49 protein-coding genes, 3 tRNA genes, 2 rRNA genes and 2 pseudogenes (1 of these 56 only partly in view) are annotated in these 57,249 nt (G+C 59.9%); 34 read left to right on the top strand and 22 right to left on the bottom strand.

Features of this window, described 5'->3' with window-relative positions:
• Positions 1 to 164: 164 nt before the first annotated feature.
• The 5 genes from OU419_RS23940 (at position 165) to OU419_RS23920 (ending at position 7,189) form a co-directional block, all read left to right on the top strand.
• Positions 165 to 3,056, top strand: a 23S ribosomal RNA gene (locus tag OU419_RS23940).
• Positions 3,057 to 3,186: 130 nt separating this feature from the next.
• Positions 3,187 to 3,302: ribosomal RNA gene (gene rrf, locus OU419_RS23935) — 5S ribosomal RNA — on the top strand.
• A 330-nt stretch (positions 3,303 to 3,632) separates the two neighbouring features.
• Positions 3,633 to 4,289, top strand: coding sequence for a paraquat-inducible protein A (locus OU419_RS23930; protein WP_254476796.1), 657 nt, complete (start codon positions 3,633 to 3,635; stop codon positions 4,287 to 4,289).
• Positions 4,276 to 4,896, top strand: coding sequence for a paraquat-inducible protein A (locus OU419_RS23925; RefSeq protein WP_254476797.1), 621 nt, complete (start codon positions 4,276 to 4,278; stop codon positions 4,894 to 4,896). The genes OU419_RS23930 and OU419_RS23925 overlap by 14 nt, the downstream gene beginning before the upstream one ends.
• Positions 4,889 to 7,189, top strand: a complete 2,301-nt coding sequence (locus OU419_RS23920; protein WP_254476798.1) for a PqiB family protein — start codon at positions 4,889 to 4,891, stop codon at positions 7,187 to 7,189. Before OU419_RS23925 ends, OU419_RS23920 begins: the two co-directional genes overlap by 8 nt.
• 106 nt (positions 7,190 to 7,295) lie before the next feature.
• Here OU419_RS23920 and mksF read toward each other — a convergent pair whose 3' ends face one another.
• Genes mksF through mksB form a run of 3 tightly spaced genes read right to left on the bottom strand, consistent with a single transcriptional unit; the run spans position 7,296 to position 12,155 of the window.
• Positions 7,296 to 10,130, bottom strand: coding sequence for an Mks condensin complex protein MksF (mksF, locus tag OU419_RS23915; RefSeq protein WP_254476799.1), 2,835 nt, complete (start codon positions 10,128 to 10,130; stop codon positions 7,296 to 7,298).
• Positions 10,127 to 10,891 (bottom strand): Mks condensin complex protein MksE, encoded by a 765-nt coding sequence (gene mksE / locus OU419_RS23910; RefSeq protein ID WP_254476800.1) that lies wholly within the window; start codon positions 10,889 to 10,891, stop codon positions 10,127 to 10,129. The genes mksF and mksE overlap by 4 nt, the downstream gene beginning before the upstream one ends.
• Positions 10,881 to 12,155, bottom strand: coding sequence for an Mks condensin complex protein MksB (mksB, locus tag OU419_RS23905; protein WP_254476801.1), 1,275 nt, complete (start codon positions 12,153 to 12,155; stop codon positions 10,881 to 10,883). The genes mksE and mksB overlap by 11 nt, the downstream gene beginning before the upstream one ends.
• A 208-nt stretch (positions 12,156 to 12,363) precedes the next feature.
• Here mksB and OU419_RS23900 point away from each other — a divergent pair, with 208 nt between their 5' ends.
• The 10 genes from OU419_RS23900 to OU419_RS23855 all read left to right on the top strand — a co-directional run bounded on the left by OU419_RS23900 (position 12,364) and on the right by OU419_RS23855 (position 22,275).
• A complete protein-coding gene (locus OU419_RS23900) occupies positions 12,364 to 12,969 on the top strand; it encodes a hypothetical protein (protein WP_254476802.1) in 606 nt (201 codons plus the stop codon).
• A 223-nt stretch (positions 12,970 to 13,192) separates the two neighbouring features.
• A complete protein-coding gene (locus OU419_RS23895) occupies positions 13,193 to 14,257 on the top strand; it encodes a hypothetical protein (protein WP_254476803.1) in 1,065 nt (354 codons plus the stop codon).
• Position 14,258: 1 nt separating this feature from the next.
• A complete protein-coding gene (locus OU419_RS23890) occupies positions 14,259 to 15,875 on the top strand; it encodes a hypothetical protein (RefSeq protein ID WP_254476804.1) in 1,617 nt (538 codons plus the stop codon).
• Between the two features lie 14 nt (positions 15,876 to 15,889).
• Positions 15,890 to 16,399 carry a DUF6160 family protein gene (locus OU419_RS23885; protein ID WP_254476805.1) on the top strand — a complete coding sequence of 170 codons (510 nt, stop codon included), beginning with the start codon at positions 15,890 to 15,892 and terminating at the stop codon, positions 16,397 to 16,399.
• A 138-nt stretch (positions 16,400 to 16,537) separates the two neighbouring features.
• Entirely contained in the window at positions 16,538 to 17,329 is a 792-nt protein-coding gene (locus OU419_RS23880; protein ID WP_254476806.1) for an energy transducer TonB, read from the top strand.
• Complete coding sequence (rimI, locus tag OU419_RS23875; RefSeq protein WP_254476807.1) at positions 17,326 to 17,778, top strand: ribosomal protein S18-alanine N-acetyltransferase; 453 nt, start codon at positions 17,326 to 17,328, stop codon at positions 17,776 to 17,778. Before OU419_RS23880 ends, rimI begins: the two co-directional genes overlap by 4 nt.
• A 101-nt stretch (positions 17,779 to 17,879) precedes the next feature.
• Entirely contained in the window at positions 17,880 to 19,271 is a 1,392-nt protein-coding gene (locus tag OU419_RS23870; protein WP_254476808.1) for a flavin monoamine oxidase family protein, read from the top strand.
• Positions 19,246 to 20,490, top strand: a complete 1,245-nt coding sequence (locus OU419_RS23865) for a C69 family dipeptidase (RefSeq protein ID WP_254476809.1) — start codon at positions 19,246 to 19,248, stop codon at positions 20,488 to 20,490. The genes OU419_RS23870 and OU419_RS23865 overlap by 26 nt, the downstream gene beginning before the upstream one ends.
• A gap of 63 nt (positions 20,491 to 20,553) precedes the next feature.
• Entirely contained in the window at positions 20,554 to 21,198 is a 645-nt protein-coding gene (can, locus tag OU419_RS23860; protein WP_254476810.1) for a carbonate dehydratase, read from the top strand.
• A 78-nt stretch (positions 21,199 to 21,276) separates the two neighbouring features.
• Positions 21,277 to 22,275: an isocitrate/isopropylmalate dehydrogenase family protein gene (locus OU419_RS23855; protein WP_254476811.1), complete on the top strand. Its 999-nt coding sequence runs from the start codon at positions 21,277 to 21,279 to the stop codon at positions 22,273 to 22,275.
• A 130-nt stretch (positions 22,276 to 22,405) separates the two neighbouring features.
• On the opposite strand, the gene OU419_RS23850 is transcribed toward OU419_RS23855, so the two are convergent.
• Positions 22,406 to 22,687 carry a hypothetical protein gene (locus tag OU419_RS23850; protein ID WP_254476812.1) on the bottom strand — a complete coding sequence of 94 codons (282 nt, stop codon included), beginning with the start codon at positions 22,685 to 22,687 and terminating at the stop codon, positions 22,406 to 22,408.
• 445 nt (positions 22,688 to 23,132) lie between these two features.
• Between OU419_RS23850 and OU419_RS23845 the strand changes: the two genes are divergently transcribed.
• From OU419_RS23845 to OU419_RS23835, 3 genes are read left to right on the top strand one after another with little or no spacing between them, the layout of a single operon-like run.
• Positions 23,133 to 23,990 (top strand): restriction endonuclease, encoded by an 858-nt coding sequence (locus OU419_RS23845; protein ID WP_254476813.1) that lies wholly within the window; start codon positions 23,133 to 23,135, stop codon positions 23,988 to 23,990.
• A 39-nt stretch (positions 23,991 to 24,029) separates the two neighbouring features.
• Entirely contained in the window at positions 24,030 to 24,671 is a 642-nt protein-coding gene (locus tag OU419_RS23840) for a Cap15 family cyclic dinucleotide receptor domain-containing protein (RefSeq protein WP_254476814.1), read from the top strand.
• Entirely contained in the window at positions 24,661 to 25,797 is a 1,137-nt protein-coding gene (locus OU419_RS23835) for a nucleotidyltransferase family protein (RefSeq protein ID WP_254476815.1), read from the top strand. Before OU419_RS23840 ends, OU419_RS23835 begins: the two co-directional genes overlap by 11 nt.
• A 70-nt stretch (positions 25,798 to 25,867) precedes the next feature.
• Here OU419_RS23835 and OU419_RS23830 read toward each other — a convergent pair whose 3' ends face one another.
• On the bottom strand, positions 25,868 to 26,200 hold the full coding sequence (locus OU419_RS23830; RefSeq protein WP_254476816.1) for a hypothetical protein: 333 nt from the start codon (positions 26,198 to 26,200) through the stop codon (positions 25,868 to 25,870).
• 641 nt (positions 26,201 to 26,841) lie between these two features.
• On the opposite strand from OU419_RS23830, the gene OU419_RS23825 reads away from it, so the two are divergent.
• From OU419_RS23825 to OU419_RS23760, 14 genes and pseudogenes are all read left to right on the top strand, one after another.
• A complete protein-coding gene (locus OU419_RS23825) occupies positions 26,842 to 27,114 on the top strand; it encodes a hypothetical protein (protein ID WP_045217776.1) in 273 nt (90 codons plus the stop codon).
• Between the two features lie 17 nt (positions 27,115 to 27,131).
• A pseudogene (gene pflM / locus OU419_RS23820) lies at positions 27,132 to 27,467 on the top strand (lysogeny maintenance protein PflM).
• A gap of 3 nt (positions 27,468 to 27,470) precedes the next feature.
• On the top strand, positions 27,471 to 27,677 hold the full coding sequence (locus OU419_RS23815) for a hypothetical protein (protein WP_254476817.1): 207 nt from the start codon (positions 27,471 to 27,473) through the stop codon (positions 27,675 to 27,677).
• A gap of 223 nt (positions 27,678 to 27,900) precedes the next feature.
• A complete protein-coding gene (locus OU419_RS23810; protein WP_254476818.1) occupies positions 27,901 to 28,314 on the top strand; it encodes a DNA-binding protein in 414 nt (137 codons plus the stop codon).
• 16 nt (positions 28,315 to 28,330) lie between these two features.
• Entirely contained in the window at positions 28,331 to 28,552 is a 222-nt protein-coding gene (locus OU419_RS23805) for a hypothetical protein (RefSeq protein ID WP_254476819.1), read from the top strand.
• A 1-nt stretch (position 28,553) separates the two neighbouring features.
• Positions 28,554 to 28,802, top strand: coding sequence for a hypothetical protein (locus tag OU419_RS23800; protein ID WP_254476820.1), 249 nt, complete (start codon positions 28,554 to 28,556; stop codon positions 28,800 to 28,802).
• 12 nt (positions 28,803 to 28,814) lie between these two features.
• Entirely contained in the window at positions 28,815 to 29,057 is a 243-nt protein-coding gene (locus OU419_RS23795; protein ID WP_254476843.1) for a major capsid protein, read from the top strand.
• A 147-nt stretch (positions 29,058 to 29,204) separates the two neighbouring features.
• The gene (locus OU419_RS23790; protein WP_254476844.1) at positions 29,205 to 30,491 is read left to right on the top strand and encodes an attachment protein; all 1,287 of its coding nucleotides are present in this window, start codon (positions 29,205 to 29,207) and stop codon (positions 30,489 to 30,491) included.
• 3 nt (positions 30,492 to 30,494) lie between these two features.
• Complete coding sequence (locus tag OU419_RS23785) at positions 30,495 to 30,851, top strand: DUF2523 family protein (RefSeq protein WP_254476845.1); 357 nt, start codon at positions 30,495 to 30,497, stop codon at positions 30,849 to 30,851.
• A 3-nt stretch (positions 30,852 to 30,854) separates the two neighbouring features.
• The gene (locus OU419_RS23780; RefSeq protein ID WP_268172348.1) at positions 30,855 to 32,144 is read left to right on the top strand and encodes a zonular occludens toxin domain-containing protein; all 1,290 of its coding nucleotides are present in this window, start codon (positions 30,855 to 30,857) and stop codon (positions 32,142 to 32,144) included.
• 239 nt (positions 32,145 to 32,383) lie between these two features.
• Positions 32,384 to 33,676 carry a hypothetical protein gene (locus tag OU419_RS23775; protein WP_254476608.1) on the top strand — a complete coding sequence of 431 codons (1,293 nt, stop codon included), beginning with the start codon at positions 32,384 to 32,386 and terminating at the stop codon, positions 33,674 to 33,676.
• Positions 33,673 to 34,665, top strand: a complete 993-nt coding sequence (locus OU419_RS23770; protein ID WP_254476609.1) for a phage integrase — start codon at positions 33,673 to 33,675, stop codon at positions 34,663 to 34,665. Before OU419_RS23775 ends, OU419_RS23770 begins: the two co-directional genes overlap by 4 nt.
• 52 nt (positions 34,666 to 34,717) lie before the next feature.
• On the top strand, positions 34,718 to 34,996 hold the full coding sequence (locus OU419_RS23765; RefSeq protein ID WP_192400966.1) for a type II toxin-antitoxin system RelE/ParE family toxin: 279 nt from the start codon (positions 34,718 to 34,720) through the stop codon (positions 34,994 to 34,996).
• Between the two features lie 10 nt (positions 34,997 to 35,006).
• Positions 35,007 to 35,312: a HigA family addiction module antitoxin gene (locus OU419_RS23760; protein WP_254476610.1), complete on the top strand. Its 306-nt coding sequence runs from the start codon at positions 35,007 to 35,009 to the stop codon at positions 35,310 to 35,312.
• Positions 35,313 to 35,944: 632 nt separating this feature from the next.
• Here the strand turns inward: OU419_RS23760 and OU419_RS23755 are convergent.
• Positions 35,945 to 36,021 (bottom strand) — tRNA-Met (locus OU419_RS23755).
• 454 nt (positions 36,022 to 36,475) lie between these two features.
• Here OU419_RS23755 and OU419_RS23750 point away from each other — a divergent pair.
• Entirely contained in the window at positions 36,476 to 37,633 is a 1,158-nt protein-coding gene (locus tag OU419_RS23750) for an STY4528 family pathogenicity island replication protein (protein ID WP_254476611.1), read from the top strand.
• Between the two features lie 602 nt (positions 37,634 to 38,235).
• Complete coding sequence (locus tag OU419_RS23745; protein ID WP_254476612.1) at positions 38,236 to 39,099, top strand: integrase domain-containing protein; 864 nt, start codon at positions 38,236 to 38,238, stop codon at positions 39,097 to 39,099.
• Positions 39,100 to 39,177: 78 nt separating this feature from the next.
• Here OU419_RS23745 and OU419_RS23740 read toward each other — a convergent pair whose 3' ends face one another.
• The 16 genes and pseudogenes from OU419_RS23740 to OU419_RS23665 form a co-directional block, all read right to left on the bottom strand.
• Positions 39,178 to 41,256, bottom strand: a complete 2,079-nt coding sequence (locus tag OU419_RS23740) for a UvrD-helicase domain-containing protein (RefSeq protein ID WP_125843280.1) — start codon at positions 41,254 to 41,256, stop codon at positions 39,178 to 39,180.
• A gap of 8 nt (positions 41,257 to 41,264) precedes the next feature.
• Positions 41,265 to 42,815, bottom strand: a complete 1,551-nt coding sequence (locus OU419_RS23735; protein ID WP_254476613.1) for an RNA-directed DNA polymerase — start codon at positions 42,813 to 42,815, stop codon at positions 41,265 to 41,267.
• A 15-nt stretch (positions 42,816 to 42,830) separates the two neighbouring features.
• On the bottom strand, positions 42,831 to 45,767 hold the full coding sequence (locus OU419_RS23730; RefSeq protein WP_125843284.1) for a site-specific DNA-methyltransferase: 2,937 nt from the start codon (positions 45,765 to 45,767) through the stop codon (positions 42,831 to 42,833).
• Between the two features lies 1 nt (position 45,768).
• Positions 45,769 to 48,867, bottom strand: coding sequence for a BPTD_3080 family restriction endonuclease (locus tag OU419_RS23725; RefSeq protein ID WP_254476614.1), 3,099 nt, complete (start codon positions 48,865 to 48,867; stop codon positions 45,769 to 45,771).
• Positions 48,864 to 49,007, bottom strand: coding sequence for a DEAD/DEAH box helicase (locus OU419_RS23720; RefSeq protein ID WP_125843288.1), 144 nt, complete (start codon positions 49,005 to 49,007; stop codon positions 48,864 to 48,866). The genes OU419_RS23725 and OU419_RS23720 overlap by 4 nt, the downstream gene beginning before the upstream one ends.
• A 7-nt stretch (positions 49,008 to 49,014) precedes the next feature.
• A complete protein-coding gene (locus tag OU419_RS23715) occupies positions 49,015 to 50,061 on the bottom strand; it encodes a Fic family protein (RefSeq protein WP_254476615.1) in 1,047 nt (348 codons plus the stop codon).
• 355 nt (positions 50,062 to 50,416) lie between these two features.
• Complete coding sequence (locus OU419_RS23710) at positions 50,417 to 51,628, bottom strand: tyrosine-type recombinase/integrase (protein WP_254476616.1); 1,212 nt, start codon at positions 51,626 to 51,628, stop codon at positions 50,417 to 50,419.
• Between the two features lie 195 nt (positions 51,629 to 51,823).
• Positions 51,824 to 52,924: a redox-regulated ATPase YchF gene (gene ychF / locus OU419_RS23705; RefSeq protein ID WP_254476617.1), complete on the bottom strand. Its 1,101-nt coding sequence runs from the start codon at positions 52,922 to 52,924 to the stop codon at positions 51,824 to 51,826.
• A 39-nt stretch (positions 52,925 to 52,963) separates the two neighbouring features.
• Complete coding sequence (pth, locus tag OU419_RS23700; RefSeq protein ID WP_254476618.1) at positions 52,964 to 53,548, bottom strand: aminoacyl-tRNA hydrolase; 585 nt, start codon at positions 53,546 to 53,548, stop codon at positions 52,964 to 52,966.
• A 38-nt stretch (positions 53,549 to 53,586) separates the two neighbouring features.
• Positions 53,587 to 54,201, bottom strand: a complete 615-nt coding sequence (locus tag OU419_RS23695) for a 50S ribosomal protein L25/general stress protein Ctc (protein WP_254476619.1) — start codon at positions 54,199 to 54,201, stop codon at positions 53,587 to 53,589.
• A 112-nt stretch (positions 54,202 to 54,313) separates the two neighbouring features.
• Complete coding sequence (locus tag OU419_RS23690; RefSeq protein ID WP_015478849.1) at positions 54,314 to 55,255, bottom strand: ribose-phosphate pyrophosphokinase; 942 nt, start codon at positions 55,253 to 55,255, stop codon at positions 54,314 to 54,316.
• Between the two features lie 53 nt (positions 55,256 to 55,308).
• Positions 55,309 to 55,383, bottom strand: a tRNA-Gln gene (locus OU419_RS23685).
• Between the two features lie 62 nt (positions 55,384 to 55,445).
• A tRNA-Gln gene (locus OU419_RS23680) sits at positions 55,446 to 55,520 on the bottom strand.
• A 31-nt stretch (positions 55,521 to 55,551) separates the two neighbouring features.
• Positions 55,552 to 56,400 carry a 4-(cytidine 5'-diphospho)-2-C-methyl-D-erythritol kinase gene (gene ispE / locus OU419_RS23675; protein ID WP_254476620.1) on the bottom strand — a complete coding sequence of 283 codons (849 nt, stop codon included), beginning with the start codon at positions 56,398 to 56,400 and terminating at the stop codon, positions 55,552 to 55,554.
• A 1-nt stretch (position 56,401) separates the two neighbouring features.
• On the bottom strand, positions 56,402 to 57,019 hold the full coding sequence (gene lolB, locus OU419_RS23670) for a lipoprotein insertase outer membrane protein LolB (protein ID WP_254476621.1): 618 nt from the start codon (positions 57,017 to 57,019) through the stop codon (positions 56,402 to 56,404).
• A 3-nt stretch (positions 57,020 to 57,022) separates the two neighbouring features.
• Positions 57,023 to 57,249: pseudogene (locus OU419_RS23665) on the bottom strand (tetratricopeptide repeat protein) (it continues 1,541 nt past the right edge of the window).

Raw genomic sequence — 57,249 nt, 5'->3', positions numbered from 1 at the left:
GGAACTGTTCTTTAAAAATTTGGGTATGTGATAGAAGTAGACTGAATGATCTCTTTCACTGGTGATCATTCAAGTCAAGGTAAAATTTGCGAGTTCAAGCGCGAATTTTCGGCGAATGTCGTCTTCACGTTCGAGACATATGACCAGATTGCTTGGGGTTATATGGTCAAGTGAAGAAGCGCATACGGTGGATGCCTTGGCAGTCAGAGGCGATGAAAGACGTGGTAGCCTGCGATAAGCTTCGGGGAGTCGGCAAACAGACTTTGATCCGGAGATCTCTGAATGGGGAAACCCACCTAGGATAACCTAGGTATCTTGTACTGAATCCATAGGTGCAAGAGGCGAACCAGGGGAACTGAAACATCTAAGTACCCTGAGGAAAAGAAATCAACCGAGATTCCCTTAGTAGTGGCGAGCGAACGGGGATTAGCCCTTAAGCTTCTTTGAATCTAACAGAACGCTCTGGAAAGTGCGGCCATAGTGGGTGATAGCCCCGTATGTGAAAGGTTCTTTGAAGTGAAATCGAGTAGGACGGAGCACGAGAAACTTTGTCTGAATATGGGGGGACCATCCTCCAAGGCTAAATACTACTGACTGACCGATAGTGAACCAGTACCGTGAGGGAAAGGCGAAAAGAACCCCGGAGAGGGGAGTGAAATAGAACCTGAAACCGTATGCGTACAAGCAGTGGGAGCCTACTTAGTTAGGTGACTGCGTACCTTTTGTATAATGGGTCAGCGACTTATATTCAGTGGCGAGCTTAACCGTATAGGGAAGGCGTAGCGAAAGCGAGTCTTAATAGGGCGATTTAGTCGCTGGGTATAGACCCGAAACCGGGCGATCTATCCATGAGCAGGTTGAAGGTTAGGTAACACTGACTGGAGGACCGAACCCACTCCCGTTGAAAAGGTAGGGGATGACTTGTGGATCGGAGTGAAAGGCTAATCAAGCTCGGAGATAGCTGGTTCTCCTCGAAAGCTATTTAGGTAGCGCCTCACGTATCACTCCAGGGGGTAGAGCACTGTTTCGGCTAGGGGGTCATCCCGACTTACCAAACCGATGCAAACTCCGAATACCTGGAAGTGTCAGCGTGGGAGACACACGGCGGGTGCTAACGTCCGTCGTGAAAAGGGAAACAACCCAGACCGTCAGCTAAGGTCCCAAAGTTGTGGTTAAGTGGTAAACGATGTGGGAAGGCTTAGACAGCTAGGAGGTTGGCTTAGAAGCAGCCACCCTTTAAAGAAAGCGTAATAGCTCACTAGTCGAGTCGGCCTGCGCGGAAGATGTAACGGGGCTCAAACCACACACCGAAGCTACGGGTGCATCGCAAGATGCGCGGTAGAGGAGCGTTCTGTAAGCCTGTGAAGGTGAGTTGAGAAGCTTGCTGGAGGTATCAGAAGTGCGAATGCTGACATGAGTAACGACAATGGGAGTGAAAAACTCCCACGCCGAAAGACCAAGGGTTCCTGCGCAACGTTAATCGACGCAGGGTTAGTCGGTCCCTAAGGCGAGGCTGAAGAGCGTAGTCGATGGGAAACAGGTTAATATTCCTGTACTTCTAGTTACTGCGATGGAGGGACGGAGAAGGCTAGGCCAGCTTGGCGTTGGTTGTCCAAGTTTAAGGTGGTAGGCCGAACACTTAGGCAAATCCGGGTGTTCAAGGCCGAGAGCTGATGACGAGCTTTCTTTTAGAGAGCGAAGTGGTTGATGCCATGCTTCCAGGAAAAGCTTCTAAGCTTCAGGTAACTAGGAACCGTACCCCAAACCGACACAGGTGGTCGGGTAGAGAATACCAAGGCGCTTGAGAGAACTCGGGTGAAGGAACTAGGCAAAATGGCACCGTAACTTCGGGAGAAGGTGCGCCGATGAGGGTGAAGCATTTACTGCGTAAGCCCATGTCGGTCGAAGATACCAGGCCGCTGCGACTGTTTATTAAAAACACAGCACTCTGCAAACACGAAAGTGGACGTATAGGGTGTGACGCCTGCCCGGTGCCGGAAGGTTAATTGATGGGGTTAGCGAAAGCGAAGCTCTTGATCGAAGCCCCGGTAAACGGCGGCCGTAACTATAACGGTCCTAAGGTAGCGAAATTCCTTGTCGGGTAAGTTCCGACCTGCACGAATGGCGTAACGATGGCGGCGCTGTCTCCACCCGAGACTCAGTGAAATTGAAATCGCTGTGAAGATGCAGTGTATCCGCGGCTAGACGGAAAGACCCCGTGAACCTTTACTGTAGCTTTGCACTGGACTTTGAGCCTGCTTGTGTAGGATAGGTGGGAGGCTTTGAAGCGTGGACGCCAGTTCGCGTGGAGCCATCCTTGAAATACCACCCTGGCATGCTTGAGGTTCTAACTCTGGTCCGTTATCCGGATCGAGGACAGTGTATGGTGGGCAGTTTGACTGGGGCGGTCTCCTCCTAAAGAGTAACGGAGGAGTACGAAGGTGCGCTCAGACCGGTCGGAAATCGGTCGCAGAGTATAAAGGCAAAAGCGCGCTTGACTGCGAGACAGACACGTCGAGCAGGTACGAAAGTAGGTCTTAGTGATCCGGTGGTTCTGTATGGAAGGGCCATCGCTCAACGGATAAAAGGTACTCCGGGGATAACAGGCTGATACCGCCCAAGAGTTCATATCGACGGCGGTGTTTGGCACCTCGATGTCGGCTCATCACATCCTGGGGCTGAAGCCGGTCCCAAGGGTATGGCTGTTCGCCATTTAAAGTGGTACGCGAGCTGGGTTTAGAACGTCGTGAGACAGTTCGGTCCCTATCTGCCGTGGACGTTTGAGATTTGAGAGGGGCTGCTCCTAGTACGAGAGGACCGGAGTGGACGAACCTCTGGTGTTCCGGTTGTCACGCCAGTGGCATTGCCGGGTAGCTATGTTCGGAATAGATAACCGCTGAAAGCATCTAAGCGGGAAACTAGCCTCAAGATGAGATCTCACTGGGAACTTGATTCCCCTAAAGGGCCGTCGAAGACTACGACGTTGATAGGTCGGGTGTGTAAGCGCTGTGAGGCGTTGAGCTAACCGATACTAATTGCCCGTGAGGCTTGACCATATAACACCCAAACAATTTGGTGTTAGACGGTGAAGTCGACGAACCGAAAGTTCGTGTGAACCGCAAATACCTGTCACATACCCGAATCTGGATGAGCGTGTGCCAAGGCCACGAGCATCCTAAAGAATTGCTTGACGACCATAGAGCGTTGGAACCACCTGATCCCATCCCGAACTCAGTAGTGAAACGACGCATCGCCGATGGTAGTGTGGGGTTTCCCCATGTGAGAGTAGGTCATCGTCAAGCTCCTATCCCAAAGCCCCTGATCAGCCTCGCTGGTCGGGGGCTTTGCTTTTGCGCGCGGAAAACAGGGGCTGAAGGCTGTGCAAGTCGGCGAGGCATCGGGTGATGTGGCGCGTTGAGTCGGTGGCTGCTGCCGCTCGGAGCAGCTGATTGCATCTGGATCAACATCCGCCTGCCAAAGCCTTTGCACATAGGCTTCCTCTCGCGCAACTGCCGACTTTGCCCAAGCTCTGAACATTCCGATGAATTTCGAACGGACTCGATACAGATGCTTCGGCGCTTCGATCAGGCTGGCTCGTCTACAATAGCGTCAAATTTCTCACGAGCTTATTCATGTCCGATAACCAGGGTCAGACACTGGAGCACTTGCCACTGGACGAGTTGACGGCGTGCCATGAGTGCGATTTGTTGATGCGCCGTGAAACCGTACCATTGGGCCAAAGGTCAGTATGTCCCCGTTGTGGCTATGAGTTGGAAATACACCGGCCGTATATGGTACGTCGTGCCTTAGCGCTGGTGCTGACAGCCTTGGTGCTCTATATCCCGGCCAACTTCATGCCGATTATGCACATCACCATCCTGGGTCAGGTCAGCACCGATACTGTCTGGAGCGGCGTACAAGGGTTGTACAACTCGAGTATGAAGGGCGTCGGAGTCCTGGTTTTCCTCTGCAGCATGGTCATCCCATTGGCAAAGCTGCTGTGTCAGCTCTTCGTGCTTATCACGCTGCGCTTCCGGGTATTTCGGCCGCAGGGGATGCTGTTGTTCCGTGGATATCAGCACTTGCGCGAATGGGGAATGCTCGAGGTGTATCTGATGGGGATTCTCGTATCAATCGTAAAGCTGATCGGGATGGCCGAATTGCATGTCGGGCTTGGACTAGCCTGTTTCGTAGCGCTTTTGCTCACCCAGATATGGTTGGAGGTGACTATGTCTCACCACCAGGTTTGGGGGGAGCTGTCGGGGGAGTTTGACCATGCGAGCCATTGATGCTGGCATTCTGGTCTGCGGAGAGTGTCATCAGCTCAATCGTCGAGTCGTCGACGACGAGACTGTCTGCACACGTTGCGGTGCCGTGGTTCACGACCGCCGGCCGAACAGTATCGTGCGGACGTGGGCGCTGCTGATCACCGCAGCCATTCTTTATATCCCCGCCAACCTGCTGCCGATCATGACGGTGAACTTCCTCGGCAGCGGCATGCCGGCAACGATCATGGAGGGGGTGGTAGAGCTGATCAATGCGGACATGGTGCCGGTCGCTGCGGTCGTGTTCGTTGCCAGCATCCTGGTGCCGACCTTCAAATTGGTCGGTATTGCATTGCTGCTGTATTCGGTCCAGCGGCACCAACCGCTGTCTGCCAGGCAGCGGATCATGATGTATCGCTTCATCGAATGGATCGGCCGTTGGTCGATGCTAGATATTTTCGTTATCGCGATTCTGGTGACGCTGGTGAACTTCGGCAATCTGGCCAGCATCGAGGCCAACCTTGGTGCGGCTGCCTTCGCTACGGTTGTGGTGCTTACGATGCTAGCTGCAGTGACTTTCGATCCCCGGCTGATCTGGGATAACACGGACGCGGAAAACGACAATGAGTGATCTTCCTACCCCGAAGATGCGCAAGACCTCCAACTGGTCGGCAATCTGGATCCTGCCGCTGATCGCTTTGGCGATCGGAGCGTGGCTGGCCTGGCGTGCATACGACCAGGCGGGAATCATGATCAATATCCAGTTCGAAAGTGGTGAGGGGATCCAGGCTAACAAGACCGAGGTGATCTTCAAGGGCATCGGCGTCGGCAAAGTGATCGACCTGCATGTCAACAAGCCGACGCTGGGCGTCACGGCTGTGGTCGAGATGCGCAAGGAGGCCGCCGAGTACCTCAGTAAGCGCACGCGTTTCTGGCTGGTGAAGCCCCGTGTATCGCTGGCCGGGGTGACCGGCCTGGAAACGCTGGTTTCGGGGAACTACATCGCCATCGATCCGGTGAAAGGGGATCAGGAGAAGAACTTCGTCGCGTTGAAGGAGCCGCCACCGCTGTCCGATGCATTGCCCGGCCTGCACCTGACGTTGAAGGCCGATCGGCTCGGCTCCCTGGAGCAGGGCAGCCCGATCTACTATCGGCAGATTCAGGTTGGCCAGGTGAAGAGCTATCAGTTGGCCGAGGACCAGAAGACTGTTGTGGTGAAGGTCCACATAGAGCCGGCCTACGCCAATCTCGTACGTAAACATACGCGTTTCTGGAACGCCAGCGGGATCACCCTGTCAGGGAGCCTCAGCGGTCTCAAGCTGCGTACCGAATCCCTGGCGACTATCGCGGCCGGCGGCATCGCGTTCTCGACCCCGGATAATTACCCGGATAGCCCTCCAACCGACCCGAGCAAGCCGTTCCGCCTCTACGAAGACTTCGATGCCGCCCAGGCCGGTTTGAGCGTCAAGCTCAAGGTCAGTGACGTCAGCGGCTTGACTCCCGGTAGCACGCCAGTGATGTACAACGGCGTGCAGGTCGGTACGGTGAAGAGCATCGACATGGACAAGGATTTCAATGGCGCCACCGCCACCTTGTCGATGGACCCACGTACCGAGGACTTCCTCAACGGTGATACCGAGTTCTGGATGGTCAAGCCGAGCATCTCGCTGGCCGGCATCACCGGGCTGGAAGCTCTGGTGAAGGGCAATTACATCAGCGTGCGCTTTGCCAAGACTGGTGAGCCGACCCGTGATTTCGTCATTCGTCCCAAGGCCCCGCCGCTAAACCTGGATTCCCCCGGCCTGCACCTGGTGTTGACTACTGACAAGCTCGGCTCGCTGGAGGTTGGCACGCCGATCCTCTACCGACAGATGAAGGTCGGCAGCGTGCAGAGTTACCAGCTTTCACGCCGTGATCCGTCGCGGCTGGTCATCGGCGTTCACATCGAGCCGGAGTACGCCAACCTGGTGAATACTTCGTCGCGCTTCTGGAATGTCAGCGGAGTGACGGTCAGCGGCGGTCTGGATGGCATCAAGCTCAAGAGCGAATCCCTGCAGACCCTGATAGCCGGCGGCATCGCCTTCGATACGCCGGATCCAAAGGCTCCGCCGGTGACCAAGGTGCGCCGTTTCGCCCTGTTCGAGAGTGATGAGGTTGCCCACGCCAAGGGCCAGATGATCGAGTTGCGCGCCGCCAGTGCCGACGGCCTCAAGGAGGGCACCACGCTGCGCTACAAGGGGCTTGAAGTGGGACGCATCGAGCAGGTCGACCTGAGCAGGGATCTGGCGACCGTGCAGCTCAAGGCCCGCCTGACCCGTGCGGCGGATAGTATTGCCCGCCAGGGTACGCGTTTCTGGGTGGTGAAGCCGGAAGTCGGGCTGTCCGGAGTCGCCAACCTGGGCACCATTGTCAGTGGGCAGTACATTGAGGTCCTGCCAACCGACAAGCCGGGGCAGGCGCAGACCAGCTTCAGCCTGCTGGACAGCGAGCCGAATCGCCTGCTGGACGCCGATGGCCTGCGTCTGACGCTTAGCGCTGCCCGCCGCGGTTCACTCAAGCCCGGCGTACCGGTGACCTATCGCGAAGTGCAAGTGGGCAAGGTCACGTCCTTCGAGCTTGGCGAAACCGGTGACCGGGTACTTATCCACATTATCGTCGAGCCGCGTTACGCGCCGCTGGTGCGCACTGGCAGCCGCTTCTGGAACACCAGTGGCGTTGGTGTAGATGCCGGGTTGTTCAAGGGCGTGAAGGTGCGGACCGAGTCCTTCGAGACCATTCTCGCTGGCGGTGTTGCGTTCGCCACGCCAAATAACGCCGAGATGGGCGCACCGGCCAAGCCAGGGCAGACGTTCGCGCTGTTCGACGAATACGAGGATGCCTGGCTCGACTGGGCTCCGAAGATTCCGCTGGGTAAGGCGAAATGACGTTCTGCTGAAAAAAGGGCCGCGATTGCGGCCCTTTTTCGTTCTGGCTTCGGTGCGACTGGAAAGGGCCCCCGCAGTGCGGAGCTCTTTCTTCGGCCGGAGAGAATCAGGCAGGCTCGGCGCTGGCCTCGACATCGTTGTGCGCGGCTTTCTCGGTATCCCGCCGGCGGATGAACTTCCAGTCCGCCTCGTCGATGTAGATGCCGCTGGGGCTGCTGCCCCCTTCCAGGTCGATCGCCACCTGCGCCGATACCTGCGGCTTCACGCTCGCCAGGATCGGCACGAAGCCTAGCTGCAGGCTGGTCTCCAGCAATGCTGACTGATTGCGTTCGTCGATGTCCGCCGCCTCGTCGAGGTAGTAAGGCAGGCGGACGCGACCGGCTTGCTCGCGATCCATCAGGTGCAGCAGCAGGTACATGTTGGTCAGTGCCTTAATGGTCATGGTGGTGCCGTTGGATGCCGCACCGTCGATGTCGGTGTGCATGATCGGCTGGCCGCCCATCTTGGTGATCTCGAACGCCAGCTCGAACAGATCCTTCAGGCCCAGTTGGTTGTTGTTGGCGGCTACCAGGCGCGACAGGTAGTCCTTGGCTTCCTCGTTCCTTGCATCCTGCTCGGCACTCTGGGTCAGGTCGAATACCGAAAGGTTTTCACCTTCCTCGTACTGGCCGGCGCTATGGATGATCTGGTCGATGTGCTTGAGCGCGTCCTTGTTGGGCGCGAGCACGATGCGGAAGCTCTGCAGGTTCGACACCTGGCGCTTGTTGATCTCGCGGTTGAACAGCGCCAACTGGTGTTCCAGGTTGTCGTAGTCGCTGCGGATGTTGCGCAGGGTACGGGCGATGTCGGTAACTGCCGCGCGGCGTGCCTTGGCCAAGGTGAGAGCTTCGTCGGTACGGTGTGCGTAGGCGTTGATCAGCAGTTGCAGACGGCGTTCGGGATCATCCTCGCTGTCGAACTTGGCCACGCCCTTCAGGCGCACCTGGGCGTACAGCGCCTCGATCTGGCCGTCCACACGCTGCAGCGACTGCCAGGTGTCCTGGTAGTCGTTGAGCAGCGGCAGCAGGTTGTCCATCGAGTCGTCCACCGGGTCCATGAACGGCGTGCCGAACGGCAGGTTGGCCGGTAGCAACTGACGGCGGCGCAGAGCGTCGTCGAGGGTGCGCTGCTTGGCTTCCAGGTCTGCCAACTGGCGGCCCACCAACTGCAGCTTGGCGGAGATTTGCTGGACGCGCTCGGTGAAGGCGTCGGCGGAGCGCTTGAGCTCGTCCTGGGCAGCTTCCAGTTGCGCCAGCTGCTCCAGCTTGCCCGGTTCTTCGGCGTTCAGCGTCTGGCTGCGGCGGAAGTCTTCCAGCGCCTTCTGGGCATCGAGCACGTCCTGGTAGAGCTTGTCCGCCTGTGCCTTGCTGGCGTTGCGGTCGGCGGCCACGGCTTGCTGGGTCTTGAGCTGCTTGAGCTCCTTCTCCAGGCGTTCCTTCTGGTCGCGCAGCGCAGCACGGTCGGCGAGCGCCTGCAGTGCCGGCGGTTCGATGTGCGACAGGTCGATGGTCAGGCCGGGCACTTCGAAGCGCTCGCCCTTGAACGCATCGAGGATTTTCTCGACGCTGCCGACCCACTGGCCTTCCTCGTCCATGCTCACGCCTTTCTCGCCCAGCGGCAGGCTGAACAGCGCGCCATTGAACAGACGCATCAGGCGCTCCACGTCCTGCTGCGAGAACTCCTCGCGCAGGCGGGCGTAGCTGTTGTTGTCGGCATGTTCGAGCTGTTGGCGAACACCTTTCAGGCGTTTTTCCAGATCACGCATGCGCTCTTCAAGGTCTTCGCTGGAGAACTGCCGGGAGTGTGCCAGGGCGCCGGCCAGTTCGTCGTGGGCGTCTTTGGCGGCGAGCAACTGCTGCTCCAGCACCTTGGCGTCGTCCACTAGCGCGAAACGGTTCTTCAATACGGCCAGCTCGCCCATCCAGCGCTGGATCTCGCTGATCTCACGCTCCAGGCGCATCAGCTCGGCGGTGCTGCCGCGTTGCTCGTTCTGCAGGCCGTCCTGCTCGCGACGGTAGTGCTCGGCCTGGATGACCAGCTCTTCCTTGCGTGCGCCGGAGTAGTCTTCCCAGGTGCCCAGCAGGTTATCCAGCAGCGGCGAGAGACGGTGCATCTTGCCGCGCAGCAGTTCGCGCTGCTGCACGCCATTGGCCAGCGCCTCGACCAGCGGGCCGGCGGCCACCAGCGCCTGGTAGTCGCCCTCCATGCGGCGTACGTCGCGGAAGGCTTCCTCGCAAGCAGCGATGTAGTCGACGCTACCCGAACGCAGGCTGTGCTCGAAGGCATCGAGGAACAGTTGCTTGAGCTTGGCCGCGGTGATCTCGCGCATGTGCAGCAGGTTGATGAACAGCGAGCGGAAGGTCTTCAGGCTCTGTTCGCTGGTGGAGCGCAGCGGGATCAGCGTCAGGTCCAGCGGGATCGACGTGTGGCCGCCTACCAGCAGGCGACGCAGCTCGTCCGGCTTCAACTCGTAGGACTTGATGCCCTCGCGTTCCAGGTTGGCATACAGCTCGCGCAGGCGCAGGCAGGTGCCATTTTTCTGATAGTGCTCCAGGTCCAGCTCGCCCTGGTAGGCGAAGAACTGGTGGCCGAAGCCGCCGCCCGGACCGCGCCCGCCGACGCCGATCACGTGGCGGCCGTGGGGCAGATCCAGTTCGATGAGGATGTAACTGGTATCGGTGGCGAAGTAGAACTTGCGCGAGGCTTCCAGGCTGTACTTGCCAAAGCTCATGTCCGACATGCGCGCGAGGATCGGGAATTGCAGCGCGTTGATAGACGCCGATTTACCGAGGTTGTTCGCGCCGTACACCGACAGCGGTTGCTCCAGCGGGAAGATGCCGAGGCTGTAGCCGGCGGTGTTGAGCAGGGCGAAGCGGCGGATGCCGTAGCGTTCCTGGGTCATACCTGGGCCTCCATGTCGGCTTGTTCTTCGGCGATGGCGCGGGCGATGGCGTCTTCTTCGCTCTCATCGTCGACGACGGCCTCAACGGCAGTGGCTTCGACGGACTCGCTGATGGCGACGATCTCTTCGTCGGCATCGGAGGTATGGTTGTCGAGGATCACCACCGGCTCGTCGTCTTCCTCCAGCAGCACGGGGGCCGTGAACTGTAGGTCGTTGCTGTGCAGGTTGCTGGCGAGGTCGCGGTCCTGCTGGACTGATAGGCAGACATCGAGGAAGCGGTGGATCGGCGGCAGGAAGCGATACACGCCGTTGTCCTCGGCGGCGAAGCCAAGCTGGGTCAGGCGGCGCATGACCTTTTCTTCCAGTTCTTCCTGGGTCGTCACCTCGGCCTGCAGGAACAGGTCGCGGTACTTGTCCAGCAGCGGCGGCAACTCGTCGCGGCCGAGGCTGCCGCCGTCGAGTACTGCCAGAGGGTCACGGCCCTGGTCGGCCAGATGCTCGACGAGTATGAAGGTGAACAGCGCCAGGCGCTGGGCGGTCTTGTTCACCTGGGCGCCGATCTGTTCGGGGACGAAATAGTAGAAACCACGGGTATCGCAGACCAGTTCGAAACCCAGGCCCTTGAACAGTGCGCGGTAGGCGTCCTGCTGGTTGGACAGTTGGCTGTACAGCTCGGGGTCGCGGCGGCTGATGTGGAAGCCTTTGAACAGCTCGCGGAAGATCGGCGCGAGCTGGCTCATTTCGGTGAGATTAATCTGCATGCGGTTCGCTCTTGGTGTCCTTGCCAGCATTGCCGGCGATCAGGGCGAAGGAGCACAGGCTGACGCTGTGCTCGAGAGTGTCGTATTGGCGGCGATCGAGACGGTCGCGCTGGAAACGGGCGTCGCGCGACAGGCGCGAGAACCAATACAGCAGCTCGTCGGTGGCGCCTTCCGGTTCCTGCTCCAGCAGCCATTGCATCAGGTCCGGCAGCGGTAGTGCGGCCTGGCAACGGTCGAGCATCTCCCGGGCAGTGCGCGGCGAGCGCTGCGGGCCATCGTTGCCACGCTTGCCGCTGGCCTTGGGGAAGTGCGCCGGCTTGGGCTGGAAGCGGGCGAGGGCGAAGACGTAGCTTTCGACCTGCGAGGCGCTGCCGAGGAAGGTACTCTGCGGGCGGGTGAACAACGGCAGCGCTGCCTGGGGAACGGCATCGATGCCCTTGCGGCGCACGATCGACAGCGCCAGTGCGGCGCCGCGGGTGATCGCGTTGTGCCGGCGTGCTTCCTCGCGCAGCGGCAGCAGCAGTTCGCGGGCGCGGCGCAGGGTGAGCTGGGCGGTGGTCTGCATTTCCAGGATGCGCGCGTGAGTGCGTAGCAACTGGTCGTCGTCGACCAATTGGCCGAGACGCGCCTGCTCGCCGAGCAGGCGCAGGAGCACTTGCTCCACGCGGTGCACGCCCTGTTCGAAGGCGCCGTCGGCGGAAACCAACTGGATCATCGGTTCGACGTACTCGTCCCAGGTGGCGAGAACTTCCGCGTAGCGCTGGCGCAGCGGGATCTGCCGGTCGCTGGTCTTGGCCCGTTCGGCGACAGCGATCAGAGCCTGTTCGTCGTTGGCCAGCTTCTTCAGCACGTCGCGCACACGCATGTCGAGCAGGCGCAACTGGCGGGCCAGGTCGTTGCCGTCACGCACTTCGAAGGCATCGCGAATGTAGCCGGCGAGGCGTTCCAGGTGGCGCAGGTAGGCTTCGATTTCGAGGCACAGGCCCAGGCGGTGCTCCTGGCGCAGGTAGGCGAGAAAGTCGTGGATCTGTGCGTTCAGCTCGAAGCGGTTGGGGCTCTTGGCCACCGGGACGAGGATGTCCAGGCGTACCCACTGGTCGAGCAGGGCGGTGATATCCACCGGGGTACTGTCGGGCAACTGCGCACCCAGTTGATTGCGCAACTCCACCAGGCTCAGGGTGCCGCTGTCGAAGCGCTCGCACAGCGGTTCGAGCAGGGCCCAGTGCTCGGCAAGGGCGCGTAATACGCGTCGGGGGTCGATCATCGGGTTCCGCTTGTCCGGCCTTGAATGGATAAAGGGGGCGATTGTACTGCAAAGGTTTCCTGCTAGCCGACAGGGTGACGAAACGCGTCAGATTGCGACTGAGCTAGCGGCCTCTGTGTGAAATGGCTCACGGAAAATCGAGGCTAAAGGACTGAATTTTCTGGCAAGTTTTTTGCCAGAGTCTGTCATCCGAGTCTGATTTGCCGCTATGACATACGACGCCGCCCTTGCCAAAGCCCGATGGGCCGAACTGGAACGCCAGAACGACCTCGATTGGGACCTGGATGCCATCACCGACCGCAATGAAGCCATTGCCTTCCTGCAGCGCTTCGAAAACCGTCTGTGCATCTACTCGTCGTATGTCGAGAAACTCTACAGCAACTACAGCTTCGTGATTCCCGAGAGCCAGGAAGGTGGTATCACCATCCTCCCGGACGAACAGGCCTGGTTCGATACCTTCCACGACATTCCCGCCGAAGCGGTGGAGCCCACTGGCATCCATATCCTGCCGGGTGAAACGATGGGCTACAGCGGCCTGTACCTGAAGATTCCCGGCGAGCACCGCCTGGTGGCTTCCCGCGAGATGCCGTTCCAGGATGGCTTGAAGCTGCTGATCAACCGCTATCGCATGCGTGACGACACCTTCCTCCCCGTGCTGGTCAAGGGCGACCTGCGCGAGTACGAGGCGCGCATGCCATCTCTGCACCTGCATCGCCTTAACGTCGCCAAGCTCCAGGCCCAGTCGCGTCTGAACCTCGATGCCATCAAGGGCGCCATCGCCGAGCACCTGATCGGGCTGTTCCGCCAGCGCTGACGTCCCGGGTGTAACGCGGGTGTGACGATGGGTAACAATTCGCCCTGCGATTTCCCCGGTTGCGGCGTCCCTCCGAAATGCCCTTCGCGATTTACTCGACTATGGGTCGGCCACTCCTGTCTCCCGAGCTCCTATAGTGGCATCACGGCGCCGAGTCTCGATCCGGCTGCCGGACGAATAACAACAGGCTTCCGGCATCAGGAAGCCGGGAAGGGAGAGAGCCATGCGTCAGTCCTTCGGCCCGCTCATGCGGGCTGCCGCCCTGTTCTGCGGCCTGCTGCTGGCCAGCAGCGCCCAGGCCCGCATGGAATCGCTGAATGACGAGGAACTGTCCAGCATCACCGGACAGGCAATGCTCACCGTGGATGCCCTGACCTACGGGGCCTACCAGTACACCCGCCTTAACTTCGGCGCCGATATCGACATTCTCACCAACATCGACGAACTGCGCCTAGGCGACTACACGCGCAGTGGTTCGGCCTCCAGTCAGCCGGCGGACATCCAGATCAACAATTTCGCCCTGGGGCGGGTGACCAACTCCAACTCCGCCAATGCGGCAGTGGAGCCGTTCCAGATGCGCGACCCCTTCATCGAGTTCGCCTTCAAGACCAACGCCAGCGGTGTGCGCGAGCTGGCCGGGGTGCGTGTCGGTTTCGGCAAAGCTCTTGGCTACCTCTCCGGCGACATCCAGTCACTGTCGGGCAACCTGCAGGGCAAGATCTATGGGCCGGCCTCAATCGCTTACGACTACTACACCCGCAACGGCTGTCCCAACATAGTGAACTGCCTGTTGCTGGCGGTGGCGGGCGATACCGAGATCGAGGCCGAGGTCGGGCTGGTCAAGGCCAACACGGGCGAGGCCACCACCATCCGCGCGGAGCAGATCGGCATTCCCAAGGGTACCTCGATGAATACTACCGACCCGAACAACATTCTGGCCGGTTTGATTCCGGTGCTCACTACTGCCAGCGGGTGCAAGACCCTTGGCCTGGATGCCTGCTTCAATCTCACCAACTACAAGAGCATCTTCATCGGCCAGCCTGGCGCAACCGATATCAATGCCGGCGCACAGGGCATCTTCTTCTCCCTGCAGAACCAGAACGTGCCCTGGCAGGACCTGGCGAACGCCGGCAACTTCGTGAATACCCAGTCCGGCGCCTATGCCAACTTCCCCAAGGTAGGGACCGGCGCGGACGCCGCCTACCCGATCCTGATCAACCTCTACGACGCCCTGCGTGGCCTGGCGCGCCAGCCGACCTGCATGGGCGCCCAGGCTTCGGGGTGCTGACATGACCGGGCGCAGCGCAGTCATTGCCTGCCTGGCCGGCTGGTTCCTCTGCCTGCCGGTTCAGGCCATGAAGGCTCTCGACGACGAACAGTTGGGAGAGGTCAGCGGTGCGGGGCTGGGGTTCTTCATCGACGGTTTCAGCTACGACCAGTCCAGCGCCACGGCGAAGATCACCGGAGTGAAGAACAGCGCCAACCAGGATGTGCAGGTGGACATCACCGGGGCTTACATAAAGGGCGCTGGCAGCCAGCGCGGTACGCTCGACACCAAGGCCTACCTGGGTACGCCGATGCACCCGTTCACCTTCGGGCCGATCAAGTACAAGACCGGCGACAATATCCCCGTCGGGCAACAGGCGCTGCAATTGAAGACGCCAACCTGGACCGACCCCATCAATGACACCCACAAATTCGGCCTCTGGTCCTACTACCAGGGCTGCCTGTATGGCGAATCTGGCTGTACCGACCCGACCCTGGCGAGCAATAAGGTCAATACCGAACTCACGACGCTGACCGGCCAGCGCGATACCCTGCTGTCGACCTACCAGAACAACATGCCAGCGCTCAAATCCGGTATTGATGCGGATATGCTCACAGTGAACCAGCGGCAGGCAGTCGTGGATCAGCGCGAGGCCCTGGTGCAGAGCGCGAACGATTCGGTGAACTCGGCCTATAACGTGATGAAGGGCTGGTACGACCAGTTGCCGGCTCAGCAGTGCGGCCCTCTGGGCGGCTCCTGCCAGTCCAGGCCTGCGATCGGCGACACCTATAGCTGTCCGCTGATCGGAGGCTGCAAAGACCCCAACGTCGCCAAGTACAACAGCTCGATCAAGCCTTGGAGTGACGCCAAGGACAGCCTGAGCACCGCGCAGAACAACCTGGCGCAGTCGCAGCAGGATCTCAGCGCCGCCTGGAGTGTCACCCGCAACGGCGTGACTCTCAGCAAGCGCGCCAGTGACTATGACAAGTTCATCCAGCTCTGCGGCGCCCAGAGCGGCAGCGGCACCACCTGCGTCAGCGGCACTATCGATCGGACCAGCAAGAACGCCGCCACGGTGAAGCTGGTGGCCGACGCGATGCCCGGTTCCGCCGGCACCCGCATTCAGGGGCTGGATATCGGCATCAAGACTCGCTTCACGCTGCCCAGCGTCGCCTACAACAGCAACGGCACTGCTGGCGCGACCACGCAGCGGCAGGACTTCTTCTCCATTTCCCTGGAGAACTTCACGCTGAACGGCTCGTACCTCAACCTGTGGGGCGACAAGGCCGGCATGAAGCTGTCCATGAGCTTGCAGATGTATGCCGACAAGCTCGTCATCAGCGGCTGCGAGACCTGCAGCGACAGCAATCGCGCAGTCGCCAAGAACGTCTATTTCGACCTCAATCTGGGCGATGCCAACTACCAGCCGGCGACCCTTACGGTAGCCAGCAACGGCGACCTGGTACTCAATGCTCCCGGCGTCACCTGGGCCAATCACGACGCCTTCTACAAGAACGTGCAGAAGAGCAATATCAGCATCGGCAACCTGAATATCGGCGGTACCGACATCGGCTCCCAGGCTATTCGCGGGATGCGGATCGACTATCTGAACGTGCGTACCGTCAACCTGCCGCGCTAATGGGGAGAATCGCCGTGAACAAACTGTCGAGCCGACTCCTTGGGGCGCTGCTGCTAGCCCTTGCCTGTGGCGCCCAGGCCGAGATGCGCGGCCTGGATGACAGCGAGATGTCCGATGTCACCGGCCAGGCCGGCGTCAGCCTGAGCATCAACTTCAACCTCGCCCCGGTCGCCAGCGATACCCGCTGCACCGGCGGGTGCGGTGCGCGCCTGGCGATCCAGCCGCTCAACAGTACCGGCTACGTCGTGCTGGACAATATCAAGGGCACCTTCAGTTTCGATGGCATGAGCCTGGACATGGTGACCATCAACAGCGGTTTCAACGGTGACGGAGCGCTGTTCAAGCGCCAGGCCATGAAGATCGGCCTGACCAATGCGAGCGCCACCAACCTGCAGTTCACCCTGGGAGGCTCGAACCAGGGCGTCGTCAGCGGCAGCGGGCTGCAGCAGACCAACCTGCTCACCTACCAGGCGACCGGCGCGGTCAAGCTCACCGGCAACGTCTACGTATTCGGGACGCCCTGAGCGGAAACGGGTGCCTTGCACAGTGGTTGAGTAGACGCTCTCCGCCCGCCGGCCTTTCCGTCGGCCGCGTTTCACGCGACAATCCCGCCTCGTCGTGATGGCCTGCCTTGGCAGGCACCACCCACAGGTAACTGTCTCTTGATCGAAGAAGCTCGCCGCCGCGCCTACCTGGGCGCCATGCAGGTCGCCACCTGGTTGCCGCGCGTTGCGCTGCCGTTCGCTGCACCGTCGCGCCCGCAGTTGCTGGAGGCGCCCGAGCCTGTCGTGGCAAATCCGCCGCCGACTCCGGTGGTCGAAACGGCACGCGAGGCCGCCCCGGTCGCGGCGCCCGAGCAGTCGATCAGTGCTCGCGTCATGCCGCGACCTGCCGCGCCGACCAAGCCTGTCGCCCCGGTCGAAGCCGAACCGGAAGCCGCGCCCGTTCCCCGTACCCCCGTCGCCCCGCCTCCGCGCTTCGCGCTTCAGTTGCTGCGTGCCGGCGAGTGCATGTTGCTGGTCGAATTGCCTACCGGCGAGCCGCTGGCCAGCCGCGATCCCGCCTACCTGCTTCTGAAAGACCTGCTGCGCGCCGCTGGCCTGCCGGATAGCCCGCAACTGGTGGGCGAGCCGGTGCGCTGGCCGTTGTTCGCCGGTGGCAGCATGGACCAGGGGCCGGAAGCTGCCCGCGAGTTCGTCCAGGGCTTCGTCGCTGCACGCCTGGAAGAGAGTGCAGCGTGCCGCTGCCTGTGGCTGGTCGGCATGCCGGCGGTACGATTCGCCGGCGAGGCGGACGAAGAGGCCCTGCTGCGCGAACTGCAAGTCGAAGGCCTGGGCGTCGCCTGGGCTATTCCGGGCCTTGAGCGCCTGGCCGAACAACCCACTTTGAAAGCCGACCTGTGGCGCGCCATGCGCCGCGTGCGGCAACGCTGGATGAGTCAGAACACCGCATGAGCGATGCCGTTTCCTTCCGCCCGATGACCGAGGCGGATCTCGATGCTGTCCTCAAGATCGAATATGCAGCCTTCAGCCATCCGTGGACGCGCGGCATCTTCACCGATGGCTTGAAGAGCTACGACTGCTGGGTGATGTTCGAAGGCACCCAGCAGGTCGGCCACGGCGTGATCCAACTGATCCTCGACGAAGCGCACCTGCTCAACATCACTGTCAAACCGGAGAGCCAGGGCCGTGGCCTCGGGCTGCGCCTGCTGGAGCATCTGATGACGCGCGCCCGCGAGCTGAATGCGGTGGAGTGCTTCCTCGAAGTGCGCGAGTCGAACCAGCCGGCCTACCGCCTGTACGAGCGCTATGGCTTCAACGAAATCGGCCGGCGTCGTGGCTACTATCCGGCGGTCGGCGGTCGCGAAGACGCCCTGGTCATGGCCTGTACGCTGGTCGATTGATCCCTGTCATAACGCTGAAAATTTCCTGCGACGCGGGATTTTCCTAAGCCCAGGCACTCGCGTACCCTTGTTGCCAATAACAACAAGAAATAGGTCGCGACATGAATCGCAGCGATGTGATCGTGGTGGGCGCGGGCATCTCCGGGCTGACCGCGGCCTGGCGTCTGGCATTGGCCGGACGGCAGGTGAAAGTGCTGGAAGCCAACAAGCGCGTCGGAGGTCGTACCCTCAACCATAGCTTCGCCAGCGGCGAGGTGGTTGAAGTGGGCGGCCAGTGGGTCGGCCCGACCCAGGAGCGTATCCATTCCCTATTGTCCGAACTGAACCTGTCGACCTACCCGCAATGGAATCAGGGCGACAATCTCACCTTGTTCGGCGGCCGGCTGAAACCCTATCGCGGCACCATTCCCAAATTCGCCCCCCATGTCCTGCTGGACGTACTGCAAGCCCATGTACGCCTGGATCGCATGGCGCGGGAAGTCCCTCTCAGCGACCCCAGCCTGCATCCCAGGGCCGAACTGTGGGACAGCCTGACCTTCGCCGAATGGCTGCGCCGAAACGTGCGCACCGCCACCGGGCGCAAGGTCTTCGAACTGATGTGCGGCGCAGTGTTCGCCGCCAGTCCCCATGACCTTTCATTCCTCCACGTACTCTTCTACATCCGCAGCGGCAACAACCTCGACACGTTGCTGGGCGTCGAAGGTGGTGCGCAGCAGGATCGCATTCTCGGCGGCTCGCAGCGCATCTGCCAGTTGCTGGCCGAGCGACTGGGCGACGCCGTACAGACCGGCGAGCCGATTCGTGCGGTGCGCCAGAGCGACAGCGGCGTCGATCTGATCAGTGATCGTGGCGTTCACCAGGCAGCGCACGTGATCTTCGCCATTCCACCGACGCAACTGTTGCGTATCACCCAGGAGCCGTTGCTGCCCAGTTGGCGGGACCAACTCCTGCAACGCCTGCCGCAAGGCGCGGTGATCAAGTGCATGGCGCTCTACGACAAGCCATTCTGGCGCGAACGCGGCCTTTCCGGGCAGGCCACCAGCGAGCTGGGCCCGGTACGCCTGACCTTCGACAACAGCGTTCCCGGCTCGCCGCGCGGTGTGCTGCTCGGCTTCATCGAAGGCGATGAGGCGCGACAGTGGAATGCACGGCTGTCGGGTGATCGCCGGACGCGGGTGCTGGAATGCTTCGCCCGTTATTTCGGCGATGAGGCGCGTCATCCGATCGATTACGTGGACAAGTCCTGGGCGGAAGAGCCCTTCGCCCGTGGCTGCTATGCGGCGCTGTTCCCGCCGGGACTGTGGAGCAGTGGCGCCGCGCGCCTGCGCGAACCTTATGGAAGATTGCATTTCGCCGGTACAGAAACGGCGACGCACTGGATGGGTTATTTCGATGGGGCCGTAGAGGCTGGGGAGCGCGCGGCACGGGAAGTGCTCGGCGCGAGGGACGATCGGGGAGAAGAGGACTATGTGCGACACCTTGGTATTGCGTAGCGGTGGGGCCACCTGGTTCGCCAAGAACAGTGATCGCGAGCCCGCCGAGCCGCAACGCCTGATCCGTCTGCCAGCCGTCCATGGTGATCGTATGCCGAGCGTGCGCACCACTTACCTGGAGATTCCGCAGACTGCCAATCGCCACGCGGTGATCCTCAGCCAGCCGTCGTGGCTATGGGGCGGCGAAATGGGTGTAAACGAACGCGGTGTCGCCATCGGCAATGAAGCAGTATTCACCCGACTCACACTGCGTCAGGGCGAAGCGCTGCTGGGCATGGACCTGCTGCGCCTGGGGCTTGAGCGCGCATCGAGTGCGCGCGAGGCGCTGGCGGTCATCACCGAGCTTCTCGAACGGCATGGCCAGGGCGGGGCGGCTGGCTATCGCAACAAGCGCATGCGTTACGACAACAGCTTCCTCATCGCCGACCGCGACGAAGCCTGGGTGCTGGAAACCGCCGGGAAGCTCTGGGCGGCGAAGCGGGTCGAGCGCTGGGCGATTTCCAATGCGCTGACCCTTGGCCGGGACTACGACCTGTGCAGCGATAACCTTGAAGGCCAGGCGCGCCGGCTCGGCTTTTGGAACGGTCGCGGCGACTTCCACTTCGCACGTGCATTCGACGGGCGCGTGCTGCCCTGGGTTGCCGGAGCGAGGCAGAGGCGTCAACTCAATCAGGACTTCCTCGCCCATTGTCCGGCAGAGGTCGACTGGTTGGCGCTGGTGGTCGCGCTACGTAGCCACGGTCATCGCGGGCATCGATTCTCATCGCACGACAATCGCCAGGTCTGCCTGCATGCCGGCAGTTTCTGGCGACCTTCGCAGACCACTGCAAGCCTGATCGCCAGGCTGGACGGCGACTCGCCGCGAATGGCCGCGACTGGCACCTCGGCGCCCTGCCTGTCGATCTTCCAGCCGCTGGGGTTCGAAGCTGGTGCTGGCGAGGCCCTGCTCAGCCGCGAAGATGCCGCCGTGGAGGATTCCTTGTGGTGGCGCTTCGAGACGGTTCACCAGCGCGCGTTGTCCGATCCCGGCTTCGCCGATGCGCTGCGTGCCGGTCATGGCTGGCTGGAAACGGAGTTGCTGGCGGCGCTGGATCGGCGCACGCTGGATTGGCCGCGCCTTGCGGCCGAGGCCCAGGCCTGGCATGACGCCTGGCGTCAACTGGCGCTCCAGGAAACCCCGCGTCCTTCGCGCTGGTGGCGCCTGAACGCGGCCCGCTAGGCGCGGCTTGTCATCTCGGCCTGCGCTGCGTAAGGTGCGGCAGCCAACGATGAGGAGCCGAACATGAGCGATCTGCAGGAGCTGTTCGAGAACAACGCACGCTGGGCGGAGGCCATCAAGCGGGAAGATCCTGATTTCTTCGCCAAGCTGGCGCGGCAACAGGCCCCGGAATATCTGTGGATCGGTTGCTCCGATGCCCGTGTGCCGGCCAACGAGATCGTCGGCATGTTGCCTGGCGACCTCTTCGTCCACCGCAACGTCGCCAATGTCGTGCTGCATACCGACCTCAACTGCCTATCGGTCATCCAGTACGCCGTCGACGTGCTCAAGGTGAAGCACATCCTCGTCACCGGCCACTACGGCTGCGGTGGTGTGCGCGCGGCCCTGCAGGATCGCCAGTTCGGGCTGATCGACGGTTGGCTGCGAACCATCCGCGATCTTGCCTACGAGTACCGCGACCATCTCGGCCAGTTCGAGAAGGAAGAGGAGCGGGTCGACCGCCTTTGCGAACTCAACGTCATTCAGCAGGTGGCCAACGTCAGCCACACCAGCATCGTCCAGAACGCCTGGCACCGTGGCCAGCCGCTGTCGGTTCATGGCTGCATCTACGGCATCAAGGACGGCCGCTGGAAGAACCTCAACGTCACTGTCAGCGGTCTGGATCAGTTGCCGCCGCAATACCGCGTGCGTCCGCTCGAACAGATGTGAAGCGGCTATCCACCTTTGCCGCGCAGTGGCCGGCGTGGGTGGACCATCGATACAACATCCGGGCAGCAGAGGTTAGCAATGCGTCGGTTGTGCGTGATCCCTGGAGACGGCATAGGCCGTGAAGTCGTGCCGGTGGCCATCGAAGTTCTGGAGCGGCTGCTGCCCGACCTGCAAGTGGAAGAGGCCGAGGCGGGTTGGGGTTGTTTCGAGCGCCGAGGTATGTCGGTGCCGCAGACGACGCTGGCTAGCCTGAGTGCCTGCGGCGCCGGGCTGTTCGGCGCGGTGTCGTCGCCCAGCCATCGCGTCGAAGGCTACCGCAGCGCAATCCTCACCCTGCGACAGGAGCTGGCGCTGAATCTCAACTTGCGCCCTGTGCGTTCCCGCCCGCGGGTCTCGCCGCGCCAAGGCGTCGACCTGATGATCCTGCGTGAGAATAGCGAGGGGCTCTATAGCGGCCGCGAGCATTGGGAGTCCGACGGCGTCGCCATCGCCGAGCGGGTAATCAGCCGCTCCGCTTGCGTGCGCCTCGCTGCCGGCGCAGCGGAGCTCGCCCGCTTGCGCAATGCCCGGCGTATAACCCTCGTGCACAAGGCCAATGTCCTGCCACTCACCTGCGGCCTGTTTCGTGATACTTGCCGTGACGCCTTGGCCGAAGAAGGCTGGAGCGATGTCCTCGACGAGCGCCTGGTCGATGTTGCCGCCCTGCAACTGGTGGCGTGCCCGGAAGCCTTCGATCTGATCGTCACCACCAACCTCTTCGGCGACATCCTTTCCGACCTCGCCAGCCACTGGGGCGGTGGCCTGGGCATGGCGCCGTCGCTCAATCTCGGTGACGCTATAGCCCTTGCCGAACCCGTCCACGGCAGCGCCCCCGACATAGCTGGTAGCGGCCGTGCCAACCCGCTGGCCGCTATCCTCAGTGCTGGAATGCTACTGCGCCACCATTGGCGTCTACCCGCATTGGCCGAGCGGCTGGAGGCGGCAGTGGATGTGTTCCTGGAGGAGGAGGGCAGTGTGGACTTCGGGATCGGGACGACGCGCGAGGTTGGGCGTGGGGTATTGCAGCGGTTGGGGTGACGGCGATTCTACTTGGCGTGGGTGCCGGAGGATGCCATTGGTGGAACGTCTCTAACGCCATTCCGGCGTGGCAGGTGGCGTTCGGGAGTACTTGAACCGCAGCCACCGATCTCCGCAACTGCCTTGCACTTCATTGTGTCAGCAGTCGCCTGAACTTGATGCCTGCGTAGATGCCGGTGGGCACCACGGTCAAGGCGAAAGCCCACAGAATCGGCCAGTCGAAAATGAAGATGAGCACCAGGGATATGGCAGTGGCCAGAACACTGGCGACGATGCCCCAGAGATAAACGTCAGCAACCCTGGCTGCATCTTCAGCGACTGACCTTTCGGCAAGACCCTTCTTTTGGCGCACATGGCGCACCAGCAGAATATCCAGGATGTACGTTACGGCTTCTTCCAGCAGACTCCACATCTTCGATCGTCCCTCCATAGCAATCCGCGCGACTCGTACTCAACAAGGCGGCGCCTCGTCTCGAAAATCTGAATGAGTTACCAACCGACCGCAACACGAGCCCGATCATTTGCGATACGAGTGGTACAAGCGGTTGAGGTGCGGGGGACACGAAGAGCAGAAATCGGCAAAGGAAAAGGGGGGTCAGCTTTCCTTTTCGAGATATGGTGGCTACACCGGGACTTGAACCTGGGACATCAGCATTATGAATCGCATGAGAGGCACCTCACGCACCCTTGAAGCCCCGTAAATCGGGCCTTTCAGAAGCGAAAAGGCCTCACTTAAACCGGCTGTTTCTGACAATACACCTTATGTAGTCACCCTAGACTCTTTACGGGTACTAGCGCCTCGCGCTAGCTTCCTTGCATGGCCTCTTGCCATGAAAGGACGCGTAAAGGAGAGAAGGATGGCTCGCCGCCGCAGAACCTCGGCCATTGAAGACCTCATAGAGATCGCCAGTCGTCTGCCCTGGTGGGTAAGCCTGCTCATTGCCCTGGGCAGTTGGCTCATTCTTCATCTTATTGCCAGCAGCCAGCCTGACGTACCTAAGGACTTGCACCAGATGGGGCAGTCTGTTGCTGGCCAACTCATCCGTACCTTCGCCTTTTTCGGCCAGTTCGTGCTGCCTGCGGTGTTCGTGATCGGCGCCATTGGCTCTGTGCTTGCCAGAGCCGAACGTAAGAAGCTGCGTGCAAACGTGGCGAACGCAAGAGAGTCCGGACAAACCATTGAAGGCATTAGCTGGCGCGAGTTTGAGCTGCTGGTGGGCGAGACCTTCCGCCGGAAGGGGTTCACCGTTATTGAAAAGGGCGGCAATGGGCCGGATGGTGGCGTTGACCTCGTGCTGCATTTGGGAACGGACAAGTACCTGGTTCAGTGCAAGCAGTGGAAGGCCATCAACGTTGGCGTCACAGTGATCCGTGAATTCTTCGGTGTGATGGCTGCGGAGGGAGCTGCTGGAGGTTTTGTTGTCACTTCGGGGAAATACACCCAAGAAGCCAAAGCGTTTGCAGATGGACGTAATATTCAGCTAGTTGACGGGATTCTTCTGAAACGTTGGATATCTAATTACTCTGAAGATACGCCTACTATTTCGTTGGCTAGTAACTCCGCTCAAAAAACTGCTCCGCCTGAAATTCCACTCTGTCCGGTTTGCAACGAAATAATGAAGATCAGGACGGCAAGGCGCGGGTTAAATGTTGGGAAGGAGTTCTGGGGATGCTCGAAGTTTCCTGTTTGTCGCGGCGTAAGGGGGATAGGGTAAAGGTTAGGGATGGATATGGCCATTTTCTAGAGAGTAGATATGAAAGAGCATGAGTATTCTTTGTTGGGTGGGGTCAATAGAGCAAAGGTTGGCCGGTATATCGGATCGATCTCTGCGGTAGTTTCGGGTGTGGTTGTTTTTATGCTGTTGTCGGCAGTTGATTTGGCGAGAAATTTCAATGTTTCCGTTAATGTTCCTCCTGCGGTGCTGTCTCTGGTTGGCGCCGGTGCAGTGTTTGCCGTTCTATATGCTGTTTTTGATAAGTACATTTGGAGGGTGGGAACTCTCAGGGGACTTTTGAAGATTCCAGATTTGGCTGGGGAATGGCGTTGTCAGGGAAAGTCTCTGAACATGGATGGCGATGTTCTTTATGAATGGGAGGGCGTGGTTTTTATAGTTCAGAGTTGGGACAAAATTCGTGTTGGGCTCCGAACGGATCAGTCGGGATCTAATAGCATTACTGCTGCGGTTATGTATGATGAAATTGATGGTTATAGATTGCTCTATAATTACGAGAATACACCTAGGCTCGGTGAGAGCGATTTAGAAAGGCATGTTGGGTTCGCCGAATTGATATTTTCCAAGGATGAAAGTAAGGCGGAGGGTGAGTACTTTAATGGCCGGGGGCGAGTTAGCTTCGGGAAGATTTTTTTGACAAGGAGTAGAGTGAATGGTCGCTAATATCAATAATTATTTGAGTCGCATGCGTGCTCGCCGCAATGGGACTGATAGGCTAAGTAATATTGCGCTGGATGAGCGAATTTCTGTCCTGACGAAAAGCCTTAATAGAGAAGGCTGGGAGGGGCGAGTAGCTGATAAGCCGTATACTCGTTATGCGCTTGGTGCTATGCAAGAGGTTTCTCCTGAATATACGAGAGTTAGCCTTGAGACTGCTGAGAGAGTGGGGAGTCAACTAAAAAGTAGATTGGAAGCGAAGGGCCTTGGTGTGGAGTTTCGCTTGCAAGGTTCTGTGCCTTTGAATGTCCACATTCGAGGGGTTAGTGATGTTGATTTGTTGACGCTGGATCGAGATCTTTTTACTTATTCTGTGCATGGGCCAAAAAGCAAGTCTGGCCTATATGGAAATCCGGCAAACAAAACTTCTTTGGGTACTCTTTTAACGCTAAGGTCTGCTGTTGAGGAGGTTCTTCCCGATGCTTTTCCGGCAGCAGATGTAAATATTGAAGGTAGTAAAGCAGTTAAAATTTCAGGAGGATCCTTAGCTCGGCCAGTTGATGTGATTCCATCTCATTGGTTCGACTGCGTTGCCTATCAGGTCTCTGGGGCTGAGCATGATCGTGCCGTTACTATTTTAGATAAAGGTGTTCCTTGCACTCTTGATAATTTCCCATTTCTACACATTAAAAGAATTGGTGATAGGTGTGACACTGCACGAGGCGGCTTAAGGAAGTCCATTCGACTCTGCAAGAATGTCAAAGCTGACGCAGAGGAGGAAGGTAGAAAAATCGACCTTTCTAGTTTTGATATTGCTTCGGCCATGTATTACGCAGATATGAGTGTGCTCGGTCTGTCGTGGTACTACGAGCTTAGTGTTCTTGCTGAAACTCAAAGGCACTTGAAGAATCTAAATGATAATAAAGAGTATGCAAAGTCACTGCTGGTTCCAGATGAGTCGAGGAAGATATTTGATACGTCTGAAAAATTAGTTGCTCTTGGTAGGCTGTCTTCCGAGATTAATGATCTTCTTGAGTCAGTAGCGAAGGAGAATAGTCAGATTTTGGCATCCTCTCTATACCCAGATCTCGTTAAAAGCCGGCAAGCTGTAAGCTCGTTGAAGATTAATTGAGTATAGAAATGGCCTATTGGCAGAGTGCTAGTAGGCCAATTGCTATTGTATTTTATCTGCGTAATTGGGTTTACCAGCTCCGCTCCCGTAATCCTTCGGTGCATTCCTTGACGTCATCATCAATGACGTTTCCTGGCTTGATGCATTCCTTCATGGACTTCCGCGCGTCTCGGCTGGCTTCCTTCTCGCGCTGAGCTTGCATCTTGAGGTTTGTCCTCGCGCCTTCTGCCAGCGGACCTTTGCCATTGGCAAGACTCTGCATGATGCTCTTCTCAAGATATTGGGCAGGAACGTCGATGATCGGCTTCATCGCATCGGCTGCTTCGGCGAGGGCGGTTTTGTCCTCCGCGGATGCGAAGGAGCAGCAGCTCAGGATGGTGAGGCTAGTCAGGATGGTCTTCATCTGGTTCACGTCCTTGTAGTGAAGGTTGGTTAAGCCAGGCTGATAGGGGGCTTAGCCAGACCATATGCTTGCAGCATCCTGTGCCAATAGGAAATTGCTTAAAAGTAGAGCGCTGCCTATTCCCTGGTCATGCTCATCGCCTTTTGCTGGTCTATGCAGGCTTATACCTGCTACTTCTGCCTCACTTCTCCCTGGCGGATTTCTCTCGGGCAAACCAACGCCTAGCGACCGTCTGAGTTATCTCTATCCCGCGTCTTGTCCGACCAAGTTTCGATCAGCCTCATCGTACTCAGGGCTAATTTCCCCATTAGCTGGGTCAACCCTGCCCGTACGCAACCATAGAGAGTACTGAGGGTAGTGCTCTGCAATGAGGTCGAGCTCATTGGTACGGAGGTTTGCCCTTTTATCGTACCGAATGGTTTTGCACCGTTCCTCCTTTATGCCCGTGGCGAGGCCCACCTCACGGTGACCCAGCTTAGACATAAAGACGCGCACTCTTTCCTGTGTTGATTCCATATTGGTCTAAAAAAAGGATGTTGAATTATTCCACTCTTCGCGGGGAGTGGTAATATTCCACATGTCTTGTGGAAATATTCCACCTGCTCGATATGTGCAGGTAGCCGCGATTATAGGGGGTTCGCATGGAAGAGTCTGGAATAGTGGGGTTTACCGTCACAGGTGCGATGGAAAAGGTTACGGATTTCCGTACCGCTCCATTCTGCTCCCAGGCGGTATTCGCTCAGATGCTGGGCCTGGAGGACATCACCGAAGACGTGGTGCGCGGCTGGGTCGAAACCAAGACCGTGCCGACCGCCAAGATTGGCCGCCGCCGCGTCATCAACCTCCACAAAATCCGCCGCGACCTTGACCGGGGCAAGTCGATCTTCTGCCAAGGGGATTACGACGATGAGTAACCGGGGAGGGCCGCGCCGTGATTCCGCTCAACCGCTATCTGCATCAACCGCATGCGCCGGACTGCGACTGCTCTGTCTGCTGGTCCCGTCGCGAACTGGCGAAGCCCGCTCCCTCCCGATCCACACCCTGCACCGAGTGCCGCCCTACGCGAGTCTTCACGGTCGTTACCACGATGGCCAAGGTCGGGGGCGTGTGGCGCTCGATCCACTCGACGTACCGGGTGGAACCGGGTTTTATCTGCGCGAAACACATGCCCGCGCTCCGTCCCCCGAAGTACTGACACGTTGTCTACGACAGCGGCAAACCGACTCCTTTCGTGCCGATCCGCGAACCCTTCGAGCTGGAGGGCTGAGCCATGACCTTTAATCCGATCCCGCACCTGATCGTCCGGACCGTGCTGCTGATCATCGGTGCACTGGTGGGGCGCTACCTCGCTCGCCACACCCTCCCCACCTGGGCCAAACCGGTCCAGGGCCGCCGCCCCGGCTTGTCCGAACGCGCTTTCCCGTTCGGACAAACGGAGCGCCGGGCGAAGCGCACCCTTGACCGTGCCCCGCCCTGAATAGCCTTCGCTCGGGAGTGAGGGGCAGCTCCACCGCCCCGCGCTCCTGAGCCCTCGGCGGCAAGAGCGGGATGACAAGGGCAGCGCCCTTGGTGTTCACCCACTCACCGCACGCACCACCCATAAACCCAGGCACCACCCCACCCGCTAAAAGACGGCCACCAACGCGCCCAATTTGCAGCAGCGGGCCAACTCATGCCCGAAAAAGGCAAAGGAGCTTCACATGAACATGTTTGCAACCACTGGCGGAGTCGTTGAACTGTGGGTCACCCAGACCGACACCTTCACCTCCAAGACCTCCGGCGAGATCTACGCCAGCGTCCAGGCGATTTCCCCGATCCCCGAAGGCGCACGCGGCAATGCCCGTGGCTTCGAAATCACCCAGTACGACATCGAGCCGACCTTGCTCGACGGCATCGTCTTCGAAGGCTCCCCGGTGCTCTGCAAGTTTGCCACCGTGGTGCGCCCGACCAAGGACCGCTTCGGCAACACCAAGAACACCCAGGTGCTGACCGAACTGCTGGCCACCGGCAAGGACGCGCACACCCCTGCGCCGAACCGTCCGGCTGCCCAACCGCAGCCTCCGCGCCCGACTCAGCCCGCCGCTGAGAAACCCTCCGACTCCAGCAAGTCCTGACGGCGAGGGTAGGTAGATGAAAGCGCCGCTCCGTTTCGCCTTCGGCTGGGTTCTGTACGTGGCAATCCTCTGCGCCGTGTCGCCGGTCGTGCGTGCGCTGCGCGAATTCCTCGAACCCTACCCGCTGGATGCCGTGATTGCGGTGGTCGCGGCGGCGTTCGCCTTCCTTGCCCTGTGGTGGTTCGTGCTGCGCTCCTTCTGGAGCTGGTGCGACCAGCCACGCAAGGCGACCCGCTGACATGGGCGTGGTTGCCATTCAGGTCTGCACCGGCTGGGCGTCCACGGCGGACGGCCTCATGCAGTGCCTGCACCTCGAATGGCAACAGGCCTACCTCATTCCGCCGAAGGCCGCAGGTTACGTCGACCTGCTGGTCAACGGCGGCTTCTCCCCGGAAGCCTTCGGCATCGGTGCCGCTGGCGTCCTGGGAGCCTTCGTGACGGGGCTTTTGACTGGCTGGGTCGCGTCACTTCTTCGTAAAGCCAGATAGAGAGGAAACACCATGAAAGGCATGAAACAACAGATCGCCCAGTTCAACCCGATCCGCTCGTTCCGCAACCTGTGCATTGCCGGGGCCGTCACTGCCGCCAGCGCCGCGCCGGCCTTCGCCATCGACACCAGCGCGGTGGAATCGGCCATCGACACCGGCAAGACCAACATGGAAACCATCGGCACCGCCGTTGTGGGCGCCCTGGTCATCCTGGCGGTAGCCGGCCTGATCTACAGCATGCTGCGCAAGGCGTAACCCGTGCTCTGGTCGGTGTGGTTGGGGGCGTTCTTCGCCGGGGCCTTCATCACCGGGTACCGCTGCGGCGAATTCTTCTAACCCCACTCACCTTGTAGCCGGACCTGGACCCCGCTTCGGCGGGGTTCTTTTTCCCTGGAGACTGCCATGTCTCGTCTCGTAGCCGCCGCGCTGTTTCTGCTGCTCCTGATCAGCCGCACCAGTCTTGCGGAGTCCTATTACTGGAAGCCATTGGAGGCCGGGGGGAGTGTTAAATATCCCGACATCTTCTCCGCCTGCCAGGACTCGACTGCACGCTGGAATGCCGCGCACCCGGACATGCCGACAGGCACTTACACCAAGTTCGTGATGCTCTCCGCCGAACAGGCCAACTGCCGTGGGCGTAGCAGCGCCTCCCCTGACTTTTCCCTGGGCCTGGTTGTTCGCGGCGGCAACGGCTGCGATGAAGGGACCGAATACGACGCCCAGACCGGCGCCTGCAAAGCGCCCCCACGTGATTGCACCGGGACCCAGGGCGAACCGTTCCCCGCCAAGGGCCCGGACTCACCCGTCATCAGCTCCGGTGGCCGCAACTACATCGCCGACAGCGGCGCCCCCACGGCCTGCTACGAGCAATGCCAGTACACCAGCGAAACGGGGCGCTCCACGAGCTGCTACTTCGTCAAAGGCTCCACCACCCAGGGCTTCTGCAATTACATCCTGAATGGCACCGGGGAGAACTGCCCCGCCGACGCCTACCAGTTTTCCGAGACCGGCGACCAGCTCAACCCGCCGACCGACCCCGCCGACCCCTCCGTACCGCCCTCCGATCCCAACGACCCCGGCTGCCCGGAGGGGTGGGCATGGTCTGGAACCACCTGCGTCAAAGCCGACCCCTCCAACCCGGGCGATGGCAGCGGCGAGGGCGAGGGTGATGGCAACTCAGGTGGCGGCAATCCCGGCGGTGGCGATGGCTCCGGTTCGGGTGATGGCGACGGCTCCGGCACAGGCGACGGCGATGGAACCGGCAACGGCACAGGCGACGGCGATGGCTCCGGCAATGGCAACGGAGACGGCGACGGAGAGGGTGAAGGCGAAGGCCAATGCGACCCCGCCAAAGACCCCAACGGCTGCCAGGGCCAAGGCCCCTCCGGCACCCTGAGCGAGCCCGAGGCCGGTAGCTGGGACGAGGCCAACCAGGAATGGGACCAGAAGATTCAGGACGCCAAGAAAGAACTCAAGGACGCGGTCAAGGGCAGCATCGACCAGCTCAAGGGCGCCTTCGATCTCCAGCTCTCCACCGGCGGCGGCCAACTGCCCTGTGAGGCCATCAACGTCTGGGGCAAATCCTACCGCCTGTGCGTCGCCGACTACTCCTCCCAACTCTCCTACCTGCGTCTGGCGCTGCTGCTCATGGCCGCGCTGATCGCGGCGTTCATCATCCTGAAGGAGTGACTTATGGAATGGCTCTCCGGCTTTCTGGACCAGATCATCGGCTTCTTCCAGTGGATCTGGGACTTCTTCGCACAAGGCATCTACGACTTCGTCAAAGACGGCCTGGTGGTGGTGACCAAGGCCATCATCTACAGCACCCTGCAAACCTTCATCCTGCTGCTCGAAGTCAGCTTCACCGTGGCGCGCGAGCTGATCGATGGCCTGGGCATCCCCGCGATGGTGAGGGGCATGTACGCCGCGCTCCCGACCCCCATTGCGGCGGGCCTGGCGTTCTTCGGTATTCCCCAGGCGCTCAACATCATCATGACCGCTGCCGCCACCCGCTTCTGCATGCGCTTCGTGCCGATCATCGGGAGGTGAAGCATGTCCATCAAGATTCACCACGGCCCCAACGGCTCGTACAAAACCTCCGGCGCCATACAGGACGATGCCGTCCCGGCCCTCAAGGAAGGCCGCGTCATCATCACCAACGTGCGCGGCTTCACCCTGGAGCGGGCCTATACGGTCTTCCCGGACCTGCCCAACACCGCCGAAATCATCAACCTCGATCTCGAATCGCTGGCCGACCTCGAACGCATGCGCACCTGGTTCCAGTGGGCACCGCGGGGCGCGTTCCTGATCTTCGATGAGACCCAACTGCTGTTTCCCAAGTCCTGGCGCGAGAAGGACCTGGAGAAGTTCGACTTCCCTGGCGGTCCCGAGGCCGCCCATGAGGCGGACAGACCGATGGGCTGGCTGGATGCCTGGACCCGCCACCGGCATTTCAACTGGGACATCGTCCTCACCACCCCCAACATCAGCTACATCCGCGACGACATCCGCATGACCTGCGAGATGGCCTACCGGCATTCCAACCTCGCCGTGATCGGCATCCCGGGTCGCTACAAGGAGGCCCAGCATGACGCCCAGCTCAACCGGCCACCCGCCGATGGCACCATCATCGAATACAAGCGAATCCGAAAGCAGACCTTCGCCCTCTACCAGTCCACCGCCACCGGCAAGACCCAGGACACCAAGGCCGGCAAAAGCCTGCTCCGGTCGCCTAAGCTGGTTCTTCTACTGGCACTGCTGGCCGGCTCTGTTGGCTATGTCATCGTTAATTGGCCTGGCAGCCTCTTCCGCCCTGAGCCTGCTGCGGCCACTGCCGAGCCTGTGCCTGTTGCTGATGCGCCCACTGAGCAAGGCCCTGCTGTGGCTCCTGCGGCGCGTCCTGCTGCGACTGGGCTTCTTCCTGCTGGTTTTCTACCTGCTGGGGCAACTGGTGCGACTGCTGACCTGAGCGCCCATCCCTTTGCTGATCGGCGCATCAGCATCCTCGCCCACGCCTATCGCCCCTCCAGGGGCGACCTCTACCTGCTCGCCCTGGATGACCCCGAAGGCCGCCACCTGGAACTGACCAGTTGGCAACTGATCGGCTCCGGCTACCACGTCACCGCCAAGGGCGAATGCGTGGCCGAACTGGCCTACGAAAGGTGGAAGCAGACCGTCACCTGTGGCGGCAAACAGGCCCTGAACCTGGCCAGCACGATACCGACCGCACTACCGAACGCACCCCTCACCGCGCCTGCCAGCGCCCCGCCCGCAGCACCTGGCGCGCTGACCATCGTGCCCGATACCGAATACGCCTCACGCCCCTGGAGGAACGCCAAATGACCCTGCACGGCCTGATCAACGCCCTTGGGCTGCTCGTACTCGCCTACGCCCTCGGATTTCTCACCGCCCTGCAGGTGATGCAGCCGGTGGCGGCGTTTCCGTTTTGAGTCGGCGAGCCGCGCCGCCGGCCGGGAGCGCAAGGCACGAGCGGTAGGCCGAAGGCGCGGCCGACGACCCTGTAACACGTCGGATAGCTAACGAGTAAGCACCTCAATAAACCTCATTGAAGGGCAAGAAGAATGAAAAAGGCAGTTCATCCCCTCCGCCTGATCCTCAAGGAGAACGGGGACTTTTATGAGTCGTCCGAAGGACGGATCTTCATGGACCCGAGCAACGGCAGATTTGCCGACCTGTCGGGTGTGCGTCTGCTGCGTTGCGGCGTCGATACCGTACGGCAGTTGTACAACGGCATGATTCGCCCGGAAGTCATGGCGCTGTTCGATGAGCCGGAGGATCTCGTTCACTTCGCTGGCTACCAGTGGGCCAAGGGCCGCGTAGGGCGAGATTCGGGCTACCAGTACCGGCTCCAGAACGCCGACATGGGGCTGATCTTGCTAATCAAGAACCATAACGTGAAGCTCGAAAACATCGGTCCCCACCTCAAGATCGAAGTGTCGCCGCATGCCCTGGATGGCGCCGACCCGAAGATCCTGCAAGGCGTCATGGATGATCTCGCCGCTGGTGTGTTGGCCGCTTGCGAAGTGAACCAATGCGCCGTCCATATCGCCCTCGACGTGCAGGGCTGGACCCCACCAGTGGACTTCATGGATCGCATGCACTGCCGGTCACGGCGCGTACGCCAGATCAGCGGTATCGACCGCATCGAATACGACGGCAACGCCTCGGTCTACGGGCGTGGTGAGACCTTCATGTTCGGCTCGGCCAACGGCCTGCAGATGTGCCTGTACAACAAGACGCTACAGGCACGGGCCACCGACAAACTCGACTATTGGGAGTCGGTCTGGGCCTCTCTGAACGGGGATCCCTTCGGTGATGGTGACCCCGCCTTCAACCCGCTGGAGACCGTGTGGCGTATCGAATTCCGCTATCACCACTCCATCGTCCAGCAGTTTTCCGAAGGCTCCACCATGTCCTCTGGCGAGGTGATCGGCTGCCGGACCTATGAGGGTCTCTGCCCTCACCTGCAAGGCCTGTGGCAGTACGCCTGTGACAACTACAAGCTGATTTCTCGGGAGGGGATATTCGATGCCTTCTGGTCGTTGATCAGCCTCGACACCAAGGTCCAGGTGGAAGCCGATCCGCTCATTGAGCGCACCGAATACCGCCGCTACTACAAGACCGCCCAGGGCTTCTCCGGCAAGAACTGCGAGATGTTCCTGGGGCAGTTCGCCAGCCTCATCGCACGGGAGCGTATCCCGCCAAAAAAAGCCTTAAAGGTCGGGCGTACTTTGCCCTTTTGGCACGTGATCGAGGATCACTACACCGCCAAGGGTTACAGCACTCGCGACCTCGAAAAGCACGTCATTGGACTCATAAATGATCGCTACATCAGGCGCGGCTATGCGATATGACCGCGCGCAAGGATGGGAGGACGTGGACGGCTGACTTCTACGAGAACGGTCGCTCTGGTCGCAGGATCCGCAAGAAGGGGTTCGCTACCAAGTCTGCCGCGATCCGTTATGAACAGGATTTCTTCGCAGTCCTGGGCGAGACGGGCCGCCGGCTGGATGATCGCCTCTCCGATCTGGTGAAAGTCTGGTACGACCTTCACGGCTGCACCCTGAAAGATGGCAAACAGCGCTTGGCGCGCTGCCAGGCATTGGTCGAACGTCTAGGCGATCCCCAAGCTTTCGAGTTCGATTCGCTCGCGTGGGCACGCTACCGACAGCGTCGTCTGAACGAGGTGAAAGCGGAGACGGTCAACCATGAACAGCGCTACCTGTCAGCGATCTTCTCCGAGCTGATCCGCCTCGGCTCATGGCACAAGGCAAACCCGCTGGCCAACGTCCGGCAGATCAAGACCGATCAGGTCGAACTGACCTTCCTCACCCTGGATCAGGTTGCCCAGCTTCTTGAAGAGTGCAAGGCCAGCACGAACAACCACACGTACCCGGTCGCTCTCCTGTGCCTCGCCACAGGTGCCCGCTGGGAAGAAGCCGAGAGCATCGCCCGTGGAGCCGTGCATGGGGGAAAGGTCCACTACCACCGGACGAAGAACCGTCAGAGCCGCTCAGTGCCTATCCCGGTCGAGCTGGAGCAACTGATGTTCAAGGTGGGCATGCCCGGAACCGGCCGTCTGTTCATGTCCTGCCGCGCCGCCTTCCGTTGCGCCTACGAACGCTGTGGATTCCAGACGCCGGGCCAACTGACCCACATCCTCCGCCACACCTTCGCGAGCCATTACATGATGGGGGGAGGGGACATCCTTACGCTGCAGCGGATCCTGGGGCACTCGTCGATCACGATGACGATGCGGTATGCGCACCTGTCGCCGGAGCATTTGGAGTCAGCTAGGCGCTTGTCACCTATTGCTCAAGCTGCTTACAAGTTGACCACATGAAATCCTGTGGTAAGCTGTGGTGAAGTTAACGCTTAACGTTAAGGGTTAATGAATGATTCTGACCTTTCGATGCGATGAGACTCGTCAGCTTTTTGAGTCGGGCCTTTCTAGGCGGTGGGGAGCCATCCTCACAGTTGCTACGCGTAAGCTAGCAATGCTTCATGCTGCTACCGAGCTCCGAGACCTGCGATCTCCACCTGGAAACCGGCTGGAACCGCTGCAGGGAAATCGTGCTGGGCAACATAGCATCAGGATCAATGACCAGTGGCGTGTCTGTTTCGTTTGGACGGATGCAGGTCCAGAAGAAGTCGAAATAGTTGATTACCACTGAGGAGGTGGACATGGCTACCAATGGTATGCGCCCCATCCATCCTGGGGAAATCTTGCGTGATGAGTTTTTGATGGAGCTGGATATGTCGCCAGCGGCTCTTGCACGGGCGTTGAATGTCTCGGCGCCAACGGTAAATGACATCGTGCGTGAGCAGCGGGGCATCTCTGCAGATATGGCTATTCGCTTGGGTCGTTACTTTGATACGTCCGCGCAGTTCTGGATGAACCTTCAAAGTGAATACTCACTAGCCACTGCTTATGCGGCGAATGGCGAGCAAATTGAGCACGAAATTGAGCCTCTACTGGCTCATGCCTAGCGCTTGAGAATTATGGAGCCCCGCACGTGCGGGGCTTTTTTATGCCTATCGGATGTGGGGAAGGGGCCGAGAGTCAGCCCCTTCGAATGGCTCATTAGCCTAGCAGCCACAGATAGATGGCATGTCCCAAGTCGTTAAGGAAAGCTGTAGCAATGATAATTGCGGCGAACTTTCCTGACACCTGAGCAAACCTCCACACACGCTCGATGAGTTGCCTCATAGCGCAGACCTCATACCGGATTTTCAGGAAGGGCACTGGCGGATAGCTTGAGTTGAGATTCGAGAGGAAAAATTCGAGAGATCGAGTCGGTATGAGCTTGGCTGCAGGGATCGTAGAGGTGTGCGACGTCGGATATGAGGTAGGAAGGCTTTGAGATTAGGTCGCGTCAGTTATCAGTCAGTAGCAGCTACAGGTATGAGATCAGCTTGGATTCAGAATGATTTTCGGATGCAAGATTCGATGAGTGCTATCAGGGTGCCCTGTTTTGACGGCAGTGAGCCATCATTATAAACCATAGCACATCGTTGTAGCCGAGCAAGGGCAGGATAGGGAGTAGACAGGGTGTAGTCACTTCGTAGTCACTACCCCAGAAAGCACAAAGGGCTAGCTTTCGCTAACCCTTTGTTTTGTATGGTGGCTACACCGGGACTTGAACCTGGGACATCAGCATTATGAATGCTGCGCTCTAACCGACTGAGCTATGTAGCCGAGTGGCGCGCATTTTCCGCACATCGATGGGGGCTGTCAACCCCCGGCCTTGAATATTTTTCTGATCTTTCAATCGTTTAGCCTGAATGATTCGGCATTGCGATGAGTGGGCGGCAGGACCATGAAAAAAGCCCCGACGGTGTCGGGGCTTTTGCGGGGAGTCTGGTTAGACGTTGATCACACGTTTAAACGTTGATCGGTCGGCAAAGGCTTGTGAACACTAGGTTTCGCGGGGAAATCGGGCCACAGCCTTTGCGGGAATCGCTGGAAGTACCCCCAGTTGTACCCCCATAGGGGTATAGGGATGATAGATCAGTCTGGAAGCCGGTGCTAGGGCTGCGCGTGCCGGATAAAACGGTTATGGCGCAGACCGCATTGTTGGCTGACGCCTGGAACGGTACGCGATGAGATGCAGGGGAACGGGCCGCTGTGGCCCAGACCTCGGAGACCTCTCATGGCAGACCATCACACCCGCCACAACCCGCTGGGGCAAAACGCCCTGTTCGCCACGCCGGCCTCGCTCATGCTCGATGCCCGCCTCACGCCGCTGGAGCGCAATGGCTGGCAGGTTCTGCGCATGCTGCGCTCTGCCGAGGGCATCAGCCCACTGGCGAATCTGGGGCAGTTGCGCCGCTATCTCACCTCCACCCCGCTGGGGCAGCGGGCCGGGTACGAGACGGCCCGGCGCGTCCTCGTCGTGCTTCGGCTGACGGGGTGGATCAGTCTGGTGGGCCAGCAACGCGACCCTCTGACCGGCCATGTGCTCAGCGAGCTGTATCAGGTTCACGAAAGCACCCTGGACTTCCAACAAGCCTGCGCACTCGATGCCAGTCTGTCCGCGCTCCTGCAAGCCTCCATCGGCCATGAAAACAACCAGGTGGATCGGGTGGCCGTCCACATTCAGGCAACGCTGGCGCAGGCACCTGAATCCGCCTTCATTGCGCCCCACGATCAGCGCCACGATGACGATGATTTGCCCCCTACGCCGCCGTCGCCGGCGAGCGAGGCAGCCGACCCACTGCCATTGTCTGGCGATTCCGCTGGCAGCACGCTTGTTCCGCAACAGACCGAACACGCTCGCCACATGACGGCTGAGCAGGGCAGTACGTATAAGACGTATATGTATAAAAAAGAACGTACGTACCGCGCGCGCGAAGGCGATGGCGATTCGGCATCGCAGTCGGTGAGCTTGCCGCCTTGCCTGAGCAATGCCCAGGCAGATCAGCAAAAGGACGTGCAGGCCGCCTTGCGGCGGCTACCGCCGCAGCATCGCCAGGAAGTGCTCGACGAGTTGCAGGCACGCAGCCAGAGCGGCACCGTGCGCAATGTCGTGGCCTACTTCTTCGCCTTGGTGAAGCGCGTATTTGCTGGCGAATTCCGCTTGTGGGCAGGTCGTAAGGAGACATCTGCCGCCCTACGGCCTACCGAAAATCGGCCTGCTGGTGTGCCACGCACCGAACACCGCCCAGAACCGACTGCGCCACCGGCATCGCGTGAAACTGCCCTGGCGCACATCGCCAACATCCGCAAGATGCTGAACGCCCCGACGAACGCTGGGGACATCGCAGCGCAGGCAATGCAGGCCAGGGGATGGCAACCGCATCCTGCGTAGCAAATGCTGCCGCAAAACGCGGTCGTCACTGCACGCCGCAGTGACGACCCGCGCAACACCGCCAACAATGCGGGCGAAAGCCAGTTCCTATTGCGTGCGGCCTACATGATGATGGCCGCCCTAAACTGACCGGGCAGTTGCCAAGACCGATGGGCTTCGTACATCGGCAACCCCAACAGCGCAGGTTCCTGCAAGCGCTGGCCCGACAGGGTGGAGCCACCCCAGGTATGCCCAGGCTCCGACCTCATACCGGCCCTACCCAGGGCGGAGCCTTCTTCGTCTGTTTGAACTCATCCCTATCGCGCCGCCTGGCGCACTGTCCTTTGCAGCAATTGCCTGTGCGCGACGCACAGGGTTCCCGCTGCATTTCTCATCCCACTCACTTCATAGGAGGACTTGTCCACGTTCACATCACTTTCGTCTTGTAGTACCTCCGTCCGGGCTTCCAGCAGGGAGCAAGACGGACGCCTCATTCGAGGCTCTGGTGTCTCCTGAACACTATGCCCTTACCCTCACGGGATCTCGCCTTGGCGAGCTGGCACCAACACTAACCACTGAATTTCAGGACAACGCAGTACGGCGCTTTGCTTGGAGACCGGAAGATGGACGACTTGACCTACTCCCTGCGACAGCTCTGCCAGCGCAACCGTGACGGCAGCTACACCACGCAGGCCGACCGGATGCGTTCGCTGTCGCTGGCCGCGCGGCAACTACGCGAGGCCGGTTTCCGGCAGATGAAGGCGTCGTCGCTCAAGCGCAAGCACGCCCAGGCGCTGCTGGATCGCTGGCGGGGAGAAGGCTTGTCGTCCGGCACCATCAAGAATCGGCTCTCTCACCTGCGCTGGTGGGCCGAGAAGATCGGCAAGGCCGGCATCCTGCCGGCGGACAACACGCAACTCGGCGTGGCCGAGCGCCGCTATGTGACCAACATCAGCAAGGCCCAAGAACTGGGCACAGGTCTTGAACAGGTCACCGACGCGCACGTGCGCATGAGCCTTCAGCTACAGGCCGCCTTCGGATTGCGTCGGGAGGAAGCGATCAAGTTCCAGCCCAGTTACGCGGATCGGGGCGATCACATCGCCCTCAAGGGATCGTGGACCAAGGGCGGCCGGGAGCGAACGGTGCCCATCACCACGACAGAGCAACGCGACGTGCTCCAGGCAGCACACCACCTGGCAGGCACAGGGTCATTGATCCCGGCAAACAAGACCTACATCCAGCAACGGCACGTCTACGATGGGCAATGCAAGGCGGCCGGGTTGAGCAACATGCATGGGCTGCGGCATCGGTATGCACAGATGCGATATGAAGCATTGACGGGGTGGAAGTCACCAGCAGCAGGCGGACCTGGCACGGCTCAACTCGGCCTATCACGACGCCTGGCCGGCCAACAAGTCCGGCAGCAGATCAGTCGTGAACTTGGGCACGAGCGGGTGAAGGTGACAGCGGTCTATCTGGGAAGCTAAGTCACACGCTGCGCAAGTACCTGGGGCGATACAGCCAAGGCACGCTGTCACCACCAGACTCATCCAAGACGCGTGGGGCTACTTCTGCAGTAAGTCCTCCAGAAATTCCGACTCAGGTTTCACTGCTGACACATGCAGTTGGTCGCGGGCACGGGTGCAAGCCACGTACAGCAACTGGCGTTCGGTGTTATAGATTTCGGTCAGTTCGGCCTCGTCAGCAGCAGTGTCGATGCGCATCTGTGAAGGGATGATTTCATCGTCGCAGGCCATTACCGCAATTACACGGAATTCCATGCCCTTGGCCAAGTGCATGGTGGTGATACTGACGAAGCCCTCTTCCGTCGCCATGTCCTTGCCGAGCACGCGCCCCTGCAAGCCTGCGGCTTTGACTGCCGCCTGTGCGCGCGACAGTTCGCTCTCGGATCGAACGAAGACGCCGATTTCCTGCGGCAGCACACCGCTGGCACTGCATTGCTGCAACCATACGCCGACGGCCCGGCTTTCCGCCTCGGCATCGGCGTAGCTGCAAATGGTCGGCTCTGGCCCATTGAATACAGAAATCGTGCCCTTGCGGCTTTCGACATTTCCGTCCACATCGGAGACCTCGGGGCCGAGAAGCCGGTCGGCTTGCGAGCGAATCTGATGCGAGGTGCGGTAATTGATATTGAGCGTGCGCGAGCGACCGCGTACGTCCACACCCAGGGCTTTCCACGAGAACGGCGTCTGGAAGATGCGCTGGCCGAGATCGCCGGCAAAAAATAGGGCATTGGCGCGGTCGCCGGCGATCGCCGCAAGGAAGCGCAATTGCTGCACGCCGATGTCCTGTGCCTCGTCCACCACGATGTAATCGAATACTGGATGTTTGCGCTTGGGCATGGCCTCCGCCAGCTTGGAGAACATCTCGGCCGCAGTGATCTTGCCCGCCTGCTTCAATTGCTCCTTCACCTTGGCGAACACCTGCCAATACAAGGCGCGCTGCGCTTCCGGCAGGCGCGTCTTGCGACCCAGCCGCTTGGCATCGCGGTAGGCCTCCCAGCTTTCCACTTGCCAGGTGTCCACCACGTCTTCCCATTCGGACAGCAAAAACGCAGCGTTGGCTTTCAGGCCATCGACCTGCGTGGCAGCCGTCTTCAGCAGCGTGGAAATTTCATCACGGCTGGCGAATACTGGCTTGCCGAATTCCGCCGCATACAAGCGGATGCCGAGAGCATCCATGGCGGCCACGTCGATACGTTCGCCGAGCTTGGGAGTGTTCCAGATCAGCCGATACAAATTGCCGCGCAAGGCATTGGCCAACGTGTCCGAAAACGTGGAAAGCAGAACGCGCGCATCTTCGTCCTGGTGCGCCAGATGCACGGCCCGGTGCAAGGCAACCACGGTCTTGCCCGTGCCCGCCGAACCAGACACACGCGCCGCACCGTTGTAATGACGCTCGACCAGTTGGCGTTGCGCCGGATGAAGGAATACCGTCCACTTGTCCCACGGGTATTCCAGCGCGCGGGCCAGCTCGTCCATATCGGACATGACGCGGAAGCGGCGTTGCGCGTCCGGGTGCAGGAATGGGTCCGCCCCCTTGCCTGCCACTTCCGGCAACGCCGGCGTGCCGCCGGTCGCCAGTTCGAGCAAGGCTTCGGCCGCCTCACCGGGCAGGTGGTCGGCCAATTCCAGCAGCGAATCCTCGTCGGCAGCCTTCACGTCGGCCAGCCAATCCTGCGGCACGCCATAGGCCAGCAGTTGGGCGTCGGCATATTTTGCGAACAGTTTCGGCTTCTGTTGCGTCGCCGGCCTGCTGTCCTCGACATACTTCTGAACGAGGATCTCCTCGACACGCTCGCGAACCTCGACAAGCTGAGCTGCGCCGGTGGTCGGGTGCACTTCCAGCTTGCGCCGCTCGGCCCATTGATAGGCCTTGTCGTGGTGATCGACATAGCAGAGCAGCAGACTGCCAGCGGTCTTGTGGACGATCAGACGAATATCGCGGCTGACGCGCACCGACCAGAAGTTCGGATCCTTGGCGCGGTCGAGCTTGTGGAAGCTCATGCCGTTGCCGACAGGATTCATCTGCAAATCGAAGGCAGTGGTCTTCGCGGCCTTTTGCTCATCGCCGTTCAGGCGGGCCAGGCTGGTGGTAAAGGTGTCGGCGATGCGGAATTCCATGTGAACCATCACTCAGTATGTTTGGGAGGATTGAACACATCCAGATGCTTAAACAGGGACACTCGTTTTCCCGCCATCTTTACACCTTCAATCAGTTTGAAATCTGGGGCATCGCCAAACAACCTCCCTCTTCCGGTCATCGAGGAATTGGCAATCGGGTCTTTGAGTTTTGGCTTCTTCTTCAGCAACTGCAGAAGGCCGTTACTCGCCAAAAAATAGCCGATCCATGATATGAGATATTTGTTGCGCGCTTCATCGCTCGACAGCTTGTGCAAGTACGCTTCAAGGTGACTGACCAGCGGCTCCGTCAGACCATTGCCGTCATCGCTGCGTATCGCCTGTTCGAGAATCGCCATGATCTTAGGAAAAGCCTTGACCCTCAGCGTGCCGAGCATAAGCAACATGCTGACAACCTTTTCCAGATTGAAAGGGCCGACAATGATCTTCAGTTTTCCTTTTCGACTCGTGATATCGGCAAGGAAGCGATCTATCACACCCGTGTTCGGGTAATGCCGATCAATCTCAACGACGGCAAGGTAAAGCTCCCTAAACTGCTTCCACGTAAATCGGTTTTTCCGCTTCGGATGCACAAGGTGATAGCGGGACACCCAAGGCCGAAACAGGCCATCGGGCAATGCCGACACGGTGGTTTTTTCGTCACTGAGCTCAAGGTTGTATTCCTTCAGCGATGACTGAAGGATTTTCACAACTTTCTTCGCGTCCGCTTCGGACGACACCAGGATGCGGTAATCATCCTTGAATCGCACCGCCTCGCACTCAATGTGGTTGCGCTTCAATTCGGCGCTCAACACGCGATCTACCGCCGAAGCCACAATCTCGGAAACGATGTCGGAAACCGCAGGCCCGATTGGCAAACCGTTAGTGCAGCCATCATTGGCCATCTGGAACAGCTTGTCGAGCCGGTTGCCGACGAACTTCATATCACGGCGATTCTTGCCCTTGCCGCCATGTCGGATTGTTCGCTTGCCATGAATCGCCCAAGCAAGGCTGTGTGTGTAGACCGAAGGGTAGAAGTTCTTGATATCGGCTTTGACGATATGTGTGAAGCGGTATGCCACCGTGGCCAGGGCATCGTCCGTCATGGTGATGAACTCGTAGATCATCCTGCCGCTACGCAGCTCACCCATGCGCCCCGGCTTCTTCCGATTGACCGGAATGGGAAAGCTGTACGACGAAACGATGCTGTCCGACGGAATCATCGCATCCACCATTGCCTTCCAGTTCCGGGTGATGTGGTACGCGATGTCGTTATGAATTTTTGGCTCAATGATCCCGAACGTTCTGTCGGTCAGTTCCGTTTTCGGGAAATGCACACGGACGAATTCGGCCTCCTTCAACCCCTTGAAGCCTTTGTTCGGGTCGAAATACCGCTTTTGCGTCGCAGGCATCTTCACCACGCGAAAGCACGGCGGTAGTACGTAGGCTTCGGGAAAGTAGCCGTATTCCAGTAGCCACCGATAGACATCCGACGGCTTCAACGCGCGGGCCAGATCACGCGTCGATTCTCTGTGCTGCTGAATTGGGCTGGTCGTCGGCATCAGATCATCTCGCCTTCAGCTCACCTTGAATACCTTCATCACCTCATCCCCCAGGTGATTGATAACCTTCACCGCAAAACGCCCAGTGCTGGGCTTCGGGAACGGGCGCGAGGTGTCGCTGTTGAGGGTGGCCCAAGCGTCGGGGTCGATTTCTGCCTTGAGCGTGGTCTTCAGCGCCTTGTACGGATCGTTCGCGCCGAGGAAGTAGGCGTGGCGGACGAAGAAGGATTCCTCGTTGTAGTCGGTGTCCAGGAACCAGCAGGCGATGCCGTCTGCGCCGTCGCTGCGCACTTCGCCGGTACTGGGGTGGAACACGTCCACGCCGTTGATCTTGACCACCAGTCGCCCGTCAGCCGGCACGTCGATGACGTCGCGCTTGCCGTCGTATCGGCGGATGCTGCGGCCTTGCGTGTCCAGCACATCCACATCCGGCTCGCCGAAAATCACGAATAGGTTGCCCTTGCCGGTGTTCTTCAGGTCTTCGGCCATGTGCAGGTCGGCGTTCATGCGCGCCTTCAGTACGTTGATGCGGCCCAGCTTGCTGAATTCGCTGGCCGGTGCGTCGTAGTTGAAGGCGCAGGCGATGAGTACGTCGAAGTTGGCATCGCCGGCTTCGCGGGCGGCATCGACCAGGTCAGCTCGGGTGACGGTGCCGAATTCCGGCCCAACCAGGATACCGGCACGCTTCACCTGTCCGTTCTCCAGATAGCGGCCTTCGGCGCAGATCAAGTCGCCCGGCCACGGCTCCAATGAGGTGAATTCGATCTTGTCGGCTTTGTGCGCCTGCTGCACACCAGCGGTACGCAGGTTGGCCAGGATCAGGCTGGCGAAGTCCTGACCGTATTCCGCTTGGGTCTCGGCCACATGGTCAATCAGGTTGTCTTCCTCGTCCACGCCCAAGACGCGGTGCGGACTGAGCGATTCCACTGTGAATGGGCCAGCCACGCGCACCTTTTTCTTGTCCTCGTAGGGTTTGTCGTAGAGGAACTCGAACTCGGCTTTGGCTGCGATGGAAGCGTCGATATCCTTCTGCCTCGCGACTCGTTGCTGCCACCAGTCGGCGTGTAATTTCTTCGCCGCATCAGTCCATTTGGCATCGGCTTCGGGTGGAATCTCCCATTCCTGCCAATTCTTTTTCAGCGCCGCGTTGAGTTGTTCGCGCAGCGATTCCAACTTGACCTGGAAGGCTTCCCATATTTCATCAATACTCGAATCATTGGCAATCGTTTCAAGCATGATGTGCGGAACGCGCTCATAGACGAAACCGTGCGTTATGTTTCCGTATGCAGGCTGCGACGATGGTACTGTTCGCTTGATTTCCGCTTCGAGAATCTGCCCTTCTCGGCTATCTGCCAAGTAGTAGTACGGATAGCGTGCGCTCATGATGCGGGCGCGCGCCAAGGCCAGCGACACGCGGCTGGTGTCTATCGTGATCCAGCGGCGGCCCCATTGTTCGGCGACGTAAGCCGTTGTGCCGCTGCCGCAAGTTGGATCAAGCACCAAGTCGCCGGGGTCGGTAGCCATCAGGATGCAGCGCTCAATCACCTTCGTATTTGTCTGGACGACGTAGACCTTATCGTCCGTGAAACTACCCGTGCTTACATCCGTCCAGACATTTCCGTGTGCGCCAAGCTCGAAGTCGGTGTGATAGCGGATATATTGAATCGAATTTTCTGCAACATGAATTCGGCCTGCTTTTGCAAGTCGCTCCATGCCTACGGGGAACGAGGCCTTCCAATGTGAGTTCTTGTCCCAAGTATCGTATGTTTTTCCGCGGAATGAAAACGGCTGACGTTCCTTTGCACGCCCTTGCGAAATGATGTTGTCCGGCTTGTAGGGAATCGAGTCTGCTGGAACAGAAGCCTCTCCGCGTTTTTCGGCTGCGGATACGCCTCGATAAGTGAAATCGGGGAACATTAACCAGCGCGCATTCCCCTCACCAAGAACAAAATCTTTCCGATACATAGGCGAGCGCGCCTTTCTCGCACCGAGCGTCTTGTCTTTGGCGAACCAAAGGATGTAATCGGTCACGTTGCCGATGTAGTTGGTTGCAAAGCCCGATGTGGTTTGGACGGATATCAAGCTAATGAAGTTCTTATCGCCAAAAACCTCGTCTAGTACCGCTCGCACGCGATGAACATTCTCATCGCCAATTTGCACGAAGATCGATCCGGATTCCGTCAACAAATCCCGCGCCACCATCAGCCGGTCACGCAGATAGGTCAGGTACGAATGGATGCCATCGCGCCATGTATCCCGAAATGCCTTGACCTGCTCCGGCTCGCGGGTGATGTGGTCGGCATTTCCATCCTTCACGTCGCGGCTGGTGGTGGACCACTGGAAGTTGCTGTTGAATTTGATCCCGTAGGGCGGGTCGAAATAGATACACTGCACCTTGCCGCGCAGCCCCTCGCGCTCGGCCAGGCTAGCCATCACCTGCAATGAATCGCCCAGGATGAAGCGGTTCTGCCAGTGGCCCTCGTGCTGGTAGAACTCGGTGCGGTCCGCGCCTTCGGGCAGGCCGTTGAAGTCGCCGAACAGGTCCAGCGTGTCCTGCTGCGGCGCGGCGGCTTCGCGGCGTTCCTCGGTCTGGCGGCGCAGGTCGTCGATCAGCGCCTTAGGCTTGACCTTTTCCTGGATGTACAGCGGCGGCGCATTGACCACCAGATCGCTCCAATCTTGCTGGTCCTTGCCGCGCCAGATCAGTTGCGGATCCAGGTCGCGGTTGAGCCGCTGCTGGAACTCCGAGGATGCCTTGCCCATGTCATGCAGAGCGCACAGTTCCTCCAGCCATTGCCGGTTGGCGCGCGGGTAGGCAACCTTCACCGGCGCCTGCTCGTGTTGCTGCATCACCGACTGGTGCTCCACGGTCGGGATGTTCTTGCGTTTGGCCTCAGTATGCGTGATTTGCTCGATGCTCTTGCCGGGCTTCTGGGTTTTCTTGGTTGCCATCTCAGTGTTCCTTGTTTCCCTGCGCAGCCGCTTCAATCATTTGGTTGAACTTCGCCTCGACCTCTTTGGCGAAGTCGTCCTGCATTTCGTACACGTCGCCAAACTCGGCAAAGGCCCAGCGGCCATGCGTGCCAAGGTGATTCACGCCGGGTATCCAGTAGGTATCCATGGTGGACTTCTTTTCCTTCGCGTCCTCACGCCGGTAGCCCTTGATCTCCACGATCAGGTTCAGTGGGTTGTCCTTGCCGCCACCGTCGTCCACTTGCACGATGAAGTCCGGGATGTAGATGCGATTGGCCGAACCGAAGCGGTAGGGCACTTCCAGACCGAGGTTGTGGTTCTTGGTGTAGGCCAGCACGTTGGGGTGCGACTCGGCGACTCGGCAGAATTCGCTTTCCCAGCCGCTGTCCAGAATGACCCAGTTGACGTGGTTCTTCGGCTGGTTGTCCACGCCGAGGGTTTCCCAGCGTTCTTCGCGCGAGGTGTTGAAGCGCACATGCGCAGTGCTGCCGGTCGGGTTGAACGGGTCGAGGACGGCCTTGACCTGTCGGCCCTTTTCCAGCTCGTGCTTGACGATGCCGCGGGTGATCTTCTGGCAGGCCAAGTCTGCCAGTTGGCGATGCATCAACTGTGCCGGGTAGGTGCCGCCCTTGCATTCCAGGCATTCGTCCAACCATTGGCGCACGATGCGTTTGAGCTGGCCAAACAAAGCAATGGGCGCATCTTGGCCTGGCTCGCGCCAATGCCTGAACAGCAGATGCGTGGTCAATTCCATCAGCAGGGTGGATTGGCGCACGTCGCTCAGGTGTTTGATGTCCAGTTCCACGGTCTCGCCGATGATGCCGGCGTTGTGGGTCCTGGTTGGCACTTCATCCGGCGTCAGCGTCAGGTGATCGTCGATGCCGAAGGCTGCCTCCAGCCGTTCCTCCGGCAGTTCTACGCGATAGCCCTGCACACGCGGGAAACGAATTTCCAGATGGTCGCGCTGCGGGCGCAGCGCCTTGACCGTAACGGTTTCGCGGGGCTTGGGCGGAGTGACAACGACCGGCTTGGCGGTGAAGTCGAAGGGAATGCCGAATACGTCGGCGTACTCCACGTCGAACAGGCCTTGCTCGTTTAACTCATAGGACTGGCGGCGCAAGGCCCGGCCTATCACCTGCTCGCACAGCAACTGGGTACCGAAGGCACGTACGCCGAGGATATGGGTGACAGTGTTGGCATCCCAGCCTTCGGTGAGCATGGATACCGACACCACACAGCGGATTTGCTCGCCCAGGCGCCCCTGCTTGCCAACGGTGTTCATCACCTCGCGCAGCAGTTCGCTGTCGCTGAGGTTTTCGGCCTGTCGGCGGTCGCCGGTGCGCTCGATGATCTCGCGCTTGAAGCGTTCGATCTCGTCGGCAGCCATGCCCCGGAAATTATCGTCCAGTGCCTCTCCGGATTCGAGCTGCTCGCTGTCGATCAGCAAGGTATTCGGGCGTGCCAGTGGATTGCCATGCTCGTCGAAGTTGCGAAACAGCTCCAATCGACCAGCCTGGTAGCTGACACTGCCATCGTCATTGCGACGCTCGAAACCGGAGATGTAATCGAACACCAACTTGGAAGTGGCGGTGTTGTTGCACACCAAGATGAAGCATGGCGGCACCTTGATGCCGGCTTGCTGCCAGGCTTCGTAGGTTTTGACGTAATGGCCGTAGAGGGCTTCGAGCGCGGTCTCCAGGGTTCTGGGAATGGTCGATGGGTCGATCTGAGCGTTCTTGCCTCGGCCCTTCTTCGGCATTGCTTTGCCAATGTACTTCCAAAGGTCACGGTAGATGGGCATGTCCGCGCCGGGAATGTTGTCGGCCACCGGCACGCGCGGCAGTTTGACGATGCCGCACTCGATGGCATCCATCAATGAGAAGTCGCTCATCGTCCAGGGGAACAGCGTGCCTTCCACGTAGCCGGAACCGGCCAGGAAGAATGGCGTGGCCGAGAGGTCGATCACCTGTGGCAGGCCCAGCTTTCGGTTCACGGCTTCGAGGCCGGAAATCCACAGGCGTGCGGCTTCGTTCTCGTCCTTGACGTGCTCCTTGGCGGCTTTGAGGTCATCGCCGGTCAGGGGGTTGCCCTTGTCGTCGATGAAGTCGTCGTCGGAAGCGGGCTTTTCACGATAGCAATGGTGCGCTTCGTCGTTGATGGCGAGGATGTTCTTCAGCCCCATCAATTCCGGCATGACCCGCTGGAGCATCTGGCCTTCGGTTTCTTGCGTGTCCAGTTCACTGCCGGTGCGGCCTTGCAGCAAGCGACGGCCGCCCTTTGACAACTCCATGCGCTCCCGCAGTTTGAAAGCGTGGTAGTTGGTGATGACGATCTTGGCCTTGTCCAAATCCGCCAGCATGTCGCGGGGCACGATCTCGCGGCTGGCGTAGTAGCTGTCCGCATCATTGGGCAGCAGCACACGCAAACGATCCTTGATGGTCAGGCCAGGAGCGACCAGCAGGAAACCACGGGTGAATTTCTTGCTCTGTGGATGCCGCACGGCATTGACCGTCTGCCACGCAATGAGCATGGCCATGACCGTGGTCTTGCCAGCACCAGTCGCCAGCTTCAGCGCCAGACGCATCAAGCCGGGATTGGCATCGTTACTGGCCTTTTTCAGGTGATCAAGGAAGCGCTCGCCGTTCTTGCCAAGCTGCGGAACGACCTCAGTCAGCCAGATGGCGGTCTCGGCCGCTTCGACCTGGCAGAAGAACGGGCGCACACCGGCGAACTTGTGGTTGCGCCAGTGCTCCAGCAGACGGGCCGTTTCGGGGGTGACGCGCCACTGCGACGGCGGCAGACGACGCCAGGCATCGACCTCACGCCGCACCGAATTGATCAGTTCAGAGTGTCGGTAGCGCTGCCCGTCGTCAGACAGGTTCTCAACTTCATCCAGCGCCAGAGTAGTCTGCTCACCATGGTGTCGGCGTGGCTTTGGAATCGGGCTAATGAAGCTGGATGCGCGGCGAGACTCGACGATTTTCTGTGTAGGTTGCCCCTTCTCGTCGAGCTCCCAGTGCAAAGACGGGTAGCCGTATGGAGAATTGAGAATAGGCTGCTTGAAAAACTGGTCACTCACTTCTTTAGTCCCCTGATATTTAGGCTGTTTCGGGGCAATTCAAAGCACGAGGCCGCGATCTTCAGCCGTGCCCCTGGCCGGATGGTTTGCTTGAGGTTGTCAACCAGCAAGCGGCGGCGGCTGCCGATCAGTTCCACCATGATCTCTTTACCCTTGCTTGATCCATTTCGCCCCTCGTCCTTTGCCTGTTGACTCTATCAACCCCTCTGATTTCATTGCCCGCAGCACTAATCGCACCATGTCCCGGCTCACGCCTGGGCAGGCTTCCTCGATTTCGGAAATCGAAAACGGCAGAGTGCGTCCCAGGACTTCCGCACGCACCCGGTCGCCTTTACTGCCACGGCCACGCTCGATGGTGCCGACACGCTCCTCGAACTCACGGTAGGCCCGTAGCAAGGCACCCCAGAAGTAGTCGAGCCAGGGCTTTACGTCGTGCTGCCCCTGGTGCCATCCCTGCGAACTGGCTTCCAGCGTCTCGTAATAGCCTTCCTTGGTGTCCTCGAAGATGCGTTCCAAGCTGATGTAGCGGCCCACTGCATAGTCGAAGTGGTAGAGCAGCAGCAAGGTCAGCAAGCGGGACATACGGCCGTTGCCATCAGGGAAGGGGTGAATGCACAGGAAGTCGAGCATCGCCAGCGGTGCCAGCACCAGCGGGTCGGCCAGGTGCTGATCCAGCGCGGTGGCGTAGCGCCCGGTCAGATCGGCCATTGCCATCGGCGTCAGGTGCGCAGCGACCGGCTGGAAGCGCAGCCGTGACGTGCCATCGGGATGACGCTCGATGATGTCGTTGTTGGTAGCTTTCCAGCGCCCCCCCACCTGCGGCATGTAGCGATACAGCAGGGTATGCAGTTGCAGCACCACTCCCTCGCTGAAGGGCATGTGCGCGGCCGATTCGTGGATCAGCGCCAAGGCGTCACGGTAGCCCGCGATCTCCTGTTCGGAACGACTCTTTGGCGTTGCGTTGCGGATGACCAGAGACTTCAGCCGCGAGGGTGCGACGACAACGCCTTCCAGGCGGTTGGATGACTCGGTGGATTCGACTACCGCGATCTGGCGTAGCCCTTTGAGGGCTTCGGGCGACTGCGCTGCGTAGAGTTGCTGCTTGCCCTGGTACTCGCCCAGTGTGCGCAACGTGGCGGCCTGGGTGCCATCGAAGCGAAGCGCGACGAGGTACTCGGGTGTGAGCGAGTGCATGGAAATGTAAGCCCAGGCTGTGTAAATGGGGTAATCATAGCCTTTAAATGGGGCATTGTCTCTATAAATACCTCATTAAAGGTGTTTGATTACCTCATTTCCTGAACGTAGGCCCGGTCGCGAGGGGCCGGCATGGCCGACCAGGAAGGAAATGCCTAAAAAGGGCAGTAATTTCACAATTACCCTATTTTCTCCATTGTTTACCCCATTCCCAGGCCCAACTCAGGGCAAAGGCAAAAGGCAAAAGGCAAAAGGCAAAAGGCAAGGGAACGGCACTCAAGGGGCAACGGCCCTACCCAGAAAAGGAAAAGGCCGCACCTGTCCATTCGTTCTGCAACACCCGGCGAAATTGCCCCTATACCGTGCCACTGCCCTCCGCCGCACTCAGATAGTCCGCCCAGTCCTGCAACAGCGTCCTTCTCTGATCCAGCAGCAGCGCCTTGTTGTACGTCGCCCGCACCTTGTTGCTTTCCACGTGGGCAAGCTGCCGCTCAATCGCATCAGGCCGGTATCCGTTCTCATTGGCCCAAGTTGAAAAGGTCGTCCGCCAGCAATGCGGCGTCGTGCCCCGGCCCAGGTTCATGTCGCGCATCGCGTAGGTTAGCCGGTTGGGCGTAGTGAAGCCCTTGCCACTACGGTGTGGGAACAGATAGCGGCCACCGCCCGTGATGCACTGCAAATCCTTCAGCACTGCTACGGCCTGCGTGGACAACGGGCTGACATGGTCACGCCGCGCTTTCATCTTCGCCGCAGGCCGACGCCACAGAGCATCCTCAAAGTCGAACTCGTCCCACTCGGCATCCGCCGCTTCCCCTGGACGGCAAGCCGTCAGAGCAATCAACCGCAGACACAAAGAGGTTTCCGGATAGCCCCGGTAGCCGCGCAACTCCTGATAGAACTTCTGGATTTGCTCTCGCGTCATCGCCGCCTTGCTCTCGCTGAACGGCACACGCAGCAGCCCACGAAGACTGGGAATAGGATTGGCCTCGACCAGACCCCGCACTACCGCGAATTCGAAGATGGCCGAAAGATCGCCTTTGACGTGAATCGCGGCCCATGCACCGTGGGCCTTGCACTCCTCCAGCAACGGGCGGATCTGCTTCACGCCAATGTCGCTCATCGGCATCCCATCGAATTTGGGTGACAGGTATTTCCTGATACGGGACTCTTTCGTGCGGTAGGAACTGAGCGCAAAGACTGGCTTGATCTCGGCCAGGTACGCCTGCGCCACCTTGGCGAACGAGCTTTCCTTTGCGCGCTTGCGTTCCTCCAGCACTTCCAAGTTGCGCTGCTTGACCTGCTGCCGTTCATGGGCAGGATGGATACCTTGCTTGACGAGGACTCGCGCTTTCTCGCGGGCCGCACGCGCCTCAGCAAGGCTTACTTGAGGAAAGCCGCCAATGGCAAAGAGGTTCTCCTTGCCTTGCAGGCGGTACTTCCACCGCCAGAGCTTGCCGCCGGTGGGCTTGACCAGCAGGAACAGGCCCCCGCCGTCTGATAGTTTCCAATCTCGATCAGTCGATTTGGCCGACCTGACCTTGAGGTCGGTGAGTAGGTTTTCGGGCATCGTTGACTCCACTGCGGGGAGATGTACCCCCACGGTTGAACACGAGTACCCCCAACGCTACCCCCGAATTTTCTGGACCTCGATGAACAATAGGAACGCTCAGCAGACCGTATTGTTTCTGCAACCCATTGATTTGAAACGGGTCAACCAATCCACCAAGCGCTACTGAGCGCCACCGAGATCCAGCAAAAACCGTCAGACGTTGAAGCGGAAGTGCATCACGTCGCCGTCCTTGACGATGTAGTCCTTGCCTTCCAGGCGCCATTTGCCGGTTTCCTTCGCGCCCTGTTCGCCTTTGAACTGGATGAAGTCGTCGTAGGCGACAACCTCGGCACGGATGAAGCCTTTTTCGAAGTCGGTGTGGATCACGGCTGCGGCCTGCGGGGCGGTAGCTCCCACACGGACGGTCCAGGCGCGTACTTCCTTCACGCCGGCGGTGAAATAGGTCTGCAGGTGCAGCAGTTCGTAGCCAGCGCGGATCACGCGGTTCAGGCCGGGTTCTTCGAGGCCGAGGGATTCGAGGAACATGTCCTTCTCTTCGCCATCGTCCAGTTCGGCGATTTCGGCTTCGATCTTGTTGCAAACTGGCACGACCATAGCGCCTTCTTCTTCGGCGATGGCGCGAACGACATCCAGGTGCGGGTTGTTCTCGAAGCCGTCTTCGGCGACGTTGGCGATGTACATGACCGGCTTGCTGGTCAGCAGGTGGAAGCCACGCACTGCGCGCTTCTCGTCGTCGCTCATGTTCTTCATCAGCGAACGGGCAGGCTTGCCTTCGCTGAAGTGGGGGATGAGTTTTTCCAGCAGGGTCTTCTGCGCGATGGCGTCCTTGTCGCCGCCTTTGGCGTTGCGCGCGACCTTTTGCAGTTGCTTTTCGCAGCTATCGAGGTCGGCGAAGATCAGTTCGAGATCGATGATCTCGATGTCGCGCTTGGGGTCGACGCTATTGGAAACGTGGATGACGTTCTCATCTTCGAAGCAGCGCACAACATGGGCGATGGCGTCGGTTTCGCGGATGTTGGCGAGGAACTTGTTGCCCAGACCCTCACCCTTGGATGCGCCCGCCACGAGACCGGCGATGTCGACGAACTCCATCGTGGTTGGGATCACGCGCTCGGGCTTGACGATCTCGGCCAGCGCATCGAGTCGCGCGTCGGGCATCGGGACGATGCCGCTGTTCGGCTCGATGGTGCAGAAGGGGAAATTTTCCGCCGCGATGCCGGATTTGGTCAGGGCGTTGAACAGGGTGGACTTGCCGACGTTGGGCAGGCCGACGATGCCGCAATTGAATCCCATGCTAGGTCCCTCGCGCCAGATGGCGGAAAAGAGGTGTGATCAGGCCTTCTGGCTGTGCAGCTTCTGCATCGCGCGGGTCCAATCCCCGTCGAGCATTTCCGGCAGCACGCCGAGAGCGAAGTCGATGCTGGTGTCTAGCAGTTCCTGTTCTGCGCGCGGTGCGCGGCCAAGAACGAAGCCGGAGACCAGGCTGCTGTGCCCCGGATGGCCGATGCCAAGCCGCAGGCGATGGAAACCGTTCTGGTTGCCGAGTTGGGCAATGATGTCACGCAGCCCATTGTGCCCGCCGTGTCCGCCGCCCTTCTTGAGCTTGGCGACGCCGGGAGGCATGTCGAGTTCATCGTGCGCCACCAGGATCGCTTCGACCGGAATGCGGAAGAAGCCGGCGAGCGCCGCCACGGCCTGGCCGCTGCGGTTCATGTAGGTGGTGGGGATCAGCAGACGAACATCACGGCCCTTATGGCTGAACTTGCCGACGAGGCCGAAATACTTCTTGTCGAGAGTCAGGCTGGCACGTTGTGCATCGGCCAGGCGCTCAACGAAAAGGGCCCCTGCGTTATGCCGGGTCTGGTCGTATTCAGGGCCGGGATTTCCCAAGCCAACGATCAGTTGTACGGCAGTCACGACAGGAGCCCCTTCCTTAAAGGCAATGGTGCGCGCGATTACTCGGCAGCAGCTTCGCCTTCACCTTCTTCTTTCACTACGCGGGAAGCGTGGATGTTGGCGACGGCCAGGTCGTTACCGTGGGCCAGTTGCACCAGCTCTACGCCTTTCGGCAGCTTGAGGTCGGACAGGTGAACGATCTGACCCAGTTCCACTTTGGCCAGGTCGACTTCGATGAATTCCGGCAGGTCTTTCGGCAGGCAGGAAACTTCGACTTCGGAGATCACGTGGGAGATCTCGCCGCCGCCAACTTTCACGCCAACAGCGTTGGCTTCGTTCACGAAGTGCAGCGGAACGTGAGCGGTCAGCTTCTGGCCGGCAACGACGCGCTGGAAGTCAGCGTGCATGACGAAGCCTTTGGACGGGTGACGCTGCAGGGCCTTGATCAGTACGGTTTCCTTGGCGGCACCGACGTTCAGGGTGATCACGTGGCTGAAGGCAGCCTCGTTTTCCAGCAGCTTAGAGATCTCGCGCAGTTCCAGGGTCAGGGATTGCGGGGCTTTCTCGCCGCCGTAAACCACAGCCGGGATCAGGCCGGCATTACGACGCAGGCGGCGGCTCGCACCTTTCCCCAGGTCGGAACGCTCTTGAGCATTCAGTACAAAATCAACCATTTCATTATCTCCAGAATGACAAGATCGCCCGGACGCTTGCGACCAGCGTTCGGGCGATTTTGCTAATGCCCCATCGACGTGACGAGGCGCTTTACGTCAGCTCTGTTCCGCTTCAGCGGAACATGGCGCTGATCGATTCTTCATTGCTGATGCGGCGCATGGCTTCAGCGACAACCGGAGCGATATCCAGCTGGCGGATGCGGCCACAGGCTTGTGCAGCAGCGGACAGCGGGATGGTGTTGGTCACCACCAGCTCGTCCAGTACGGAATTCTCGATGTTCTCTATGGCACGGCCGGACAGCACTGGGTGGGTGCAGTAGGCGATGACCTTGGCGGCACCGTGCTCTTTCAGAGCCTTGGCTGCGTGGCCGAGGGTGCCGGCGGTATCGACCATGTCGTCGACCAGGACGCAGGTACGGCCTTCGACATCTCCGATGATGTGCATGACTTCGGACTGGTTGGCCTTCGGACGACGTTTGTCGATGATGGCCAGATCAACGCCCAGGGACTTGGCGACGGCGCGAGCGCGCACTACACCACCGATGTCCGGGGAGACGATCATCAGGTTTTCGAAGCGTTGGTCCTCGATGTCATCGACCAGTACGGGCGAGCCGTAGATGTTGTCGACGGGGATATCGAAGAAACCCTGGATCTGGTCGGCGTGCAGGTCAACGGTCAGGACGCGGTTGACGCCAACTACGGTCAACATGTCGGCGACGACCTTGGCGCTGATTGCCACGCGGGCGGAGCGAGGACGTCGATCCTGGCGGGCATAGCCGAAGTAGGGGATGACTGCCGTGATACGAGTAGCCGAGGAGCGGCGGAAGGCATCGGCCATTACCACCAGTTCCATCAGGTTGTCGTTGGTCGGTGCGCAGGTCGGTTGAATCAGGAATACGTCCTTGCCGCGGACATTTTCATTGATTTCAACACTGATTTCGCCGTCGGAGAACTTGCCGACAGAGACGTCACCGAGGGGGATGTGCAGCTGCCGTACGACACGGCGTGCCAGATCGGGGTTGGCGTTCCCCGTGAAAACCATCATTTTGGACACGCTGCAGTACCTGTGTCGGCTTGAAGGTAGGCCCGGTTGAGCCAGAAGGAAAATGGCAGGGGCGGCTGGATTCGAACCAACGCATGGCAGGATCAAAACCTGCTGCCTTACCGCTTGGCGACGCCCCTGTAGCTTACAACTTGCGGAGCAATGTGTTCGTTGGTGCTGTACGCATAACCCTGTGGGTTAATGGCAGGGGCGGCTGGATTCGAACCAACGCATGGCAGGATCAAAACCTGCTGCCTTACCGCTTGGCGACGCCCCTGTATCGTACAACCGAATGCATTGCATTCTTCTCAAGCCAGACTTTGCAGCTTTCTGTGCAACATCGAGATGTTGCGACCCTGGGCGACAAAGCTCGGCAGAGTGGCCGGAAGTTGGCGGCGGACTTTATCAGCATCGCCTTGATTTGGGAAGCTCCCAAACACACAAGCTCCGGTTCCGGTCAATCTTGCGTCAGTGAATTTACCAAGCAAGATCAGTGCGTTACGTACATCCGGGTAACGCTTCTCGACGACCGGCTGGCAGTCATTATGACCGTCCACCCCGAGAAGGCTGCGAACTTTAATGGGCGGAGTATCCCGTGTCAACTCGGGATCGGAGAAAACTTCTGCTGTACTGACAAAGACTTGCGGCACAACGACGAGGAACCAGGGCTCTTCCAGTTCGACTGGCGTGAGCTTCTCGCCGACCCCTTCGGCGAAGGCCGCATGCCCGCGCACGAATACCGGCACGTCGGCGCCCAGGGTGAGGCCGAGTGCGGCCAGTTGGTCCTCGTCCCAGCCGAGCTGCCACAGGTGGTTGAGGCCGAGCAGGGTGGTGGCCGCGTCGGAGCTGCCCCCGCCGATGCCGCCGCCCATTGGCAGGCGCTTGTCCAGCCAGATGTCCGCTCCCAGCTTGCAGTTCGATAGTTCCTGTAGCCGGCGCGCAGCCCTGACGATCAGGTTGTTGTCGTGAGGAACGCCCTCGATGCTGGTGTTCAGGCGGATTTCGCCGTCTTCGCGCACGGCGAAATGCAGGTCGTCGCCGTGATCGAGGAATTGAAAGAGTGTCTGCAGTTCGTGATAGCCATCCGGGCGGCGGCCATTGATATGCAGGAACAGGTTGAGCTTGGCTGGCGCCGGCAGGGTCAGGCGGTGCTGCATGTCAGTGGCCCAATTGGCGCGGCTGCCAGGTCTTCACTACGAGGGTCACGTCCAGGTCCTGGCCGTGTAGCTTCAGGCGTTCGGGTAGCCAGTAGCCGTTCTGTTCGCTGTAGCGTGTGTATTCGACGTTCCAGCCGTCCTGTTCGAGCTTCGCCAGGTGGCTGTCGCCGTCGAGGGTCAGGCGGCTCTTGCTATCCGGCGCGGGCAGGCCGCGGATCCACCAGAGCAGGTGGGAGACCGGCAGGCGCCAGCCCAGCTGTTCTTCAAGCAGTGCTTCCGGGGAGGTCGATTCGTAGCGGCCCTGACCGGCGACTTCGAGGGTGACTGCGCCCTCGCGGCCGGTCAGGCGCGCCGCGCCACGGCCAAGCGGGCCGGACAGGCGGATGTCGTAGTAGTCCTGGCGTTGTAGCCAGAACAAGGTGCCGCTGCCGGAGTCCTTGGGGGCGCGGATGCCGACCTTGCCGTCGATCTGCCAGCCGTCGAGGGTGGCGATGCGGGCCTTGTGGGCGTTCCAGGCGGTGGCGTTGCCTTGGCCTTCCAGGGCTTCCCGGGGGCCGAGGCCGGCACAGCCCGCCAGGAGGACGAGGGCGACGGAGCCGAGCAGGTGACGTAGACGCATGGATCAGAGAGTTCCGGAGCCGGTCAGGCGCATCATGGTTTCGCGCAGGACGGCGCTGTCAGGTTGGTTCTGCAGGGCGGTGGCCCAGACCTTGCGGGCTTCGCCCTGCTTGCCCTGGGCCCAGAGTACTTCGCCCAGATGAGCGGCGACTTCGTGGTCGGGGAAGCGCTCCAGCGCCTTGCGCAGGTAGCCTTCCGCTTCGCTGAGATTGCCCAGTCGATAGTTCACCC

Source organism: Pseudomonas triclosanedens (genome assembly GCF_026686735.1).
Classification (GTDB): domain Bacteria; phylum Pseudomonadota; class Gammaproteobacteria; order Pseudomonadales; family Pseudomonadaceae; genus Pseudomonas; species Pseudomonas triclosanedens.
The sequence above is the reverse complement of the archived record's forward strand: the minus strand, read 5'-3'. Positions and strand labels throughout refer to the sequence as shown.

What these genes read in the sequence shown, in the direction of transcription:
- OU419_RS23930 (WP_254476796.1), top strand. Translation starts at nt 3,633, where the DNA reads ATGTCCGATAACCAGGGTCAGACACTGGAGCACTTGCCACTGGACGAG.
- OU419_RS23925 (WP_254476797.1), top strand. Translation starts at nt 4,276, where the DNA reads ATGCGAGCCATTGATGCTGGCATTCTGGTCTGCGGAGAGTGTCATCAG.
- OU419_RS23920 (WP_254476798.1), top strand. Translation starts at nt 4,889, where the DNA reads ATGAGTGATCTTCCTACCCCGAAGATGCGCAAGACCTCCAACTGGTCG.
- mksF (WP_254476799.1), bottom strand. Translation starts at nt 10,130, where the DNA reads ATGACCCAGGAACGCTACGGCATCCGCCGCTTCGCCCTGCTCAACACC.
- mksE (WP_254476800.1), bottom strand. Translation starts at nt 10,891, where the DNA reads ATGCAGATTAATCTCACCGAAATGAGCCAGCTCGCGCCGATCTTCCGC.
- mksB (WP_254476801.1), bottom strand. Translation starts at nt 12,155, where the DNA reads ATGATCGACCCCCGACGCGTATTACGCGCCCTTGCCGAGCACTGGGCC.
- OU419_RS23900 (WP_254476802.1), top strand. Translation starts at nt 12,364, where the DNA reads ATGACATACGACGCCGCCCTTGCCAAAGCCCGATGGGCCGAACTGGAA.
- OU419_RS23895 (WP_254476803.1), top strand. Translation starts at nt 13,193, where the DNA reads ATGCGTCAGTCCTTCGGCCCGCTCATGCGGGCTGCCGCCCTGTTCTGC.
- OU419_RS23890 (WP_254476804.1), top strand. Translation starts at nt 14,259, where the DNA reads ATGACCGGGCGCAGCGCAGTCATTGCCTGCCTGGCCGGCTGGTTCCTC.
- rimI (WP_254476807.1), top strand. Translation starts at nt 17,326, where the DNA reads ATGAGCGATGCCGTTTCCTTCCGCCCGATGACCGAGGCGGATCTCGAT.
- OU419_RS23870 (WP_254476808.1), top strand. Translation starts at nt 17,880, where the DNA reads ATGAATCGCAGCGATGTGATCGTGGTGGGCGCGGGCATCTCCGGGCTG.
- OU419_RS23865 (WP_254476809.1), top strand. Translation starts at nt 19,246, where the DNA reads ATGTGCGACACCTTGGTATTGCGTAGCGGTGGGGCCACCTGGTTCGCC.
- can (WP_254476810.1), top strand. Translation starts at nt 20,554, where the DNA reads ATGAGCGATCTGCAGGAGCTGTTCGAGAACAACGCACGCTGGGCGGAG.
- OU419_RS23855 (WP_254476811.1), top strand. Translation starts at nt 21,277, where the DNA reads ATGCGTCGGTTGTGCGTGATCCCTGGAGACGGCATAGGCCGTGAAGTC.
- OU419_RS23850 (WP_254476812.1), bottom strand. Translation starts at nt 22,687, where the DNA reads ATGTGGAGTCTGCTGGAAGAAGCCGTAACGTACATCCTGGATATTCTG.
- OU419_RS23845 (WP_254476813.1), top strand. Translation starts at nt 23,133, where the DNA reads ATGGCTCGCCGCCGCAGAACCTCGGCCATTGAAGACCTCATAGAGATC.
- OU419_RS23840 (WP_254476814.1), top strand. Translation starts at nt 24,030, where the DNA reads ATGAAAGAGCATGAGTATTCTTTGTTGGGTGGGGTCAATAGAGCAAAG.
- OU419_RS23835 (WP_254476815.1), top strand. Translation starts at nt 24,661, where the DNA reads ATGGTCGCTAATATCAATAATTATTTGAGTCGCATGCGTGCTCGCCGC.
- OU419_RS23830 (WP_254476816.1), bottom strand. Translation starts at nt 26,200, where the DNA reads ATGAAGACCATCCTGACTAGCCTCACCATCCTGAGCTGCTGCTCCTTC.
- OU419_RS23825 (WP_045217776.1), top strand. Translation starts at nt 26,842, where the DNA reads ATGGAAGAGTCTGGAATAGTGGGGTTTACCGTCACAGGTGCGATGGAA.
- OU419_RS23815 (WP_254476817.1), top strand. Translation starts at nt 27,471, where the DNA reads ATGACCTTTAATCCGATCCCGCACCTGATCGTCCGGACCGTGCTGCTG.
- OU419_RS23810 (WP_254476818.1), top strand. Translation starts at nt 27,901, where the DNA reads ATGAACATGTTTGCAACCACTGGCGGAGTCGTTGAACTGTGGGTCACC.
- OU419_RS23805 (WP_254476819.1), top strand. Translation starts at nt 28,331, where the DNA reads ATGAAAGCGCCGCTCCGTTTCGCCTTCGGCTGGGTTCTGTACGTGGCA.
- OU419_RS23800 (WP_254476820.1), top strand. Translation starts at nt 28,554, where the DNA reads ATGGGCGTGGTTGCCATTCAGGTCTGCACCGGCTGGGCGTCCACGGCG.
- OU419_RS23795 (WP_254476843.1), top strand. Translation starts at nt 28,815, where the DNA reads ATGAAAGGCATGAAACAACAGATCGCCCAGTTCAACCCGATCCGCTCG.
- OU419_RS23790 (WP_254476844.1), top strand. Translation starts at nt 29,205, where the DNA reads ATGTCTCGTCTCGTAGCCGCCGCGCTGTTTCTGCTGCTCCTGATCAGC.
- OU419_RS23785 (WP_254476845.1), top strand. Translation starts at nt 30,495, where the DNA reads ATGGAATGGCTCTCCGGCTTTCTGGACCAGATCATCGGCTTCTTCCAG.
- OU419_RS23780 (WP_268172348.1), top strand. Translation starts at nt 30,855, where the DNA reads ATGTCCATCAAGATTCACCACGGCCCCAACGGCTCGTACAAAACCTCC.
- OU419_RS23775 (WP_254476608.1), top strand. Translation starts at nt 32,384, where the DNA reads ATGAAAAAGGCAGTTCATCCCCTCCGCCTGATCCTCAAGGAGAACGGG.
- OU419_RS23770 (WP_254476609.1), top strand. Translation starts at nt 33,673, where the DNA reads ATGACCGCGCGCAAGGATGGGAGGACGTGGACGGCTGACTTCTACGAG.
- OU419_RS23765 (WP_192400966.1), top strand. Translation starts at nt 34,718, where the DNA reads ATGATTCTGACCTTTCGATGCGATGAGACTCGTCAGCTTTTTGAGTCG.
- OU419_RS23760 (WP_254476610.1), top strand. Translation starts at nt 35,007, where the DNA reads ATGGCTACCAATGGTATGCGCCCCATCCATCCTGGGGAAATCTTGCGT.
- OU419_RS23750 (WP_254476611.1), top strand. Translation starts at nt 36,476, where the DNA reads ATGGCAGACCATCACACCCGCCACAACCCGCTGGGGCAAAACGCCCTG.
- OU419_RS23745 (WP_254476612.1), top strand. Translation starts at nt 38,236, where the DNA reads ATGGACGACTTGACCTACTCCCTGCGACAGCTCTGCCAGCGCAACCGT.
- OU419_RS23740 (WP_125843280.1), bottom strand. Translation starts at nt 41,256, where the DNA reads ATGGAATTCCGCATCGCCGACACCTTTACCACCAGCCTGGCCCGCCTG.
- OU419_RS23735 (WP_254476613.1), bottom strand. Translation starts at nt 42,815, where the DNA reads ATGCCGACGACCAGCCCAATTCAGCAGCACAGAGAATCGACGCGTGAT.
- OU419_RS23730 (WP_125843284.1), bottom strand. Translation starts at nt 45,767, where the DNA reads ATGGCAACCAAGAAAACCCAGAAGCCCGGCAAGAGCATCGAGCAAATC.
- OU419_RS23720 (WP_125843288.1), bottom strand. Translation starts at nt 49,007, where the DNA reads ATGGTGGAACTGATCGGCAGCCGCCGCCGCTTGCTGGTTGACAACCTC.
- OU419_RS23715 (WP_254476615.1), bottom strand. Translation starts at nt 50,061, where the DNA reads ATGCACTCGCTCACACCCGAGTACCTCGTCGCGCTTCGCTTCGATGGC.
- OU419_RS23710 (WP_254476616.1), bottom strand. Translation starts at nt 51,628, where the DNA reads ATGCCCGAAAACCTACTCACCGACCTCAAGGTCAGGTCGGCCAAATCG.
- ychF (WP_254476617.1), bottom strand. Translation starts at nt 52,924, where the DNA reads ATGGGATTCAATTGCGGCATCGTCGGCCTGCCCAACGTCGGCAAGTCC.
- OU419_RS23695 (WP_254476619.1), bottom strand. Translation starts at nt 54,201, where the DNA reads ATGGTTGATTTTGTACTGAATGCTCAAGAGCGTTCCGACCTGGGGAAA.
- ispE (WP_254476620.1), bottom strand. Translation starts at nt 56,400, where the DNA reads ATGCAGCACCGCCTGACCCTGCCGGCGCCAGCCAAGCTCAACCTGTTC.
- lolB (WP_254476621.1), bottom strand. Translation starts at nt 57,019, where the DNA reads ATGCGTCTACGTCACCTGCTCGGCTCCGTCGCCCTCGTCCTCCTGGCG.